Origin of the sequence: Sphingomonas phyllosphaerae (assembly GCF_036946485.1) — a bacterium.
GTDB lineage: Bacteria > Pseudomonadota > Alphaproteobacteria > Sphingomonadales > Sphingomonadaceae > Sphingomonas > Sphingomonas phyllosphaerae_E.
Genome location: NZ_JAQIJA010000005.1, coordinates 865,734 through 921,651 on the forward strand (window position 1 = coordinate 865,734; position 55,918 = coordinate 921,651).

The following is a 55,918-nucleotide window of genomic DNA, read 5'->3' on the forward strand; positions in this document are numbered from 1 at the left end:
TGATCCTGTTCGGGCCGCGCTATAAGGGGCTGCTCGACGACATTTACGAGCATGGGATGCTCAGCGAGGATTTCTCGCTGTACCTGCACCACCCGACCGTCACCGATCCGTCGCTGGCGCCCGAAGGCGATTCGACCTTCTACGCGCTGGCGCCGGTGCCGCATCTCGGCAAATATACCGGCGACTGGGAGACGGTGCGGCCGATCCTGGAAAAGCGCATCCTCGACGAGGTCGGGCGGCGGCTGATCCCCGATATCCACGACCGGATCGTGACGAAGTTCAGCTATGCGCCGACCGACTTCGCGCACGACCTGAACGCGCATATGGGCAGCGCGTTTTCGCTGGAGCCGATCCTGACGCAGAGTGCCTATTTCCGGGTGCATAACCGGGATGATGCGATCCCGAACTTGTTCTTCGTGGGCGCGGGGACGCATCCGGGGGCGGGGATTCCGGGGGTGGTCGGGAGTGCCAAGGCGACGGCGGCGTTGATGCTGGGATGAGGGCGGGGCGCGTTGACATTGGACAGGTTATTGTCCATCTTTTGCGTCATGCAAGCCGTCAGCTATTCCGAAGCCCGCGAGAACCTGAAGTCGATGATCGACAAGGTCGTCGCCGACCGCGCGCCGTTGGCGATCACGCGGCAGCGGGGTGAGGGGGCGGTGCTGGTGTCAGCGAGCGAATGGGCGTCGATCGAGGAGACGCTGTACCTGTTGCGGTCGCCGAAGAACGCCAAGCGGTTGCTGGAAAGCATCGCCGAGTTCGAGGCCGGCGGCGGCGAGGAGCATGAGCTGCTCCGCCCGTGAACGTTCAGTTTTCGTCGCGTTCGTGGGCCGAATATGTCGATCTACATGCGCACGATGCCAAACTGTTCGCCAAGGTCAACGCGCTAATCGAGGAATGCCGGCGGCACCCGTTCAAGGGGACGGGCAAGCCGGAGCCACTGGGCGGCAACCTGTCAGGCTGGTGGTCGCGCCGGATCAGTCATGAGCATCGCTTGGTGTATCGCGTGGCAGGGAGCGGTGCCGAGCAGGTGCTGCAGGTCGCGCAGTGTAGATATCATTATTGAAGCCGGCGCTCTGACCGCCGGGCTCCTGTCGATCGTCTTGTTTGGATAATCCAGAGGAGCTGAGAAGTTACTCCGCCGTTGGCAGGTAGACCTCGCCACCCTTCTCCTTGAACCGTTCGCTCATCGCCGCCATCCCGGCCTCGGCGTCCTCCGCCGCGACGAACGTCTCGACCGGCGCATTCTGCTTCGCCGCGAAGTCTCTCACTTCCTGCGTGATCTTCATCGAGCAGAATTTCGGGCCGCACATCGAGCAGAAATGCGCGGTCTTCGCGCCTTCCGCGGGCAAGGTCTGGTCGTGGTACGACTCCGCCGTGTCGGGGTCGAGCGACAGGTTGAACTGGTCGCGCCAGCGGAACTCGAAGCGCGCGCGGCTCAGCGCGTCGTCGCGCAGCTTGGCGGCGGGGTGGCCCTTCGCCAGATCGGCGGCGTGCGCGGCGAGCTTGTAGGTCACCACGCCGACCTTCACGTCGTCACGGTCGGGGAGCCCGAGATGCTCCTTGGGCGTGACGTAGCAGAGCATCGCGGTGCCGTACCAGCCGATCATCGCCGCGCCAATCCCGCTCGTGATATGGTCATAGCCCGGCGCGATGTCGGTGGTGAGCGGCCCGAGCGTGTAGAAGGGCGCCTCGCCGCACGCCTCGAGCTGCTTGTCCATATTCTGCTTGATCTTGTGCATCGGCACATGGCCGGGGCCCTCGATCATCACCTGCACGTCCTGTTCCCAGGCGCGCTTGGTCAGTTCGCCCAGCGTGTACAGTTCGGCGAACTGCGCCTCGTCATTGGCGTCGGCGATCGCGCCGGGGCGCAGGCCGTCACCGAGTGAGTAGGCGATGTCATAGGCCTTCATGATCTCGGTGATCTCGTCGAAGCGTTCGTAGAGGAACGATTCCTTGTGATGCGCGAGGCACCATTTCGCCATGATCGAGCCGCCGCGCGAGACGATCCCGGTCACGCGCTTGGCGGTGAGCGGGACGTACGGCAGGCGAACGCCGGCGTGGATCGTGAAGTAATCGACGCCCTGTTCGGCCTGTTCGATCAGCGTGTCGCGGAAGATCTCCCACGTCAGGTCCTCGGCGATGCCGCCGACCTTCTCCAGCGCCTGATAGATGGGCACGGTGCCGATCGGCACCGGCGAGTTGCGGATGATCCATTCGCGCGTGTCGTGGATGTTGCGCCCGGTCGACAGGTCCATGACCGTGTCCGCGCCCCAGCGGATCGACCAGACCAGCTTGTCGACCTCGGCTGCGACGTTCGAAGCGACCGCGCTGTTGCCAATATTGGCGTTGATCTTGACCAGGAAGTTGCGGCCGATCGCCATCGGCTCGGATTCGGGATGGTTGATGTTGTTCGGAATGATCGCCCGGCCGCGTGCGACCTCGTCGCGGACGAACTCGGGAGTCACGTAATCGGGGATCGCCGCGCCGAAGCTCTCGCCGTCGCGGATGTACTCGCGCAGCATCTCGCGACCGAGATTCTCGCGCGTCGCGACATATTCCATCTCGGGGGTGATGATGCCGCGGCGGGCATAGTGCATCTGGCTGACGTTCGCGCCGGCTTTCGCGCGCAGCGGACGGCGGTTGACGTTCGGGAACGGCTGGACGCCGCCGGAGCGGTCCGGGCCGAGCTGGCCATTGTCTTCGGGGCGGATCTCGCGCGCGTCATAGGCCTCGACATCGCCGCGCGCCAGGATCCAGTCGCGGCGCAGCGCGGGCAGGCCGGCGGCGATGTCGATGCGCGCGGTCGGGTCGGTGTACGGGCCGGAAGTGTCGTAAACGTTGAGCGGCGGCTCGCCGGAGGAGGGATCGAGGTCGATCGCACGCATCGCGACGTTCAGCGGGCCGACATGGATCTTGCGGCTGCCGCGGATCGGGCCGGTGGTGACACCGATTTCGGTACGGGCGGGAACGTCGGCCATAAGTCTTCTCTCCAACTCGAGGGGAGGAAGACGGAGGCCGGAGGTCGCCGCATCCACTCCCTACGCCGGTGTCAGCCGGATCAGGTTCAGCGGGTCGAGGACTGCGGTCCTCCTCTCAACCGCAGCATCGGCGGTCCCCCGGGGAGCGACCGGTATACGCGCGTCCGCAGTGCGACAGCAACGAAAAAGGCCGCACTCCGTCGGATGCGGAATGCGGCCCTGACCGTGATGTAGAGGGCGTCAGGCGAAATTGCCGCTGCTGCGCAGGGAATCGATCGAGTTGTTGGTGCCCGCCGGGAAGAAGCCGCCTGCGGTCGCCGCCGCCTTGGTCAGATAGACGATGTTGTGGACCTGCAACGTGGTGCGGCTGTAGGCGATCGCGTTGGTGTCGGCGGGGACGATATTGGCGACCTGCGCGCCATTGACCGTCTTGGTGATCCCCTCGTCCAGCTCGTTGAGGTTGGGGAGCAGCGTGGTGCCGACCCCGTCGAGGCTGTCGCGATAGTCGGAGATCGCATTCGCCTTGGTGATCGCGTCCGATGCCCCGGACACCAGCGTGCCCATCCTGTAGAGTTCCGCGCGGATCAGCCCGGCGTGATAGGCTTCGGCCGCGAGGATGCCCGCCGCCGCTTCCAGATAGATCGCGCTGCTGATGAGCGGCGATGCGCCCTTGTACGCGGTGACGCCGACGTCCTCGAACAGATAGGCGGCGAGCAGGAAGCTCTTGTCATCGGCATAGGGATCGAAGGTGTCGTTGGCACCGATGATCCCCGCGTTGCGCGCCGCCAGCGTGAAGGCGCCGGTCGTCCCGCCGTCGATGTTGATCGCCGGCTGGTTGATCACCTGCGCGGCGTTGACCGAGGTGATGACGGCGCGCAGTGCGTTGACGTGCGCCAGCTCGTCGGCGGCGATCTCGCGCGCATAGCTGGCGATGATCGGGTCCGAGAACGTCACCTTGCGCCCGCCCGTAACGCCGCCGCGCTGGCCGACCGTGCCGGTCAGGCTCGCTTCGGGAAGCGACCGCCCGAAGGCGGCGAAGGAATAGAATTGCGCCTCCAGATATTCGAGGTTCAGCGCGAGCTGGAGGATCGCGACGTCGGTGGTGACGCTGCCCGTCGGGGTCGGCGTCGGCGTCGGGGTGGGGCTCGGGCTGGTGCTGTTGTTGTTGTCGCTGCCGCACGCCGACAGCAACGCGAGCCCGCCGGCCGCGGCGGTGCCGGCGCCGGCCAGCTTGAGGAAGCGGCGGCGCTCGGCCCGGCGGACCTCGGCCAGTTCGAGCGCGGCGAAAACGGAATCCTTGATCATGGCGTCATTCCCTAATGCGGGGCGTATGGGACGAAAGCGGGGAGGCGGTGGAGACCGCCTCGCGTCAGGCCGATGCCGCGCTCGTCTTGATGTTGCCGTTGACCCCGGCCGGGAAGAAGCCGCCGCTCGTCACCGCCGCCTGGTTGAGATAGACGATGTTGAGCACCTGCAACGGCGTGCGGCTGAATGCGATGCCGTTGGTGTTGAGCGGCGCGATGTTCGACACGTCGAGCGACACGCCGTTATCGACGATCGTGCCGGTCGCCAGCCCGCTGTCGTCGACCGGACCGATGCCGCGCACCAGATCCTCGGTCGGATTGCCGTCCAGCGTATCGCGCGCCTTGGAGATGGCGGTGGTCGCCTCGATCAGCTGGAGCGAGGGGGTCTGTAGCCCCTTGCGGTACAGCACCGAGCGGATGATCGCGGCGTGATACGCCTCGACCGCGAGGATGCCGGCCGCCGCCTCCAGATAGATCTTGCTGTTGATGAGCGCGGGTGCCGCGCCCTTGTAGGCGGTGACCCCGACGTCCTCGAACAGATAGGCGCCGAGCAGGAAGTTCTCGTCCGAGGCGTAAGGGTCGAAGGCGACGCCGTTGCCGACCAGCCCGGCGGCACGCGCGGCGGTGCTGAACGCGCCGGTCGCGCTGGTGCCGAGATCGATCGTGGGCTGCGCGAGGAGCGACGATGTCGTGAACTGCGCGCGCAAGAAGCGGACGTGCGCCAGCTCGTCCTGATAGATTTCCTGTGCATATTGCTGGACGATCGGGTCCTTGAACCCGACCGCGCGGCCCCCGGTGGCCGCGCCCGCGGTCCCGACCGCGCCGCTGATGTCGGCGGCGGCGAGCCCGCTGCCGGTGACGGCGAAGGCGTAATAATTCGCCTCCAGATATTCGAGGTTCAGCGCGAAGTTGAGCACGTCGACCTCGGTGAAGGTCGAAGTCGGGGTGGGGGATGGCGAGGGCGAGGGCGAAGGGGTGGGCGTCGCTGTCTGCGCCTCTGCCGTCCCGGACAGCGTCGCGGCGGCGGCCGCGGCCCCCAGCGCGCCGGTGAAGAAGGCGCGACGCGAATCGCGGCGACGCACACGCGCGTCGAGCGTCTCGATCAGCTGCTCGCTATCGGTCATGGCAGGCTCGTCCCTTCTATTTACTCGCGCCGGTACGCGGCGTTGATGCGCGTGATAGGCCAGCAGCGGGCGGGGGGCAAAGACGGGATTTGGTTTTTTGGTGAGGTGGCCTGCCAACCGTCGTCCCGGACTTGATCCGGGACCCCGCTTCTTTTCGACAGAGATTACGAATGGGAGCCCGCCGCGGCGAAGCCGCGTCGTCGGTCGGGGCGGTGCCCCGCCGGCCGGTCTTGGGCGAGGTCGACGGAGCGGTTCTCCGTCGGCCCGCCCTGCGACTAGAACGTATACCCAACACCCAGCGCCGCCAGCCACTGGCTGCGCGAGCCTGCGACCGACACCACCGGCGTGTCGCCGAAGTCGTTGAGCATCTTCTTGTAGGTGACCCCGCCGATCGCCTTCCAGCCCTTCAGCAGATTGCCGGTCAGCGAATAGGTGCCCGCCACGCCGACCGTCCAATGCTTCCACCCGCCGCGGGTGCGATATTGCGGCAGCCCGCTGGCCAGCGACTGCGCGGCGTCGACGTCGAAATAGGTGCGCGCGAAGCCGCGCTCGACGCGCTCGGCCGAGGCGAAGAGGCCGACGCCGGCCTTCAGGCTGAGCGGCGTGAAGTAATTGACCGACGGCGACCAGATGCCGCTGTCGTGCACGCCGCTGACGTCGTGGCGATAGCTGAGCGAGGCGGAGAGCTTGTCATAGGGGCTGGTGAGCACGCCGGTCTTGCCGAGCCCGACATAGCCGCCCAGCTCGAACGCGGTATCACGCTCGCCCAGCGCGCGAATGCGGCGATCGTCGATCGCCTTGTTGTTGGTACGGTTGAAGTTGATGACGCCGATCGGGCCGGCCTGCACGTCCCAGCTCGGCCCGGACGGATTCGGGATCAGATCGATCGACGCGCGATTGCCGAGCACCTGGAACGCGAAATTGTGGAACGAGCCGATCGCCGCCGGGCCGGGGACGACGCGGTAATTGTCCGAACCTTCGTAGTCCGGCAGATAGGCCGCCGCGACCGCGACGGTCACCGTGTCGCCGACCAGCGCCGGATCGGGTGTCGGGTTGGGCTCGGCGGGTACCGAGGCGCTCTGCGCGAGCGCCGGCATCGCGAGGCAGGCAAGTGCGGCGGCGAGCAGCGCGCGGGCGGCGGAACGGTTGACGTACACGTAAATTCCCCTTTGGTCTGCGCGCCCAACCGTCCGCGGGGAATTTTGCTCCATGTTGCTGGTTACAGCATGTAGCGCATTCGAATCTGTTGCTCTTCGGCATCAGTGGTCAGCGAGAAGCGCGCCGCGGAGAAACGCGGCGGGCCGAAGCGGATCGCGGGGTTGCGCGAGAAGCCGAACCCTTCCTTGGGGATGCCCGCGAACGTATCCAGCTTCTTGTTGCCGTTCTCGTCGTGGATCACCGCCACCGCATAGTCGCCGCGCGGCAGCGCGGGGAAGCGGATGCTGGTCTGCCCCGCGGGCACCGAGCGCGTCACCGCGTCGCGATCGTCGACGCAGTTCGGGAAATTGTCAGGATCGGCGGTCAGGCACAGCCGCAGCATCCCCTTGGACGAGCGCAGATGATCGATCTCCACCTGCAGCGAGCCGACCGGCGCCGCGCCGATCAGCGGCACCGCCAGCAACGCCAGCCCCACCGCGGCGCGCCGCTTTCGCGTGATCGCGCGCGAAATCGCCGAGCCCATCGTCTGTGCCGCAGAGCCGGTCCCAGAAGCGGAAATAAAGACCATAGTTACATCCGTACCGTTCATGGTGCCGCTGGTGATGGCTGGCGGTAATCAGCCACCGGCCCACCCGTCCCCCCCACATGAACTGCGGGAACATTTCCCAGCCCATATGGTTGGTAACCCCCATAATCGTCATGACCGTCAGCACCACCCCCAGTGCGGCGACATGGATCGGAATCACGAAGACCAGTAGCGGAATGGCAACAGCGCCGGTCACCGCCTCGATCGGATGAAAGGCCATCGCCGCCCATGCCGTCGGCGGGCGGCTGGCGTGGTGCACCGCATGCGCCAGCTTGAAGACGCGCGGACGATGCATCCAGCGATGCGTCCAGTAGAACCATGTATCGTGCGCGATCAGGTACAGCAGCACCGACACCGGCAGATACCATAAGGGAAAGGCATGGACGTCGTCGTAGATCCGCGTCCAGCCGCGGTTCTGCCAGCCCCAGGCGATGATCCCGGCGGGCACGCCATAGATGCCCGCCGAGGCGAGGCTCCACAGGATCTCGCGGCGGATTTGCGGGTCCAGCCCGGCATAGAGCCGCGGGTGCTTCAGCCGTGTGGCGAGTGCGAAGCCGGCGCTCGCGGCCAGATAGCGCACGCCGACGATGACGCTCATCGCCAGCGCCGACAACAGGATAGCGATCGTGGCGGACATGGCATCGCTTCTAGCGCATCGACGACGGGCGCGATAGGCAGGGTCATGCCTGTACGCCCCGCCGATATCGCGCTCGCCCACCGCCTCGCCGACGCCGCGGGCGCGGTGATCCGCCCCTATTTCCGCCAGCCGGCCGGGCTGGAGCTGAAGGAAGATCGCTCGCCCGTGACGCGCGCCGACCGCGAGGCGGAAGAGGCGATGCGGCGGCTGCTCGACGCCGAGTGTCCCGGTGACGGCGTGGTCGGCGAGGAACATGGCGTGAAGGACGGCGTGACCGGCCGGCAATGGGTGCTCGATCCGATCGACGGCACGCGCAGCTTCACCGCCGGGCGCGCGATCTTCGGGACGCTGATCGCGCTGGTCGAGGATGGCTGGCCGGTGCTGGGGATCATCGACCAGCCGGTGCAGCGCGAGCGCTGGACCGGCGTGACCGGGCGACCGACGCTCCTCAACGACGCGCCGGTGCGAACGCGGGCGTGCGCGGCGCTGGAAGGGGCGATCGTCGCCACCACCAGCCCGCATCTGTTCGAGGATGCCGACGTCCCGCACTTCATGGCGCTGGTGACCGCGGCGAGCGGCGGCGCGCCGCGGCAGGGGCCGGTCTATGGCGGCGACTGTTATAATTACGGGCTGTTGGCGAGCGGGTTCCTCGACATCGTCTGCGAATCCGGGCTCAAGCTTTACGACTTCGCGGCGCTGGCGCCGATCGTCGAGGGCGCGGGCGGGCGGATGTGCGACTGGAACGGCGACCCGCTGACCGCCGACAGCGCCGGGCATGTGCTGGCGATCGGCGACCCGGCGCGCACCGACGAGGTGCTGGAGGCGCTGCGCAACGTCGGGGGACATGACCACCACGAGCATTGAGTTGGCGCGTGTTCAGGTAGGCCTGTGTGACCGGTTCCGCTCCACTAGCAGACATTCGCTATGTGTGAGACGCTGGGTTTATGAGGATCGAGCCCTTCTTTGCGGCAGTGTTGTTGTCCGCCTGCGGTGCTGCTGAGGAGCCGCGACAGGCCGCCACGATGGATACGATCGAGCGGCAGGTGCGTATGCCCAAAGAGGCGTTGGCCCTAACCCGCTACAGCAGGTTCTACACCGCAATTAAGTCTGGCGAGGTTATCGGGACCTACGTGGGGTCAGCGCACAAAGATCTGCCGGTAGGGCAGAGGCGTTGGGTAAGCGACGTTTATCATCTACCTGCAATCAACGACGGCGAATGCTTTATCGTCAACGTCATCTTCGAGCCGAAGACGAACCGGGTAACGCAGGCCTTCTGCAACGGCGCCGCGTAATATCCGCTATCCACCATGTCGAGCCGTTGCCAGCGGCAGGGGATCGAACCCGCACCCCGACCGTCGCCGAGGATCGCTGTAGCGATACGTCTACCAATTCCGTCACGCTGGCGGTGCGGCGATAGCACATAAACTTGGACGAGCGTCACGTCCGCTATCCACGAAGACCAGCCATAGCACTCACCACTTCGACAACGTGAACCGGTCCACGTCCAGCCAGCCGCCTTTGCCGGCAGGATTGTAGCAGGACAGCGCGAACTGGACGCCCTGGAAGGTGCCGGTCTGCCAGTCGAACACCAGCGGCACCGTTCCGCCGATCGGGGTGAAGCGGCGGCCGTCTTCGCTGTAGGATAGGGTTGCGACCTTCGCGGGGAAGTCCATTTCGGTGCGCAGCCACAGGCGCGTGCCACGGAAACGGCGCGCTGGCTCACGGATGTCGATGTGCGGGCCGTCCTTGCGATCCTCGGTGACGCGCATCGTCAGCGTGTTCGTGCGGCCGAGCACCGACAGTTGGGCGCTGAACTTGCCGAGCGTGCCGAAACCGCAGACGTCGCCCGGCCGCAGCGCGCTTGTGTCGACGAGCACCTCGCCCCGCGCGCGGGGGGCCTGACCCTTTTGCACCAGGGTGTTGCGCGCCCACCAGAATTGGCTCCCCGGCGCGGCGTGGAGGCGGAGCCAGCCCGGGCGCTCGCCCAGCGACCAGCGCCGGTCGAGCGGATTGTGATTCCACTGCCACTGGCGGCCGAGCGTGCGGGCGGCGAAATCGTCGCTCGACGGTGGTTCGGCGAACGACTGTCCGGCGATCGGCTTGCGCGCGACATCGGGGACGCGGCCCGGCGCGTCGGGTGTGCCCCACACCGGCCAGTCGTCGCGCCAGAACACCGGGCTGATGTTGGTGACGCGCCCGATCGCACCGCTGTCGCGCATCACGAAACCGTACCAGCCGCCATCGGGCAGATCGACCAGCGCGCCCTGATGGCCGCCGGTGGTGTCGTCGATTTGCGGGCGGGTTTCCCACGGGCCATCGAGCGCGCGCGCGCGGGAGACGGTGAGCGCGAGTTTGCCGGGGATCGCGTTGAACAGATAGTAATAGCCGTTGCGCTTCAGGAGCTTCGAGCCCTCCGCGCCCTTGTTGTAATGGATCACGCGTGAGGCGGTGATCCGCGTCGCGTCGCGGTCGAGCGTATGGAGCGTGATCGTCCCGTCGCTGCCGATCGACGTGGCGAGATAGACCGCGCCATCGTCATCGAAGAACAGCGCCGGATCGAAGGCGGCACGATTGAGCGTGACATGCGTCCATGGGCCCTTCGGATCGCGCGCACGATAGATGCGGGTATGCTGTCCGACCGGCGTGACCGCGACGTAGAAGACGCCTCGCCGGTAGCGCAGGCTCGGGGCGTAGAAGCCGTGCCGGTACGAACCGCCATCGGCCATGTCGAACGTCGGCGAGCCATCGAGCCGCGACAGCAGATGCGACACGATGTCCCAGTTCACCAGGTCGCGCGAGTGGAGCAGCGTGATGCCTGGTGCATTCGCGAAGGTGGTGCTGGCGAAATAGAAGTCCGCGCCCACCCGGATGATGTCGGGATCGGGATAATCGGCATTGAGCGGCGGGTTGGCATAGTTGCCGTCACCCCGATCGCTGCGCCAAACCTGCGCATTAATGGTAGCGGGCGCAGCAAGCGCGAGCGCACCGCCCATGGTGGTGCAATGCAGCAACAGCCGTGCTTTTCCAGCCAAGATGCAATCCTCTCATTTATATGATCGTATAACGATTTGTCGTTCTGTCGACGATGCTTATGAAAGCAGTCCTTACACGTGAAAGCTGCTGTTGCTAAACCGCCACAGTCATCTCCGGCTTTACGCTAAATCAGCCGTGGACCGGCATTTACGACTATCCCCAGATTGACACCTCAGGGCGCGCTGATAGCGATAACGTCAATCATGTCGCAAACATGAACAAGGCGGCGAGTTGCCGTCACAGAGGAGGGGATGATGAAGGGAAGCCATGTCATGGGCGCGCTCGCGCGTTCGTCGTCGGTGTGGGCGCTCGCGGTAGCGGCAGCGGTGCCGGGCATCGCAATGGCGCAGACAAGCGGCCAGAGCACGACCGAGAGCCCGACGAACGCCCAGCCGGCCGACGCGACGCCGACCGGGCAGGATCCGGCGCCCGGCGCCGACGACATCGTCGTCACCGGCGTGCGCGCCAGCCTCGACCGCGCGATCGCGATCAAGCGCGATTCGCCGGGCGTGGTCGACGCGATCAGCGCCGAGGACATCGGCAAGTTCCCCGACACCAACCTCGCCGAATCACTCCAGCGCATCACCGGCGTGTCGATCAACCGCGTGAACGGCGAAGGGTCGCAGGTCGCGGTCCGCGGCTTCTCGGGCGGGTTCAACCTCGTCACGATCAACGGTCGCCAGCTTCCCGCCACCAACATCGACACCAGCGGCGGCAATCTGTTCGCGCGCGGTGCCGGCCGCTCGTTCGACTTCCAGAACATCGCGTCGGAAGGCGTCAGCGGGCTGGAGGTCTACAAGACCGGCCGTGCGGCGGTGCCGACCGGCGGCATCGGCGCGACGATCAACATCGACACGCGCAAGCCGCTGAACTCGCGCGAAACCGGCGTCACCGGGTCGATCGGTGCGAAGGCGCTGTACGATACCTCGGTCGAGAAGTCCGAAGACACCAAGCACCGCGTGACCCCCGAAGTCTCGGGCCTGCTGAACTATCGTAACGAAGAGGGCACGTTCGGCGCGGCGGTGTTCGGCAGCTACCAGCTCCGCTACTCGGCGTCGGCGCAGTCGAACCCGAACTACTGGAACGTCATCCCGACCGCGGACTTCTTCAATCCGGGTACGTTCATCAACTCGACGACCGTGATCGACGGCACGCGTCCGACCGCGCCGTATGTGCTGGTGCCCAACGACAGCCGCTATCAGTTCTCGGAAAACCGCCGCGAGCGTATCAACTTCCAGGGCGTGTTGCAGTTCAAGCCGACCGACAATCTGGAATTCACGGTCGACAGCCTGTTCGCGCAGAACCGCCTGCGTGAATCGCGCAGCGAGCAGACGAACTGGTTCAACCGCCCGTTCAGCGAAGTCCGCTTCGACGACAATCCGAACATGGCGACCGCGATCTTCCTGCGCGACTATCTGCCGACCAGCCCGAAGGACGAAGGCTTCGAGCAGCAGCAGGCCGCAACCAAGGCGCGGCTCGGCTCGGTCGGCCTGAACGCGAAGTGGGAATTCGCGTCGAACCTGACGCTGACCGTCGACGGCCACCATTCGGTGTCGACCTCGTCGCCGGATAACCCCAACGGTACGACGGCGACCACCGTCGCGCTGGGCGCGCCGGTGATCCAGGGCCATTCGCTCGACTTCAGCACCGGCTTCCCGCAGCAGGCGCAGGTCATCAACGATTGCTATCGCGCGACGCCCGCGGATCAGCCCAAGGGCAATTGCAACGGCGTGCTCGACATCGGTGATCTGGGCGCCGCCCCGGCGCGCACGATCATCTCGCGCCAGACGCAGCGGATCGACCAGATCCAGGCACGACTGGGCTGGGATCTCGGCGGCGGCAGCCGCTTCGACGTCGGCGGGTCGTACACCGACTCGAAGATGCACTCGACGCAGACCCAGACGCAGCAGACGCTGGGCGACTGGGGCCTCCAGAACCCGGGCATCATTCAGCAGCTCGCACCCGAGCTGGTCAGCCAATATTGCCTGACCTGCAAGTTCGACCACTTCAACCCGGCGTCCGAGGGCTCGTCGCTGATCGCGTTCCGCGGCAATGCGATCGACCTCTACAACGTGCTGAGCCCGTACTACACGCAGCGCGGCGCGCCGCCGGCGCCGTCGGCCCCGGCCGACGACACCGTGCAGGAGAAGATCTGGTCGGTGTTCGGCCAGTTCACCTGGAACGGCGAAGTCGCCGGCAAGGCGGCGAACCTGGTGATCGGTGCGCGCTACGAGCAGACCCGCGTCGTCTCGGACGCGGTGCAGACGTACAACAACATCGTCTGGACCGCCGACAACGACTTCCGCGGCGACGCCAGCGGCGTGTTCACCGCGATCCGTCAGCGCGGCAGCTACGAGAATTTGCTGCCGTCGGTCGACTTCAGCATCGAGCCGATCACCAACGTGAAGGCGCGTGTGTCGTTCAGCCGCACGCTGGCGCGCCCGGATTACGGCAATCTGTTCGCGACCGCCTCGGCGGGGGCGCCGGGTCGTCCCACCGCGCTGGGTGGCATCCCGACCGGCAGCACCGGCAACGCCAACCTGCTGCCGCTGCTGTCGGATAACTTCGACGTGTCGCTGGAATGGTATTACAAGCCGTCCAGCTTCGTCTCGGTCGGCTTCTTCGACAAGCGCGTCGCCAACTTCCTGGGTACCGGCATCGTCAACCAGAATCTGTTCGGGTTGCGCGATCCCAGCTCGGGCGCGGCGGGGTCGCGGTCCGGCACCGCGGCGGCGTTCCTGCGCTCCAGCGGCTATGATCTGAGCGACGTCAACCTGTTCACCTATACCGCGCTGCTGGTGCAGAACGGTGGCAATCAGGCGGCGGCGACGACGCAGTTCAACGCCAATTATGTCGCGGGCCGCGGGTTGCAGCAGACGTTCGTCGACCAGATCCTGTCGCAGGTCGACATCTCGTCGGATGCCAACGATCCGCTGTTCAACTTCTCGGTGTCGCAGCCGATCAACAACCGCGAGGGGAAGATCCACGGCTTCGAGCTGGCGTGGACGAACTTCTTCGGCAACACCGGCTTCGGCTTCGCGGGCTCGTTCACCAAGGTGAGCGGCGACGTGAACGTCGATCCTTACGCCGACCCGACCGTCAACATCTTCGCGCTGACCGGCCTCGGCAACAGTGCCAACGCGACCGGCATCTACGAAAAGAACGGCATCTCCGCCCGCATCGCGTACAACTGGCGCGACAAGTATCTGGCGGCGACCAACCAGGGCGGCAACCGCAACCCGCTGTTCGTGGCGCCGTTCGGTACGCTGGACGTCAACATCAGCTACGACGTCAACGACCAGATCGCGGTCACGCTGGAAGGGATCAACCTGACCAGCGAGAGCGTGCGGACCTATGGCCGGACCGAGCGCAACCTCGTGTTCGCGCAGGAACTGAAGCCGCGCTTCCTGCTGGGCGCGCGTTACAAGTTCTGATCGGTCGCGACGATCGACGCTGCGGGAAGGGTCATCGCTTGCGATGGCCCTTTTCGTTTGGAACAAGGGTGCCATGACCTTCACGACTCTCGACAACGTCGATGATGCCGACCTGCGCGTCGCGGTGCGCGCCGGGGCTGCCTTCGGCGATCACGCCAATCTGCTGCCGATCATGCCGGCCGAGTTCGAGGAGGCGCAGCGCGAGTTCCCGATCGTGTTCCGGCGCGGCGAGGACGGCGGCATCCGCGCCTTCGTCCTGCTGGGGCTTGATCGCGGGGAGAATCTGTTCCTCGACGGGGATCGCTGGACGACGCGTTTCGTGCCCGCGATCCAGCGGCGGGGGCCGTTCGCGCTGGTGCGGGGCGCGGATGGCGAGATGGTCGTGCAGGTCGATCGCGACGATCCGCGCGTCGGGGCACCGGAGGGCCTTCCGCTGTTCCGCGACCACGGTGGCGACGCGCCGTATCTGGAACATGTCCGCGCCGCGCTGATGCAGTTGGCGGAGGGAGCGCAGAGCGAGCGGGCGATCCATGCCGATTGGGAGGCGGCGGGGTTGCTGCGCGGGGTGACGCTGCGGATCGATCTGGGCGATGCCGGCGGCTATGAGATGAACGACGTGCTGACGATCGATCAGGCCGCGCTCGCCGGATTGTCGGGCGCGCCGCTGGAGCGGCTCCATGCCAGCGGGCTGCTGCGCGGGGCGACGATGGCGGCCGCGTCGCTCGGCAATATGGGGCGGTTGGTCGAGCTGAAGACGATCAAGGAGGGCGCGTGACCACGGCGATCACCGAGCGACGCGTGCGCGAGATCGCGGCCGACGATCCTGCGGCGCGCGATCTGGCGGCGCTGGTCGCGGCAGGGGCGCCGGTGGTGGTTCGTGGACTGGCCGCTGACTGGGCGCTGGTCGCGGCGGGGCAAGAGGGGCCGCGTGCGGCGGTCGACTATCTGCGGCGCTTCTACAACGGGCAGCCGGGGGTGGGATATACCGCCGATGCCGCGCATGGCGGCCGGTACTTCTACGACGACACGCTGACGCGGCTCGATTTCGCGGCGGAGCGGGTGGCGCTCGACGACTATATGGCGCGGATGCTGGCGGCGCTGGGGGATGAGGGCGCGCCGTCCTTCTATATCGGCTCGACCGATCTGGAGCGGTTCTTTCCCGGACTGGTCGCCGAAAACCCGCTCGCCCGCGCCGATTTTGCGCGCGTGCTGCGCAGCATCTGGATCGGGACGCGCACCACCGCGCAGGCGCATTACGACATGTCGAACAACATCGCGGTCTGCGCGGTCGGGCGGCGGCGCTTCACTTTGTTCCCGCCCGATCAGGTCGCGAACCTCTATCCCGGGCCGCTGGAGCCGACGCCGGGCGGGCAGGTGGTCTCGCTGGTCGATTTCCGCGCGCCCGATCTCGATCGCTTTCCGGGCTTTGCCGAGGCGCGCGAGGTGGCGCAGATCGCCGAGCTGGAGCCGGGCGATGCGGCGGTCTACCCGGCCTTGTGGTGGCACCATGTCGAGGCGCTGGCGCCGTTCAACGTGCTGGTGAACTATTGGTGGAACGATGCGGCGGCGTTCATGGACACGCCGATGAACACGCTGCTCCACGCGCTGCTCAGCCTGCGCGATCGCCCGGTGGCGGAGAAGCGGGCGTGGCGGGCGCTGTTCGACTATTACGTGTTCGACGATGCGGCGCGGCCGGCCGCGCATCTGCCCGAGGCCGCGCAGGGTGCGCTCGCGCCGCTGGACGATGCGCGCGCGCGGCGATTGCGCGGCGACTTGTTGAGGAAGCTGAACCGATGACAGGCGTGCGGCGGGTGGTGATCGCGGGCGGCGGCACCGCGGGGTGGCTGGCGGCGGCGATGCTGACGCGGCAGCTCGGCGGCATGGTCGACGTGACGCTGGTCGAATCGGAGGAGATCGGCACGGTCGGCGTCGGCGAGTCGACCATCCCGACCGTGCGCGCCTTCCACCAACTGATCGGAGTCGATGAGCGCGACTTCGTCCGCGCGACCGGCGCGAGCTTCAAGCTGGGCATTTCCTTCGAGGGCTGGTCGCGCGCCGACGAGCGGTATTTTCATTCGTTCGGGTCGATCGGGCAATCGACGTGGATGGCGGATTTCCACCATTTCTGGCTGGAGGCGCGCGCGCAAGGCAATGCCGAGGAGATCGGCCGCTATTGCGTCGAGCATGAGGCCGCGCGTGCCGAACGCTTTGCGGGCGGTACGGAGGCGGGGCTCAACTACGCCTATCATTTCGATGCCGCGCGCTATGCCCGCTATCTGCGCGAACGCTGCGAGACGGATGGGCTGACGCGCGTCGAGGGCAAGATCGCGCGGGTCGAGCGCGACGGCGGAAACGGCGACCTAACGGCGCTGGTGATGGAGAACGGGACCCGGATCGCGGGCGATCTGTTCCTTGACTGCACCGGCTTCCGCGCGCTGCTGCTCGGCGAGACGCTGGGCGTCGGTTATGAGGATTGGGCCGAGTGGTTGCCGACCAACCGCGCGATTGCCGTCCAGACCACCGCGACCGGGCCGGCGGTGCCCTATACGCGCGCGATCGCGCATGATGCGGGGTGGCAATGGCGGATCCCGCTCCAGCACCGGCTGGGCAACGGCATCGTCTATGCCAGCGACTATCTGAGCGACGACGAGGCGCAGGCGCGCCTGTTGGGAAGCGTGACCGGTGAGACGCTGATCGAGCCGCGCGTGATCCGCTTCCGCACCGGGCGGCGGGTGAAGGCATGGGAGCGCAATTGCGTCGGGCTGAGTCTGGCGGGTGGGTTCGTCGAGCCGCTCGAATCGACCAGCATCCATCTCATCATGATCGCGCTGACGCGACTGTTGCAGTTCTTCCCCTTCGACGGGGTGAGCGAAGCCGCAGCAGCGCGCTTCAACGACATGGCGCGGCGCGAGATCGAGGGCGTGCGCGACTTCATCATCCTGCATTACACGCTCAACCAACGCGACGAGCCGTTCTGGCAGCGGATGCGCGACATGCCGCTGCCCGACTCGCTGGCGGCGCGGATCGCCTTGTTCCGCGAGGGGGCGCAGGCGTTTCAGGCGAACGACGAGCTGTTCACGATCACCTCATGGGTGCAGGTGATGCTCGGGCAGAAGCTGACGCCGCGCGCGCACAATCGCGTGGCGCGGATGATGCCCGAGGGGCGGTTGCAGCAGACGCTGGGGCAGATGGCGGAGAAAATCGCGGGGGCGGTACGCGGGCTGCCATCGCATCAGGCGTATCTGGATCGGGTGTAGCCACCAGCGTCATTGCGAGCGCAGCGAAGCAATTCAGCGCGTGCTGGTCCAACCCTGGATTGCTTCGCTACGCTCGCAATGACGGACGGTCAGCGCGCGGTCGCGTCCACAGGCGGGGATCGCGCGGGGTGTCGGGCAGCGACTGGCGCCGGGCGGCCATGAGCCCGGCGCGCGCGATCCACGCCAGCTTCGCGCCCTTCGAGGTGGTCACGCGGTGATCCCACGCCCGCGGCCCCCGCGCCGCGACTTCGCGCGCGATGTCGCCGTAGATTCCGGAGGCCGCCAGCACCGCCCACGCCGAGCGGAACGACAGCGCCTTGGTGCCGATCGCGGCGCTATCCTCATGAAGCTGGGCGCGCGTCGCGAGCCGCTTCGCCAGCACCGCCAGCCGCTCGCGATAGGGCGGCTTCATATGCTCGCCCGGCGGCATGTCCATTTCGACCAGCCAATCGTCGGGCAGGTAGCAGCGGTCGACGCGCGCATCCTCCTCGATATCGCGCGCGATGTTCGCCAGCTGGAACGCGAGCCCGAGATCGCAGGCGCGGTCGAGCGTCGCGTCATCGTCGGGCGACACCCCCATCACCACCGCCATCAGCAATCCGACCGCGCCCGCGACATGGTAGCAATAGCGGTAGAGATCGTCTTCGCTGCGCGGGTGCCAATCCTCGGCGTCGAGCTGGAAGCCGTCGATCACGTCATGGACGAAGCGGCGCGGCAGCCCGGTTTCGCGCGCCACGACGCCCAGCGCGTCGAACGCCGGATCGCCCGTCGGCTCGCCATCGAGCGCGGCGTCACTGAGCGCACGCACCCGCGCGACCCGCGCGCGTGCGTCGGTGACGATCGTGCGGTCGTGGCCATGGTCCTGTCCGTCGACCAGATCATCGCAGGCGCGGCACCAGGCGTAGAGCAGCCACGCACGCTCGCGCACCATCGGCGCGAACAGTTTCGACGCGGCGGCGAAGCTCTTCGAGCCGCGCGCGATCGACAACCGCGCGGTCTCGACCAGCGCCGCGCGCGTGTCGGTCACAGGTCGGAGGCGGCCATGCGCACGATCGGCTGCGTCGGGACGTGCGCCGCCATCCGGTCCAGCAGCCCGCCGAGCGTGTCGTCGACGATCAGCAGATCGCGATGCTGCGCGCGTAGGAAGCCGACCTCGCCCATTTTCTCCCAGAAGGCGACGATCGCGTCATAATAGCCGCCGGCGTTGAGCAGCCCGACCGGATCGGCATGATAGCCGAGTTGCGCCCAGCTGAGCGCCTCCCACAATTCGTCCATCGTGCCGGTGCCGCCGGGCAGGGTGACGAAGCCGTCGGCGAGATCGGTGAACATCTGCTTGCGCTGGTGCATGCCCGTCACGACGTGGAGTTCGGTGAGGCCGCGGTGCGCGACCTCGGCATCGACCAGCGCCTGTGGGATCACGCCGATCACCTCGCCGCCCGCCGCCAGCGCCGCGTCGGCGATCGCGCCCATCAGTCCGAGCCGTCCGCCGCCGTAGACGACGCCGATCCCGCGGGTGGCGAGCGTGTGCCCGACCTCGCGCGCGAGATCGAGGTAGAAGGGGTCGGCGGGCGTGGCGGAGCCGCAATAGATGGCGAGGCGCTTCATGGCGTCCGCGCTACGGGATCGGCGCGGGTGGGGCAATGGCGGGGTTGGTAGTCGCGTCGGCTTCGGCTCGGATGCACGATCGGGCGGCTTACACCTAATTGCTTCGCGACAGGCGTGACGCCGCCTTTTACCGTCATCCCGGACTTGATCCGGGATCCCACTTCTTCTTCAATCGAAGGCCAGGAAGAAGCGGGGCCCCGGATCAAGTCCGGGGCGACGAAAGTAGGGTAGGCCCACGAAACTGTAGGTTAGCCCTACGACACCCGCATCATGCGCGTTACGCTGACGCGAGCGGCGGGACGCTCCAATCGATCGTGCCGCGGCCGTGCGCCGCCAGAAACGCGTTGGCCTTGCTGAAATGGCCCGAGCCGAACCAGCCCTTGTACGCGGAAAGCGGCGAGGGATGCGGCGCGGTGAGGATCAGGTGACGCTCGCCGCCGCTCGCCGTGACGAGCGGGGCCTTGGCCTGTGCATGGCTGCCCCACAGCATGAACACGGTCGGCGCGTCCTGCTCCGCGACCGCGCGGATGATCGCATCGGTCAGTTGCTCCCAGCCGCGACCGCGATGCGCGGCGGCGCGGCCCTCTGCGACCGTCAGCACGGTGTTGAGCAGCAGCACGCCTTGCCGGGCCCAATGTTCGAGAAAGCCGTGCGTCGGCTGGGCGATGCCGCAGTCGGTGGCCAGCTCGCGATAGATGTTGGCGAGGCTGGGCGGCGGCTTCACGCCGGGACGGACCGAGAAGCACAGGCCATGCGCCTGTCCCTCGCCATGATAGGGGTCCTGCCCGAGGATCACCACGCGCACGTCGGGCAAGGCGGTGAGTTCGAGCGCGCGGAAGCGATCGGCGGCGGGCGGGAAGATCACCGTGCCGTCGCGCTCTTCCTCGGCGAGGAAGCGGGTCAGCGCGGCCATCGTCTCGCTGGCGAGCGGCGCGGCGAGCGCGTCGCGCCACGTCGGGTCGAGCGTCGGGGCGTCCACGCGCGTCAGCCGTCGCGGCGGTGTTCGAGCAGCCACGGGCGCGGGCGGCCGGTCGGCTTCGGCGTGCCGTCGAGCCGCACCGCGCGCACCACCTCGACCGGGCGCAGCATCAGCGTGCCGTTCATTTGTTGTCCGGTCGGCTCGGCGAGGATGCGCTTGACGGTCTTCTGCCCGGCGACGACGCGCCCGAACGCGGCATAGCCGGGGTCGCGCGGGCTCCAGTCCATGTACGCCGCCGGGCCGACGGTAATGAAGAAATTGCCGTTCGCCGACCCCGGCGGCCCCTTGCGCGCCATCGAGATCGTCATGTCGAGATGGCGGATGCCGGTCTTCTTCGTCGATTCGTGCGGGATCATGTCGAGGAAGCGCCGCGCGTCGGTGCGGATGCCCGACTGGATGAAGCCGGTGCCGGGCAGCTTCTTGCTGCGCGCGGTGCGATAGAAGCTGACGCCGTCGAAGCGGCCGTCGTCGACGTAGCGCAGGAAATTGGCGGTGGTGAGCGGCGCGTGGCGCTGGTCGAGCGCGAGCACGATCGGGCCGTCGGCGGTCTCCAGCCGGACGCGCACCCAGCCCGGTGTGGCGCGGTCGGCGCGCTGCGCCGTGACGGGCGCAGCGACGGCAAGAAGGGCGAGCAGCGGGAGGAAGCGGCGCATCGCGCGGATGTACGGACGCATGCGCGTGATCGCAACGCCGTCAGAGGCCGAGCCAGACGAGCGGGGCGGGCAGCGCGGTCGCGGCATAATCGACCTGCAGCACGCGACGATGTCCGTCGCCCTGCGCGGCGGCGGAGGCGTGGAGGATCGGGGTGGCGTAGCACCACACATCGCCGGCGTTTGCGAGGCAGGCGACGGCGCCGCAGCGCGCGACGGTGCCGGCGATCGCGTCTTCGGCGATGCGACCGAGGCGGTGCGAGCCGGGGGCGATCAGCAAGGGTGCGTTGTCGATGGGCGTGTCGTCGAGGTGGATGCGCAGCGTGACCATCGCCTCGGTGATCGCGAAGGGCGGTTCGACGTGCTGGATGCCTTGTTTGGTCGACCATGGGCCGTAACCGGGAACGTCGGCGCGGGCGCGGACGGCGATCGTGCGGTCCTGGTGCCAGCCGAGCGAACAGTTGGTGGCGGGCGTCTTGTCGAACAGGACCGCGCGCACCGGCTGCGCGGCGGGGCCGAGGTGCCGAGCGGCGATGTTGTGGATGGGACCGGTGGGGAGGAGCAGGGGCAGTGCGGGGTGCCCGTGAAGGCGGAGGCCGGCGCGCTCCTGCGGGAGGTTGGCGGCGAGCTGGTGGAGTGCCGGGAGGAGTTCGGCGGCGGCGGCTGGGTGGTGGGTCGCACCGTCGCGGGGCCAGTCGAGGGGCGGGGTGGCGCTCATTGGTCGGGGGTACCAAGCCACCTTCGTCATTGCGAGCGTCGGGGCGTGGATCGACGCTCCTCCTCACCGTCATCCCGGACTTGATCCGGGATCCCGCTTTCTCTGCGCGGCCTGCGAGGGAGCGGGGCCCCGGATCAAGTCCGGGGCGACGTGCAGAGAAGTGCCGATCTCCCCCGCGGCCACGACGCGGGAGTAAATCCCGCGTCGTCGGACGGCGCTGCGGCGCCGCCGGCCGTGTCGGCGGATGCAGCGTTGCTGCGCTTGCTGCACCGGCGGGCAGCTTGCCCGCCTTCCGCCTTACAGCTTCTCCGTCAGCTCCGGCACCACCTTGAACAGGTCGCCGACCAGCCCGAGGTCCGCGACCTGGAAGATCGGCGCGTCCTCGTCCTTGTTGATCGCGATGATCGTCTTGGAGTCCTTCATGCCCGCGAGATGCTGGATCGCGCCCGAGATACCGACCGCGACATACACTTCCGGCGCGACGATCTTGCCGGTCTGCCCGACCTGATAGTCGTTCGGCACATAGCCCGCGTCGACCGCCGCGCGGCTCGCGCCGACACCCGCGCCGAGCTTGTCGGCGAGCGGCTCGATCAATTCGTGGAACTTCTCGCCCGAACCAAGCGCGCGGCCGCCCGAGACGATCACCTTCGCGCTGGTCAGCTCGGGACGCGTCGAGGCCGCAATCTCCTGATTGACGAAGGTCGACAGGCCCTTGTCGCCCGTCGTGGCGACCGCTTCGACGGTGCCCGAGCCACCCTCGGCGGCGGCCTTCTCGAAGGCGGTGCCGCGGACGGTGAGGACCTTCTTCGCGTCCGTCGTCTTGACGGTCGCGATCGCATTGCCGGCGTAGATCGGGCGGGTGAACGTATCCTCGCCCTCGACCGACAGCACGTCGCTGATCTGCATGACGTCGAGCAGCGCGGCGACGCGCGGGGCGACCGCCTTGCCGGTGGTGGTGGCGGGCGCGACGAAGGCATCGTGATGCCCCATCAGCTCGACGACCAGTGGCGCGACATTCTCGGCGAGCTGGTGCGCATAGGCCGCGTCGTCGGCGACATGCACCTTGCCAACGCCCGCGATCTTAGCCGCCGCCTCGGCGACCGCGCCGACGCCTTGCCCCGCGACGAGCAGATGCACCTCGCCCAGCTTCGCCGCGGCGGTGACCGCGGAGAGCGTGGCGTCCTTGACGGTCGATCCGTCGTGTTCGACCCAAACCAGAGTCTTCATGATCCGTTTCCTTCCCGATCCGCTCACCCGCTCCGTTCGTGCTGAGGAGGCATTGAGCTTGTCGAAATGCCGTCTCGAAGCACATGCCCTTCGAGACGAGGCTTCGACAGGCTCAGCCTCTCCTCAGGGCGAACGGAATACCTGTGACGGCAGCCTTTACTTCGCGATGCCCATCGACTTCAGCCGGTTCACCAGCTCGTCGACATCGGCGACCTTGACGCCCGCCATGCGCTTGGCCGGCTCGGCGACGCTGACCACGGTCAGCCGCGGCGTCACGTCGACGCCGAAGTCCGCGGCGGTCTTGGTCGCGAGCGGCTTCGACTTGGCCTTCATGATGTTGGGCAGCGAGGCGTAGCGCGGTTCGTTGAGGCGCAGGTCGGTGGTGACGATCGCCGGTAGCTTGAAGGTGTCGGTCTCCAGCCCGCCGTCGACCTCGCGGGTGACAGTGACGCTGTCGGCGGCCAGCTCGACCTTCGACGCGAACGTCCCCTGGCCCCAACCGAGCAGCCCGGCGAGCATCTGCCCGGTCTGGTTGTTGTCGTCGTCGATCGCCTGCTTGCCGAGGATCACGAGGCTCGGTTGTTCCTCCTCGACGATCTTGGCGAGCAGCTTGGCGACGCCCAGCGGCTCGACCTTGGTCTCCGAAGTGACGAGGATCGCGCGGTCGGCGCCCATCGCCAGCGCGGTGCGCAGCGTGTCCTGCGCCTTGGGCTCGCCGATCGAGACGACGACGATCTCGGTGAGCGCGCCCTTTTCCTTCAGGCGGATCGCTTCCTCGACCGCGATCTCGTCGAAGGGGTTCATGCTCATCTTGACGTTGGCGAGATCGACGCCCGAGCCGTCCGCCTTCACGCGGGGCTTCACATTATAGTCAAGCACGCGCTTGACCGGCACCAGCACCTTCATTGCGCTACCCTCCTCAATCTGTCCGGGCTGCTACCTGACGTTTACGTAAACATCAAGTGAGCGGCCGGATGCGGCCGGGTCGCGAACGGCCGGCATCCTCTGCGATACAGCGATAAAGCGTCAGGCCGCCCAGATGTCCATCGCGATGTGCGGGGCCGCGGCGTGACGCCCGATGTGCGAAGGGCGAGGCCGGCATGCCGACCCCGCCCCCGCGAGTCTTCAAAGCGTCCGCGGTAACCGCGGCGCGCGTCAGGCGACCTTCTTGACCTCGGCGACGATCTTCTGCGCGGCATCGCCCAGATCGTTGGCGGGGACGATCGCGAGACCCGAGTTCGACAGGATTTCCTTGCCCTTGTCGACGTTCGTGCCCTCGAGGCGCACGACGAGCGGCACCGACAGGTTCACTTCCTTCGCCGCGGCGACGATGCCCTCGGCGATGATGTCGCACTTCATGATCCCGCCGAAAATGTTGACGAGGATGCCCTTCACCGCCGGATCGGCGAGAATGATCTTGAACGCCGCCGTCACCTTCTCCTTGCTCGCGCCGCCGCCGACGTCGAGGAAGTTGGCGGGGAACATGCCGTTCAGCTTGATGATGTCCATCGTCGCCATCGCCAGCCCGGCGCCGTTGACCATACAGCCGATGTCGCCATCCAGCTTGATATAGGCGAGGTCGTACTTCGACGCTTCCAGCTCGGCGGCGTCCTCCTCGGTCTCGTCGCGCAGCTCGGCGATGTCCTTGTGGCGGAACATGGCGTTGCCGTCGAAGCCGACCTTGGCGTCGAGCACCATCAGCTTGCCGTCGTCGGTGACGGCGAGCGGGTTGATCTCGATCTGCTCGGCGTCGGTGCCGAGGAAGGCGTCGTAGAGCTTCGCGGCGACGTTCGCCGCCTGCTTGGCGAGGTCGCCGGTCAGTTCGAGCGCGCCCGCGACCGCGCGGCCGTGGTGCGGCTGGAAGCCGGTCGCCGGGTCGACGTCGATCGAGTGGATCTTCTCGGGCGTGTCATGCGCGACCGTCTCGATGTCCACGCCACCCTCGGTCGAGGCGACGAACGAGATGCGGCCGGTGGCGCGGTTGACGAGCAGCGCGAGGTAGAATTCCTTCGCGATGTCGACGCCGTCGGTGACGTACAGGCGGTTGACCTGCTTGCCGGCCTCGCCGGTCTGGATCGTCACCAGCGTGTTGCCGAGCATCTCGGTCGCGGCGTGGCGCACCTCGTCCTCGGTCTTGGCGAGGCGGACGCCGCCCTTGCTGCCCTCGGGAAGTTCCTTGAACTTGCCCTTGCCGCGGCCGCCGGCGTGGATCTGCGCCTTGACGACGTAGAGCGGCCCCGGCAGCTTCTTCGAGACCTCGACCGCCTCATCCACGCTCATCGCGGCATAGCCGGCGGGTACGGGCACGCCGAATTTTGCGAGCAGTTCCTTGGCCTGATATTCGTGGATGTTCACGGGGGCTCTCCCAGGTGCAGCGATAAAATCGCGGCAGCCTAAAGCACAGGGGCGCGCGCAAATCCACCTTTTATCGTTCCGCAGTTGCGATGCAATTGCAATAGATGGTTGTGGTTGCTCTTTCGTTCTGGCAACGCCATGTCCTTTCCGGTGATCCGGCTCCCGCATCCCGCGCTGCACGCGAGCCATTCCGGCATCTGGATGGCGGATGGCGAGGCGACGCGCGCGCTGTCGCGCGGCGAAGCGATCCGGCTGGCGGCGGACACGCCGGTGATCCTGCTCAACGCACCGCTGATCGGGCAGCGGCTGGGCTATGCCGAGCTGTCGGGGCTCGACCTGCTCGAACTGTTCGCCTTTCTCCATCCGGCGCGCTTCATGGTGCCGACCCCGAAGGGTGTCGCGGATGCATGCGGCCTGCCCGCGCCGGCGCGCGACGATGAGGTGGCGGCGTTCCTGCGCGACGCGGCGGCGCGGATGCTGGCGGTAACCGAGAGCGACTGGCCCGAGCGCGAGGGCGCATGGACCGCGGCGCAATCGCTGACCCGCGCGCGATGGGCGTGGGCGCCGGTCGTCGCGCCGCGCATTCCCAAGCCGCAGCAGAACGAGCGCTGGCTGTTCGCGCGACTCCCCGAATGGGACGAGGTCGCGCCGCGCCCCGCGCCGCGCAGCGTCACGCTGGAGGAACGCGCGGTGCTCGACCGGCTCGATCGGCTGACCGGCGCGGGGGCCGAGCCGCGCGCCGGGCAGCGCGCCTATGCCGCCGCCGCCAGCGCCGCCTTCGCGCCGCGCGTCACGCGCGAGGCACCGAACCTGATGCTCGCCGAGGCGGGGACCGGGATCGGCAAGACGCTCGGCTATCTGGCTCCCGCCAGCCTGTGGGCCGAACAGGCCGGCGGCGCGGTGTGGGTGTCGACCTACACCAAGGCGCTGCAACGGCAATTGGGGCATGAAACGCGGCGGCTGTATCCCGATCGCGCGCTGCGCAAGGCCAAGGTGGTGACGCGCAAGGGGCGCGAAAATTACCTGTGCCTGCTCAATCTCGAGGATGCGTTGCAGGGAGGGTTTGCGGGGCGCGCGGCGATCCTCGCGCATCTGGTCGCGCGCTGGGCGGCCTATACGGACGATGGGGACATGGTCGGCGGCGACCTGCCCGGCTGGCTGGTGGCGCTGTTCCGCCGCAACGGCTCGGCGGCGCTGACCGACCGACGCGGCGAATGCGTTTATGCCGGCTGCCCGCATTACCGTAAATGCTTCATCGAGCGCGCGGCGCGCGCCTCGGCCGAGGCTGATCTGGTGATCGCCAACCATGCGTTGGTGATGGTCAATGCTGCCCGCGGGCGCGAGCTGGCGACGCGGCCGACACGTTACGTCTTCGACGAGGGGCATCATCTGTTCGACGCCGCCGATGCGATGTTCGGTACCGCGCTGACCGGATCGGAGACGATCGAGCTGCGGCGCTGGATCGTCGGGCCGGAGGGGACGTCACGCGGGCGGCGGCGCGGGTTGCAGGCGCGACTGTCGGATGTCGCGAGCTATGACGAGCAGGGCGGCCGCGCCGTGACCGACATCGTCGGCGCGGCGCAGGCGCTGGCGTCCGACGGCTGGCTGTCGCGCGTCGCCGAGGGCCAGCCGTTCGGCGCGATCGAGGCGCTGCTGGGGGCGGTGCGCGGGCTCGCCTATGCGCGCTCCGAGGAGCGCGGCGCGGATGCCGGCTACGGGCTGGAGACCGAGCTGGCCGAGCCGTCGCCCGAGTTGATCGAGGCCGCCGCGCCCGCCGCGCAGGCGCTCGACGCGCTGGTGCGGCCGATGGTGGCGCTCGGCAAAAGGCTCGAGGCGGTGCTCGCGGAGGGGCCGGATTGGCTCGACGGGCAGGCGCGCGCGCGGGTCGAGGGAGCGATCGCCTCGCTCGGCTGGCGCGCGGAGACGGTCGCCGCGTGGTTGGCGCTGCTCGCACGCATCGGCGGCCCGGCCGACCCGCGCTTCGTCGACTGGCTGGCGGTCGACCGCGTCGAGGGGCGCGAATATGACATTGGGCTGCATCGCCGCTGGCTCGATCCGACGCTGCCGTTTGCCGAGACGGTGCTGAAGGGCGCGCATGGGGCATTGGTCACCTCGGCGACGCTGACTGCGGGCGGCGACTGGGATACCGCCGAGGCGCGGGTCGGCGCACCGCACCTGCCGCGCGCGGCGGGGCGCTTCCAGGTCGAATCGCCGTTCGACTATGCGGCGCGCGCCGAGGTGGTGATCGTCACCGACGTGAAGCGCGGCGACATCCCCGCGCTCGCCAATGCCTATGCGCGGCTGGTCGAGGCGAGCGAAGGCGGCGCGCTCGGGCTGTTCACCGCGATCCGCCGGCTGCGCGCGGTCCATGCGCGGGTCGCCGACCGGCTGGCGCGCGCCGGGCTGCCGCTCCACGCGCAGCATGTCGATCCGGTCGATACGGGCACGTTGGTCGACATCTTCCGCGACGATCCGCACGCCAGCCTGTTCGGCACCGACGCGTTGCGCGACGGGGTCGACGTGCCCGGCCATTCGCTGCGGCTGGTGGTGATGGAGGGCGTGCCATGGCCCAAGCCGACCGTGCTCCACGCCGCGCGCCGGCTGACCGGCGGCGGCAGCGCCTATGACGACCGGATCGTGCGCGCGCGGCTGGCGCAGGCATTCGGGCGGCTGATCCGGCGCGGGAGCGACGCGGGGCTGTTCGTGCTGCTGTCCGCCGCAATGCCGTCACGCCTGCTCGACGCCTTTCCGCCGGGCGTGCCGGTGACGCGCGTGCCGCTCGATGAAGCGGTCGAAAGAGTGAAGCGGCGGCTTTCCACCGGAGTTAACATGGGGCATGACGCGGCCCTCGACGCCTGACGGAGACCGACGCCCCGTGAAGACGCTGACGCTGCTGCGCCATGCCAAATCGGGCTGGGACGATCCGGTGGCGCGCGATTTCGACCGTCCGCTCAATGCGCGCGGGCGACGCGCGGCGGTGACGATGGGGCGGCATCTCCGGGACTTGCGACTGACCTTCGACCGCGTGGTCGCCTCGCCGGCGGCGCGGGTCGACGAAACGATCGTCGAGGTCGCGCGCGGATTGGGACGCGCGCTGACCCCGACGTGGGACCGGCGGCTGTATCTCGCCGCGCCGACGACGCTGCTCGACGTGGTGCATGAATGCGAGCCAGCGGCGGAGTCGCTGCTGCTGGTCGGGCACAATCCGGGGCTGGAGGAGCTGACGTTGCTGCTCGTTCCCGATGATGCGAGCGCGCTTCGGCTGGCAGCGGAGGAGAAATATCCGACCGCGACATTGGCCGAGATTACTTTCGATGCCGACGATTGGGCAGCGGTGGGCGTCGGACGCGGGCGACTGACCCGCTTCATCCGGCCGCGCGACGTCGATCCCACGCTGGGACCGGACGGCGACTGACGGCTGCGCCCTAGTCTAGCAACGAACGGAGGCGGGCGTCGCTGCGCGGATGCTGCATTGCGGATGCCCTATCATCGTGACCTGCGCATCGGGACCGGCGGTGATCCGGGCGGTGCTGCGCGCGGCGGCGCGGACGATCAGGTCACCGGCCGCCTGAATCGTCGTCCGCTCGGCCGATAGCGCGGTGGTGTCGATCGCGCCGGGGCCGTTGCCGGCGAGCCGCGCCTCGGTCACGCGACCGCCGGCGGTGATCGCCCCGTCGCCGACGAGTGTCGCGTCGAACCGCTCGGCATCGACGCGCCCGACGAAAACCGTGCCCGCACCCGCTACCGAGACGGTCGTCGTCCCACCGCGCAGCGTGTCGATGCGCGCCGTGGCGGGCGCGAAGAGCGCAACCGTGTCGAGGCGCGGGGTGGCGACGATGATCTCGGCGTTCCCGGAAAAGCTGCGGGGCGCACGGATCGTCAGCGTGGTGCCGTCGACCCGCAGGTCGAGCGCGTCGAGCGTCGCTCGATCGGCGGCGGTGCCGCGCACGCCGTTACCGCCGCCGGTCACGACGCGCAGCGTTACCGGCGCCTCGACCCGCAGCCGCTCGATGCTGCCGACCGGCCAGCGCCGCTCGGCGGCCCCGGCGGGGGTCGCGAGCAGCGCGACGAGCGCGATCAGGCCCCGCACCGCACCGTGCCGGACCCGGCCTTGCGCACCGTGCAGCGCGCGCCGCCGCCGAGATCGACATCGCCCGAGCCGACCAGCGACACCGTCGCCGGGCCGCGGACCGTGGCGCGAATATTGCCCGATCCAGCCGACTTGATCGCGGCCTCGCGCGCGACCAGCCCCGCGGCATCGACATTGCCCGATCCGGCGAGGTTGAGCGAAAGCTGGCCGGTCTGACCCGCGGTGGCGATGTTGCCGGAGCCGGCGAGGGTCAGGCCGAGCGAGTCGATCGCGATCTGCGCGATCCGCAGGTTGCCCGAGCCGGCGAGTCGCGCGTCGAAGCTGCTGCCGCGTACCTGGTCGATCGCAAGGTCGCCTGAGCCGTCGAGCGACGCGGCGGTCAGCTTCGGCAACGTGACATAGACGCGGGCGTTGCCCCGCGCCCCGCTCCAGCGCCGCGAGACGATCAGGCGATCGCCGTCACGCGAGATCGTCAGCTTGGCGAGGATCTGGGGATCGCCCTCGGCGCGAACCGAGAAGCCGCCGCCGACGCGGACATCGACGTCATCGCTGCCCGCCAGTTTGACCGCGGTGAAGTCGCGTACGTCATAGGAGCGCGTCGCGCCGGACCCTTGTGCCGGCACCTCCCGCCCTTCGATGTTGGCATTGTTGCCGCATGCGACCAGTGGCAGCAGCGCCGCGAGCATCATCGACCGCATCGTCCGTCTCCCTTTTGTGTGTTGCTACGTTAATACACGCAAAGGAGGCGCACAAACGAAAAGAGGCGACCGTCGCCGGCCGCCTCTTCTGCACGCAACAGGGTGATACCGCGTCAGGCGGGCACCTTGTCCTTGTTGTAGATCGCCGCGGCCTTGCGGAGGATCTCCAGGATCTTCTCCTGCGCGGCCGGCTCGTCGATCTGCTCCATCGCGGCGAGTTCGCGCGCGAGGCGGCTGCACGCGCCTTCGAAGATCTGCCGCTCGGAATAGCTCTGCTCGGGCTGGTCGTCGGCACGGAACAGGTCGCGGACCACCTCGGCGATCGACGCGAGGTCGCCCGAGTTGATCTTCGCCTCATATTCCTGCGCGCGGCGAGACCACATGGTGCGCTTCACCTTGGGCTTGCCCTTCAGCGTCTCCATCGCCTCGCGCATCGTCTTGTCCGACGACAGCTTGCGCATACCGACCGATTCGGCCTTGTTGGTGGGGACGCGGAGCGTCATCCGCTCCTTTTCGAACCGCAGGACGTACAGCTCGAGCTGCATCCCGGCGATTTCCTGTTTCTGCAACTCGATGACGCGCCCGACGCCGTGCTTGGGGTAAACGACATAATCGCCGACATCGAAATGCAGAGCCTTGGCAGCCATAGGTGGCCTTTCCAATGTTGTGGCCCCAACGAAGCCGACCCGTGGCGCGAGCGCCGCGTTGCTGGTCGGGCTGGGGCAAAAAGGTTGGACGTCTCCGGCGGACGCTGAGGAAGCGCCCGTGCCGGACGTATATAACCCATCCGCAATAAAATTTCCAGCCTGTTTAGGGCAGCGACGCTGACGGGGCGGAACTTTTTTACAAGGAAGGCGTGTCGTGACGGGCCAGCCACGCGCGCAGGATGCCGATCGTTTCGGCCGGGCGATCGCTGAGCGTTCCGTGCGCCGCACCCGGAATCACGGCGACCTCCGCCCCGCCCGGCACGCGCGCGGCGAAGCCCAGCGCGGTCACCGGGCGCGCCTCGTCATACTGGCCGACCATGAACAGGGTGCGCGCGCCGTCCAGTTTCGCGAGCAGCGGCGTGCCGTCGTAATCGCGTAGCGTGCCGGTCGCGACGAACTCGCTCCTGCCCCACATCGTCTCGTAAAGTCGTTGGTTCGACCCGCGATTGCCCGGTGCGCGCATCGCGTCGCGCATCGCGGCCGGCGCCTCCTCGCGACGGTTGTAGTGGCGATAGAAGTCGTCGGTCGCGGCATCGCAGGCGGCAGGTGGGGGCGAGGTCGCGCTCTCGCAGGCCAGCAGCGTGTCGCGCGTCGCGGGGGGCAGGGCGGCGCGCAAGACGTCGGCGTCGGCGAGCCAGGCCCTGGTGGCGATCAGCGGTCCGCCGAGCACGACACTGATCAGTTCGGCGGGACGGCGCGCGGCATATTCGAGCGCGATCGTGCCGCCCCAGCTCATCCCGCAAACGTGCCATCGCGGGACATGCAGGCCGCGCCGGATCGCCTCCAGCTCGTCGACGAAGCGCGGCACGCGCCAGTTGGCGGGGTCCTGCCGCCAGTCGGAGCGGCCGCTGTCGAGCTGGTCGTAAAGGATCACGGCGCGCTCGTCCGCAAGCGCCAGCGCGTCGAGCATTCCGGTGTGCGTGCCGCCGGGGCCGCCGTGGATCAGCACGAGCGGCGGACGGGGGCCATTCAGGTCGCCATTGACGCGGACGTAGACGCGGCCGCCCGGAACGGGGAGCATCGCCTCGCGGTCGGGCGGCGGGTAGCGGGCGTCGCGCGCGAACGCAGGCAGTGGCACCAGCGCCGCGGCGCCGCCGGCCAGCAGCGCGCGGCGCGTCAGCCGCATCCGCGTCAGTCGCCCTTGCCGGGTTCGGGCGAGAAGAATTTGTCGTACTTGCCCTCGACGCCCTTCATCTCGTCGGCATCGGGCGGGGTCTGGTCGAGCTTGCGCGTGACGTTGGGCCATTGCGCCGAGAAGGTGTTGTTCAGCTCAAGCCATTGTTCCAGCCCGCTTTCGGTGTCGGGCAGGATCGCCTCCGCCGGGCATTCGGGCTCGCACACGCCGCAGTCGATACACTCCGACGGATTGATGACGAGCATGTTCTCGCCCTCATAGAAGCAGTCGACCGGACATACTTCCACGCAGTCCATATACTTGCAGCGGATGCAGGCGTCGGTGACGACATAGGTCATGGTCGGCTAATTCCTCACTTCTCGCGCGCCGCTTTCGCGCCGTCGGTGTCGCGCGTCAACGCTCTGGTGACGAAACCGGCGCAGACAGGGCCAGTTCCTGATAGCAAGCCTGCGCCTCCGGGGCCGGGCCGCGCCGCGCCGGCAACGACTCGACGCGCAAGACCCGCACGCGCCCGCCGTGGAAGAAGGTCAGGATATTGCCGACCCGCACCGGCGCATGGGCGCGGTCGATCGCGCGGCCATCGATGCGGAAATGGCCGTCGCAGGCGAGCGCCTGCGCGACGTCGCGGGTCTTGGCCAGCCGCGCGAACCACAGGTAGCGGTCGAGCCGCATCGTCGCCCCGCCCGTTGTCGGGCCGGTCATCGCCCCATCAGCCCGGCGAGCGCGGCGAAGGCGTTGGCGGGATCGGGGGCGGCGACCTTCGCGCGCGCCCGGCCCCGCCAGACGTAATGCGGGGCCGCATCGGGCTTGGCGACCGGGCGGAAGCCCAGCTCGGCCATCAATCGCGCGACCGTCGCGGGTTCGAGCCCGATCGACACCGCCAGCGCCGGATCGGGCGCGAAGGGTGCACGGCCGTGCGCGCCACGCGCGTCATGCGCGGCGCGCGCCACGCGCTCGACGAGGTCGATCCGCACCGCCTGTCCACCGAGCGCGCGAAAGCCCATCAGCGGCACCGCGCCGGGCGCACCGCGCGGCAGCGTCGTCGCGCCCGGCGGCGGCGCGGGCGGGGTGGGCGTGCCATAAGCGGCGAGCAGCGCGCGCCGCCACGCCTGCGCGGCGGGCTTGAGCAGCCGCGGGTCGAACAGGTCGAGCGCGCCGATCGTGATCCGCTGCCGCCGGAGCCATTGCCGCTGGCCGGGTGCGAGCGCCTCGATCGCGTCGCGCAGCGGCAGACGTTGCGCGAAGCCCGCGCCGGCCTCTATTGCGGCGGCGATGCTGCGCAGCGCGGGACCGGCCTCGGCAGCGCGCGTCGCCTCCGACAGCGCGGCGAGCGCGGGGAGCGTGCGCGCGATCGTCTCGGCGGTCCAGCGCCGCAATCGCTCGACGACGCGGGTGCGCAGCGGCGGGTCGAGACAGTCGAGCGCGTCGTCGAGCACCACCTGCGGACGCGCCAGCGAGGTGCCACGCACCAGCCGCGCGACGACCAGCCCGTCGGCGGCGATCGTCCCGTCTGCACCCAGCGCAAACTGCGCATCGTCGCTGGCGATCAGCGCCTCGGCACGACGGCGGCGCTCGCCCGCGAGCCGCTTCTCGGCGGTGGCGAGCAGCAGGCGCTTGTCGTGCGCGCACGCATCGGGGGCGACGACGAAGCGGAAGCCTTCCAGCCGCCCGATCGTGTGGGTGTCGATCGTCACCTCGCCCTGCGCGTCGATCTCGACCGGGAGCGCGCCGACCCCGCCACCGATCTTCTTGGCGAGCGCGGTGGTGCGCTTGTCGACGAAGCGCTGCGTCAGGCTGGCGTGGAGCGCATCCGACAGGCGCTCCTCGATCTCGAGCGTGCGCGCCGCCCAGGTCTGCGGGTCGGCGAGCCAGTCGGGGCGCTGCGCGATATAGGCCCAGCTGCGGATCGCGGCGATGCGGCCAGCGATCGTCTCGACATCGCCCTCGGTACGGTCGAGCCGCGCGACCTCGTCGGCGAACCATTGGTGCGGGATAAAACCCTGCGACAGGTAGCCGAACACGCGTCCGACGAAGCGCGCGTGCGGGTCGAGCCCGAGCTTGGCGAAATCGGGGATGCCGCACGCCGCCCATAGCCGCGCGACATTGCCGCGCGCGCGGTCGCGAACGCCGGGCTCCTCGGCGAGCCGCTTGAGGATCTTGAGGTCGAGCGCCTCGGGCGCGGCGCGCAAGGCGAGATCGTCGGGGCGCTCCGACAGGCTGGCGACCAAGGCGTCGATGCTCGACAGGTCAGGGGTGCCGTTGCGCCAATAGAGCCAGTCGAGCCGTGGGAAGCGATGCCCCTCGATCGCGGCGACTTCCTCGGGCTCGAACGCGTCGGGCCCTTCCTCGGTCAGCGCGCCGAACGTGCCGTCGCGCTGGTGCCGCCCGGCGCGGCCGGCGATCTGCGCCATCTCGGAGACGCGCAGCCGGCGGCGCTGCTGGCCGTCGAACTTGTGGAGCCCGGCGAAGGCGACATGCCCGACGTCGAGGTTCAGCCCCATGCCGATCGCGTCGGTGGCGACCAGATAATCGACCTCGCCGGCCTGGAACATCGCGACCTGCGCGTTGCGGGTGCGGGGGGACAGCGCCCCCATCACCACCGCCGCACCGCCGCGCAAGCGCCGCAGCATCTCGGCGGTGGCATAGACTTCCTCGGCGGAGAAGGCGACGATCGCCGAGCGGCGCGGCAGCCGCGACAGCTTCTTCGCGCCGGCATAGCTGAGCGTCGAGAAGCGTGGGCGTTCGACGATCTCGATCCCGGGCACCAGCGCGCGCAGCACCGGGCGCAGCGACTCGGAGCCGAGGATCATCGTCTCCTCGCGACCGCGTGCGCGCAGGATGCGGTCGGTGAAGACATGCCCGCGCTCGCGGTCGCTGCCGAGTTGCGCCTCGTCGAGCGCGACGAACGCCACGTCCTGCTGCAGCGGCATGCTCTCGGCGGTGCACAGGAACCAGCGCGCGTCCCTGGGGACGATGCGCTCCTCGCCGGTGATCAGCGCGACGCGGTCGGCGCCCTTGATCGCGACGACGCGGTCGTAGACCTCGCGCGCCAGAAGGCGGAGCGGGAAGCCGATCATGCCGCTGGAATGCGCGCACATCCGCTCGATCGCGAGATGGGTCTTGCCGGTGTTGGTCGGACCCAGCACGGCCGTGACGCGGGGTCGGTCGAAAGCCACCATGACCTGCCCTACATCGGACGTGCGGCGCGGGGATGCAATTGCTGCAAATCGGGCGCCTCCAGTTCGCCGTCCCAGATTAACGCTCCACCGCAGCGCGACGCTCCGACGTGCGCGGTTAATTTGACTTTAGCGAATCGCGTCCACAACGCTGCGCCTGATGCAGGTCGCTCCGGCGGCGTGCTTTTCGAGAGCGGGGCAGAAGCCGGCGTGTTCTTGCGCGAGCAACAGGGACTGGAATGGGCCGGGGCGGGCGCGGGTGCGTCCGGCCGTGTGGTCCTGCCCGCCGACGATCGCGCATGGCTGCATCGCGCGCGCGCCGCGGCCCGCGACGCCGATTGGGTGCCCGACCTCGGTCGCGACATCGGCAGCCGGACGTGGTGGCGCGGACTCGCGACCTGTACTGCTTTGTGCGCGGGCGTGTGGCTCCTGTCGCCGGGCTTCCAGCCGATCATCGGGGCGAGCGCGCCGGTGATGGGCGAGGCGGCGTTCGAGGAAGCGCGGACGCAGTCGTTCGCGCCGCTCGCCTTGGGCGCGACGACCGGGCGGCGGATGGCGGCAGGCGCGCTGGTGCGTCCGCTGAGCGAAACCCCCGAACGTCCGCAGATCGAACTGACGGCGGCGCTCGGTGACGGCGACACGCTGGCGGGCACGTTGCAGCGCGCCGGGGTCGGCGGCGGCGAGGCGGCGCGGGTCGCGTCGTTGGTCGGCGGCGCAACGCTGCGGCCGGGGACGTTGCTGTCGCTGACGCTCGGGCGGCGGCCGACCAAATTCCAGCCGCGCCCGCTCGAAAAGCTCGATTTCCGCGCGGCGTTCGATCTCAACATGACGGTGCTGCGCGCGGGCGAGGGGCTGACGGTGCTGCGCCGCCCGATCGCGATCGACCGCACCCCGCTCCACGTCCGCGGGATCGTCGGGGCGAGCCTGTACCGTTCGGCGCGCGCGGCGGGGGTGCCGGCGCGGGTGGTCGAGACGTATCTCAAGGCGCTCGGCGCGCACATGCCGATCGAGCGGATCGACCCCGGCGACACGTTCGACATCGTCGCCGACCAGCAGCGTGCCGCGACCGGCGAGGTCGAGGTCGGGCAGCTGCAATATGCCGGGCTCGACCGCGGGCGGCAGAAGGTGACCCTGGTGCGCTGGGGCGACCGCGACGGCGACGGCGGCACGCTGATGGACCCGGGCGGGCAGGTCGAGCGGCGCGGGACGATGGGGATGCCGGTCGCCGGGCGCGTCACCTCGACGTTCGGGATGCGGATGCATCCGCTGCTCGGCTTCATGCGGATGCACAAGGGCACCGACATCGGCGCGCCTTATGGCAGCCCGATCTATGCCGCGATGGACGGCGTGGTGCAGTCGGCGGGGCGCGCGGGCGGTTACGGCAATTTCGTCAAGCTCGCCCATGCCGGGGGGCTGGCGACCGGTTACGGCCACATGAGCCGCTTTGCGGTACGCGCCGGGATGCGCGTCGCGCGCGGACAGGTGATCGGCTATGTCGGGTCGACCGGCATCTCGACCGGACCGCACCTCCATTGGGAGGTGTGGCAGAACGGTCGCCCGGTGAACCCGCGCAGCATCTCGATGAGCAGCCTGCAGGCGCTGCCGGCCGCGACGATCCGCGCGATGAAGGCGAAGATGGCGCGGCTGCTCGACACGCCGCTGCGCTGATCTTGCGGGCGGCGCGTGGCCGACCCACATCGCTGTTTCCATGCCGCTTCATCTCACCAAGGTCGCGTTCGGCGCGGCGAGCGTCGACCTGCTTGCCGAGCGCTTGCAGGCGCGTGCCGCCGCCGGACCGGTGTTCCTGACCACGCGCTATCTTCCCAAGCGGCACGAGGAAGTCGCCGGGCAGGGGTCGTTGTTCTGGATCATCAAGCACCAGCTCGTCGCGCGCTCGCCGATCCTGTCGTTCGGCGAGGCCGAGGGCGGGCGGGTCGCGATCCATATCGACCCGAACCTGCGGCTGGTGCTGGCGCAGCCGCGCCGCGCGCATCAGGGCTGGCGCTATCTGGAGGCGCAGGACGCGCCGGTCGATCTGGGTGGGGACGTGGCCGACGGACTGGCCGCGATGCCGCCGGTGCTGGTGGGCAAGCTGAACGAGCTTGGCTTGATCTGATCGGCGGCCGACCTGCGGCCCGTCGCGCCAGACAGGCGCGGCGGGCCGGGGTTTGGATCAGGCGAGCTTGAACGCGGCCGAGCGGCGGCGCAGGCCGTAGCCCACCATCGCGAAGCCGAGGATCATCGTCATCCATGTCGCGGGCTCCGGCACGGCCGGGGTCGCGGTATAGTCATAGCTGATCGCGAACGACGAGGTCGCGTTGGTCTGCTGTGCCGCCGCGGCGTTGCCGCCGGTCGCCGACAGGAGCAGGCCGGTCAGCGTCTTCGCCGACACATCGAAGGTGCCGCTGTTGGCGGCGGCGATGAACGCCGACAGCGACGCGCCGGTGATGGTGAAGACCGTCGAGCCCGACCCGTTGCTGGCGAAGTCCTTCGAGGTCACCGTGCTGGGCCCGACCGAGTAGATCGAGCTGTTGCCCAGCAGGTCATAGGCCGCCGGGATCAGCGTGGCGGCGCCGATGCCCGCCTGGGTGGTGTTGACCAACTGGTTCAGGACCGAAGCGACACCCGCGTCGGTCGACTGAAACTGCGCAGCCGACTCGGTGCGGACGCTGCCCGTCGAGTCGGTGGTCGCCGAGACGGTGATCGTCGACTGGAAGGAGTAGCCGACCGTCAGATAGGCGGCGGTCAGCGTGCCGAGGCTGGAATCGAACTTCGTCAGATTGCCCAGCAGGTTAGTATAGTCGGTCGGGCCGGTCGTGCTGACCGATCCGCCGCTGATGTTGATCGGCGTGGCGGCATTCGCGGTCGTGGCGGTCAGTGCGCCGCATAGCAGCGCCGTCGCGAGCGCCGCCTTCTTCATCACGGACATGATCATTCTCCCCAATTGGCGCACCTCGCGCCATGTTGCCGACCCCTACTCATGGTTAATGACATGTTGAGTAATAAATCGAGGTGGAATTAGGAAAGTTGTTGCAATGCAGTAAAGAACGTTACCCGAAATGGTGACCGGAGCGAAGTGTTTGTAAAATCACTGAAGTGGCGCCGTTCGATTCATCGTCGGTAAGTGCGATCATTCACTTTCTACGAAGCTGATTTATTGGAGTTTCTTTTTACTGCGCCCGCGCCGAAGCGGCTGGCGGCCGACGGTGCGCGCCCGCACCGCCTGACTCGAGCGTGCGGGCGTTATCTAATCCAAGTCGAGTAGTTCGCCGGTCGCGTTGACCGATCGGTAAGAAGTGCTGCCTAGCCCGCGATCCAGGGCATGGAGGCCATATGGGACTATTGGATTCACTCGCCGGCTTCATCGACAATGAGGGCCTTGCCGAAGCGTTCGCGGTCAAGCCCGACGATCCCGCCAAGGCGCGCCGGCCGCTGCTGGACGGCATCCAGCGCACGCGCGAGCAATATGCGGAGCGCACCCCCGGCACTGCCAGGGCGGGCGGCCGGTGGTGGCAGGTGCAGAACGGCATCGTCGCCTTCACCGTGAAACTGCCTGGCGGCGCGCTGCCGCTCAACGGATCGGCCACGAACCACCTTCCCGAGGCGATGTTCACGGTCTTTCTCGACAAGCTGGAGCAGGCGGTGGAGGCCGGCGAACTCGACGACGCGCTGAAGGCGCATCAGGAGGAGCGCGCGAGGTCGCAGCCGGCGAGCAGCGGCGCGCCCCGCCGCAAGGGGCGCGACGGCGCGCGCCATCCCGGCAACGACCGCGAGGATTGGGACACGCTGACCTGGGCGCAACGCCAGAAGGTCAACGCACTGTACCGTGAAGGCAAGAACCCCGACGGCACCGTGATCGCCGAGGTCGGCTACAAGCCCGACGCGCCGCTCTGACGAACAGGTAAGGGGCGGCGATCTTGCCCCGCCGCCCCCTTCCCCCCGCGGCGCGCGCGCGCTACCCGCATCGGCCATGACGAACGCGCCCGCTCCCAAGCCCTGGATCATGGACATCGCCCCGTACATCCCGGGGCGCTCGACCACCGACGATGGTCGCAAGGTCGCCAAACTGTCGTCGAACGAAAATCCGCTCGGCACCTCGCCCGCCGCGCGCGCCGCCTTCGCTTCGGCCGCCGACACGCTGGAGCGCTATCCCGACGCCAGCGGCGCGATCGTGCGCGAGGCGATCGCGGCGCGCTTCGGGCTCGATGCGGCGCGGATCATCTACGGCAACGGCTCGGACGAGATCCTGCATCTCGCCGCCGGCGCCTTCGCCGGGCCGGGCGACGAGGTGATCTTCGTCCGCTACGGCTTCGCGGTGTACGAGATCGCGACCCGGCGCGTCGGCGCGACCCCGGTGATCGCGCCCGACCGCGACTATGCCACCGACGTCGACGCGATCCTCGCCTGCGTCACCGAGCGGACGCGCGTCGTCTATGTCGCCAACCCCAACAACCCGACCGGCACCTTCGCGCCCGCCGCCGAGATCGCGCGGCTCCACGCTCGTCTGCCCGGCAACGTGTTGTTGGTGCTCGATCAGGCCTATGGCGAATATCTCGCCGACGCGGATGACGACGGCGGGCTGGAACTGGCGAAAACCGCGCGCAACGTGCTGGTGACGCGAACCTTCTCGAAGATCCACGGGCTCGCCGCCGAGCGGATCGGCTGGGGCTATGCGCACGCCGACATCGTGCAGGCGCTGCACCGCATCCGTCTGCCGTTCAACATCACGATCGGCGGACAGCGCGCCGCGGTCGCCGCGATCGAGGATCGCGCGTTCGTTGAACACACCCGCGCGCACAATGCCGAATGGCGCGCGTGGTTTGCCGAGGAAATCGCCAAGCTGGGCAACGCCGGACTGCGTGCCATCCCGAGCGAGGCCAACTTCGTGCTGGTGGTGTTCGAGGGCGAACTGACCGCCGAGACCGCCTACAAGGGACTGATGGACGCGGGCTATATCGTCCGCTGGCTGCCGGGGCAGGGACTCGCGCAGGGGCTGCGCATCACGATCGGCACCGCGGACGAGACGCGCGGCGTCGCGGCGGCGCTGCGCGAGCTGGTCGAAGGTGGTGCGGCCCCGGCGCACGCCGCCCCCGCCGACAAGGGCATCGAGCGCGGCTGATGCTGCCGTTTGCGCGGGTCTCGATCATCGGCCTCGGGTTGATCGGTTCGTCGATCGCGCGTGCGGTACGGCAATATATGCCGACCGTGCGCCTGACCGGGCATGACGCCGACGCGAACGTGCGCGAGATCGCCCGGCGCATCGACCTGCTCGACGATGTCGCCGATCATGCCGGCGCGGCGGTCACCGACGCCGATCTGGTGATCCTGTGCGTGCCCGTGGGTGCGATGGGTGCGGTCGCCGCCGAGATCGCCGCCGACCTGCCCGCCGATGCGATCGTCAGCGATGTCGGGAGCTGCAAGGCGTCGGTCGCGCAGGCGCTGTCGGCGGTGCTTCCGCCGGCGCGCGTCGTCCCCGCGCATCCGGTCGCAGGCACGGAGCAGAGCGGGCCGGAGGCGGGGTTCGCGACCTTGTTCCGCCGCCGCTGGTGCATCGTCACGCCCTTGCCCGACAGCGACGAGGCGGCGACGATCCGCGTCGAGGATTTCTGGCGGCGGCTCGGTGCGGATGTCGAGCGGATGGCGCCCGACCACCATGATCTCGTCCTCGCCGTCACCAGCCATCTGCCGCACCTGATCGCCTATACGATCGTCGGGACCGCCGACGACCTGCAGCAGGTGACGCAATCGGAGGTCATCAAATTCTCGGCGGGCGGCTTCCGCGACTTCACGCGCATCGCCGCCTCCGACCCGGTGATGTGGCGCGACGTGTTCCTGTCGAACAAGGAGGCGGTGCTGGAGATGCTGCAACGCTTCAGCGAGGATCTCAGCCAGTTGCAGCGCGCGATCCGCTGGGGCGACGGCGACGCGCTGCACGACCGCTTCGCGCGCACCCGGGCGATCCGTCGCTCGATCGTCGATCAGGGGCAGGACGATGCCGCCGCCGACTTCGGGCGCAAGCACGATTGATGTCCCGGAGCTGAGCCGGCGGCCGGTGCCGGCGTTCGCCATGCCCATCGCGGGTAACGCCGCGCCGCAGGAGCGCCGACGCATCTCGACACTCCGCCCGCGCGCCGGGTAAAGGCAGCGGCTCGATGCTCACCACCCCATCCTCGCTCGATCAGCGGTTCGGCCTGTCGCGGCGTGTCATGCTGCCCGGGCCGCTCAGGCTCGATGGTGGCGCGCTGCTTGCGCCGGTCGAGATCGCCTATGAGACTTACGGCACGCTGGCGGCCGACGGCGGCAATGCGATGCTGGTCTGCCATGCGCTGACCGGCGACCAGCATCTCGCCAGCGCGCATCCGCGCACCGGCAAGCCGGGCTGGTGGCAGCGGATGGTCGGGCCGGGCAAGCCGATCGATACCGACCGTTATTTCGTTATCTGCACCAACGTACTGGGATCGTGCATGGGTTCGACCGGGCCGGCCAGCACCGATCCGTCGACCGGCCGTCCCTATGCGATGACCTTCCCGGTCATAACGATCCGCGACATGGTGCGCGCACAGGCGCTGCTGCTCGACCATCTTGGCGTCGCGCGGCTGATGGCGGTGGTCGGCGGATCGATGGGCGGGATGCAGGCGCTGAGCTGGGCGGCGACCTTCCCCGAGCGGGTCGGAAAATGCGTCGTGATCGCCTCGACCGCGCGCCATTCAGCGCAGAACATCGCCTTTCACGAAGTCGGGAGGCAGGCAGTGATGGCCGACCCGAACTGGCGCGGCGGCGATTATTACGACGGCGATCCGCCCGCCGCCGGGCTGGCGGTGGCGCGGATGGCGGCGCACATCACCTATCTGTCCGAGGCGGGGCTGACCGAGAAGTTCGGGCGGCGGTTGCAGGCGCGCGCGCAGAAGTCGTTCGGATTCGACGCCGATTTCCAGGTGGAAAGCTATCTGCGGCATCAGGGGCTGGCGTTCACCGACCGGTTCGACGCCAACAGCTACCTCTACATCACCCGCGCGCTCGATTATTTCGATCTGGCCGAGGAGCATGGCGGGCTGCTCGCCAATGCCTTCCGCGGCACCGCGACCCGCTTCTGCCTCGTCAGCTTCGACACCGACTGGTTGTACCCGACCGCCGAATCGCGCAGCATCGTCCATGCGCTGATGGCGGCGGGCGCGCCGGCGAGCTTCGTCGAACTGTCCAGCCCGTTCGGGCATGACGCCTTCCTGCTCGACTCGCCAGAGCTGGACCGCGTGATCCACGGCTTCCTGAGCGCCGGGCGATGAGTTTGCGACCCGATCTGGCGATCATCGCATCGCATGTCCCCGCCGGCGCACGCGCGCTCGACGTCGGGTGCGGCGACGGCGAGTTGATGGCGGCGTTGCGCGACGATCGCGGGGCCGACGTGCGCGGGCTGGAGCTGGACCCCGGCAATGTCGCGGCGGCGGTCGGGCGCGGGCTGTCGGTGATCCAGGGTGATGCCGATACCGATCTGGCCGGCTATCCCGACCAGAGTTTCGATTACGCGATCCTCAGCCAGACGCTGCAGACCGCGCGCGCGCCCGACCGGGTGCTCGACGAACTGCTGCGGATCGGCCGGTTCGCGTTCGTCAGCTTCCCCAATTTTGCGCATTGGCGCGTGCGGCTGTCGCTGTTGTGGGGCGGGCGGATGCCGGTGACGCGGCTGCTGCCCGAACGTTGGTACGACACGCCCAACATCCACCATCTGACGATCGACGACTTTCGCGCGCATCTCGCCGAGCGCGGGGTGATCGTCGAAGGGGCATGGTTCCTGTCCGGCGACAAGCGCACCGGGGGGGCGGCGGCGAATTTCATGGCCGAACATGCGATCTTCCTGCTGCGCCGGGAACAAAGCAAAGTTGATCGGGGTTAAGGTCGCCGTGACGAGAATGCCGACATGACCGCGACCGCGCTGATCGTCGAAGACGAGATCTTCGTGGCGCTGGACCTCGAACGGATTTTGGAAGACGCGGGCTATCGCGTGGCCGCGATCGCCGCGGACGCGCGCACCGCGCTGGAGGCAGCGCCCGGCTGCGGCTTCGCCTTCGTCGACGTGAACCTGCGCGATGGCGCGACCGGGCCGGAGATCGCGGAACGGATCGCGCGCGATTACGGCGTGAAGGTCGTGTTCGTGACCGCCAATCCGGGGCAGATCACCAACCGCGACGCGGCGTTGGGGTATGTCCGCAAGCCCTTCAACGAGGAGGCGATCCTCGCGGCGGCGCGAACGGCGGCGCAGGCGGACGAGGCGGCGGGCGAGTGCCTCGACTTCGTGCGCTGGACGCCCATGTCGCCTGCCGGCGACGACGGGGCCGTGCAGGCGGGCTGAGCGTTCGCGCGCGGCTGAATGTCGGCTACGATCGGGAGCGTGCTTCGGGAGCGACGCAGGCACAGTCCTACCGGCTGAACGCCACCCGCGGCACGCGCGCCGTCAGTTCCAGACCCTCGACCGGCCACGCCCGCGTGACCGCGCCGCCCAACTGACGCGCGGCGCTCATCTCGATCAGTTGCGAGCCGAAGCCGTCCTGCATCGGGCTTCCCGACAGCGGCGGCCCGCCGCGTTCGCACCAGTGGATCACGACATCGTCCGCCTCGATCGCGATCGTCAGCGCGACCTGTCCCCCGGCGACCGACAGCGCACCATATTTGCTCGCGTTGGTCGCCAGCTCGTGGAAGATCAGCGCCAGCGGGGTGGCGGCGCGATCGTCGACGGTCACGTCGGCGCCGGCGATCGTGATCCGGTCGCCCTCCTGCGCCTGATAGGGAGAGAATAGCTCGCGGAGCAGTCCGTGCAGGCTGTCCTGCCGCAGCGTCGGGCGCGACTGGTCGCTGTGCGGACGGACGAAATCGTGCGCGCGGCCTAGCGCGGTGATCCGCTGCCGCAACTCGCCGAGCAGGCCGGCCAGTTCGGGATGCGTGCGCCCTGTCAGATGCACCAGCCCGGCGACGACCGAGAAGATGTTCTTGATGCGGTGGCTCAGCTCCTGGCTGACGATCTCGCGCTGCTCCAGCGCGCTCCTTTGTTCGTGGATGTCGGTGCAGGTGCCGAACCAGCGCGTGATCGCGCCCCCGGCATCGCGGATCGGCAGCGCACGGCCAAGCACCCAGCGATAGGTGCCGTCGTGATGGCGGAGGCGGTATTCGATCTCATACGGATCGCCGCTTTCCAGCGAGTGGCGCCAGGCCGCCCAGGCGCGCGGCTGGTCGTCGGCGTGGAACATGCCATTCCAGGCTTCGCCATCGGTCGTCCCCTCGGGCACGCCGGTGAAGGCATACCAGCGCGCATTGTAATAATCGTGATAGCCGTCGGGCAGCGTCGACCACACCATCTGCGGCATCGTGTCGGCAAGGATGCGGAAGCGCGTTTCGCTGTCAGCCGCTTCGGTGCGGGCGCGATGGACCGAGGCGCGGCGTGCCGCACCCTCGCGGGAGTCGCGCAGCCGGGCGAGGACGTTGGCAGCGAGCACCGTCAGCCCCTCGCGCTGCAACGCGTTGAGCCCTTCCGGGTGCGGCACGGTATCGAGCACGCACAGCGACCCCATCGGAAAACCGTCGTCGGAGATCAGCGGCGCACCGGCGTAGAAACGCAGGTTCATCTCGCCGGTGACGAGCGGATTGGCCGCGAAGCGCGGGTCGGCGGTCGCGTCGGGGACGACCATCAACCCGTCGCCCCACATCGCATGGCCGCAGAAGGAATATTCGCGCGGCGGCTCCGGGCCGTCGGGGTAGCCGGTCCGCGCGAGAAAGGTCTGGTGATCGGTGTCGAGGATGCTGACGATCCCGACCGGAACGCCGCACAGATGCGCGGCGAAGTCGGTGATCTGCTTCAGCGCCGCCGCGCCGCGCAGCGATTCCACATCGTAGGCGGCAAGCACCTGCGACCGCTTCGCCTCGTCCAGCGCCTCGGGGCAGATCTCCAGACGGTCGGTGCGTTGCCCGGTCACTTAGAACGGCACATCGTCGTCGAGGTCGTCCGCGAAGCCGCCGCCATAGCTGCTGCCACCGCCACTGCGCGCGCCGCCACCGGCACCACCGCTGCTGCCGCCGCCACGCGACCCGCCGCCGCTGCCGCCACCCCGCGACCCGCCGCCATAGCCGCCACCGCCGCCGAAATCGTCGCCGCCGCCGAAGTCGTCACGGCCACCGCCGCTACCGCCGCCCGAATTGCCGCCCGGACCGTCGAGCATCGTCAGCACCGAGTTGAAGCCCTGGAGCACCACCTCGGTCGAGTAACGGTCCTGCCCCTGCTGGTCCTGCCACTTCCGCGTCTGGAGCTGGCCCTCGATATAGACCTTGCTGCCCTTGCGCAGGAAGCGCTCGGCGACGTTCGCCAGCCCTTCGTTGAAGATCGCGACCGAATGCCATTCGGTCTTTTCCTTGCGCTCGCCGGTGTTGCGGTCCTTCCACGATTCCGACGTCGCGATGCGCAGGTTCACCACCTTGCCGCCGTTCTGGAACGAGCGCGACTCGGGATCGCGCCCGAGATTGCCGACGAGAATGACCTTGTTGACGCTGCCTGCCATGAAGCCCTCTTAGAGACCGGCGAACGTCGCCAGCCAAAACGTGATTCCGGCCATGACATAGGCGGTCACGAACAGATAAGCCAACATGAACACCGGCCACTTCCACCCGTTGGTCTCGCGCCGCGTCACCGCGATCGTGCTGATGCATTGCGGGGCGAAGACGAACCACATCAGGAAGGCGAGCGCGGTCGGCAGCGACCAGCGCCCGCGCAGATGATCGACCAAACTCTTCGCGCCCGACGCATCCTCGGTATCGTCGATCGCGTAAGCGGTGCCGATTGCCGCCACCGCGATCTCACGCGCCGCCATCGCCGGGATCAACGCGAGCGCGATGTCGTGGTTGAAGCCGATCGGACGGACGACCACCTCCAGCCCGCTCGCGATCCGCCCGGCGACCGAATAATCGACCTGCTTCTGTCCGGCGGGCGCCTGCGGGAAGCTGAGCAGCGCCCAGAGCACGACCGTGGTCAGCGCGATCGTGGTGCCCGCGCGCTTCAGGAAGATCGTCGTGCGGCTCCACAGCCCGATCGCGACATCATGGAGCCGCGGAAGCTGGTATTTGGGCATCTCCATCATAAAGCCCGAGCTTTCGCCCTTGGTCACGGTACGGCGCAGCACCAGCGCGGCGACGAACGCGCCGACGATCCCCATCAGATAGAGGCCGAGCAGCACCAGTCCCTGCAACCCGACGAACGGCGCCACCTGCCGCGCCGGGATGAACGCGCCGATGATGATCGTATAGACCGGCAACCGTGCCGAGCAGGTCATCAGCGGCGCGATCAGGATCGTGGTCAGCCGGTCCTTCTCGTCGTCGATCGTGCGCGTCGCCATGATCCCGGGCACCGCGCAGGCGAAGCTGGACAGCAGCGGGATGAACGCCCGCCCCGACAGCCCGACCCCGGCCATCAACCGGTCGAGCAGGAACGCGGCGCGAACCATATAGCCCGACGCTTCCAGCACGAGGATGAACAGGAACAGGATCAGAATCAGCGGCAGGAACACCACCACCGCGCCGACGCCCGCGATCACGCCGTCGGTGAGCAGCGAGCGCAGGAACCCGTCGGGCATCATGCCCTTGATCGCGGCTTCCAGCGCGGTGAACCCGTCCTCTATCCAGCCTACCGGCGTTTCGGACCAGCTGAACACCGCCTGGAACATCACGAACAGCAAGGCGACGAGCAGGATCGGCCCGAACACCGGGTGTAGCGCGACGCTGTCGAGCGCATGATGCCAGCGGCGCGTCGGCGTCTCGCTGATCGTCGCCGCCTTCGACAGCGCGCGGGCGCGGCGTTGCAGCGTGCGGATATCCTCGACCGCTTCGGCGGGCGCGACCGTGGCTGCGGGAGTGCCGACGAGGCCGGTCAGCGTCGCGCGCAGCGTGTCGATCCCGCGACGACGCACCGCGACGGTCGGAACGACCGGCACGCCCAGCTCACGCTCCAGCACCGCCGGATCGAGCACCAGCCCGTCGCGCTCGGCCAGGTCGACCATGTTGAGCGCGACCACCACCGGCAGCCCGAGCGCGATCAGCTGCATCGCGAAGCGCAGGTGATTGTCGAGATTGGCGGCGTCGAGCACCACGACCAGCGCGTCGGGACGCCGCTCGCCGCTTTGCGTGCCGAGCAGCACGTCGCGGGTCACGCGCTCGTCGGGAGAAGAAGGTTCGAGGCTGTACGCGCCGGGCAGGTCGACCAGCTCGACCGGGCGACCGTCATCCAGCGCGAGCCGGCCCGAATGCCGCTCGACCGTGACGCCGGGATAATTGCCGACCTTCTGCCGCGCGCCGGTCAGCGCGTTGAATAGCGCGCTCTTGCCGGCATTGGGGTTGCCGACCATCGCGACCAGCGGGGGCATTTCCATCACGCGTGGCGCCGGGGGCGCGTCACTCGGCGGGGAGCGGTTCGACCGACACGCGGATCGCGCCGGCAACCGCGCGGCGCAGCGCCACCGTCATCCGTCCGATCCGGCACGCGACCGGCCCGCCGCCCAGCCGGGCGCGGTGCAGCACCTGCACCGGCACACCCGAATCGAATCCGAGTTCGCGCAGACGCCGCGCCTCGGGCGTGGCGAGTCGCGACCAATCGATGTCGTCGACGATGGCGGCCTGATGCCGCGGGAGCGTTTCGAGGCTGATGGGCGTGGTCACCGCGCTTCTATAAGCGCAGTGAGATTGATTATCAATTAGCGAGTGACGTGGTTCGGCCGCTCAGACCACCGGGTAGCGCAGCCGACCGACGAAGCGGCTGAGGCTGGGGCGGTGTTGCGTCCGCCGGCTGAATTGCGCCTTGGCCTTTTCGAAGCGCATGATCCCGTCGATGCGGCGCGCGAGGAAGGCGCGCGTGTCCGCCTGCTCCTCGCTGTCGTCGTCGAGGAAGACGGTGGTGGTGGCGGCATAGACCGCCAGCAGCATCGCGCGCTTCGTGAAGTGATTGTAATCGGTCGCGTTATCGCCGGCCAGCCGCCACATGGCGTCGACGCTGCGCCAGCCGAGCCGCGCGGCGGCGGCGACGTTGACCGGCAGCGCGAGGATCGCGCGCGCACGGCGCAGCGCTTCCCGCTCGGGCGCGAGTACCGCCAGCCGCGTCTCGACCAACGCGGTGATGCGCTGGCGGATCTTCATCGCCGCCAGCGTCCCCGGCGGCAGCGCCGCCGCCATCTCGGCATCGACGTGCGCGAACCACGCATCGATCATCGCCACCGGACCATCCGCGAAGGCGAGTCGGGCGACATCGGGGTCGATGCCCTGTTGTTCGGCGGCGAGATCGCGCGCGGTGTCGCCCCAGCCGTCGAACGCGGCATTGGCGGCGATCGCGGGGGCGAGCCGCGCGCGCACCTCGTCCAGCGTCAGGTCGTCCGGCGTCAGATCCTCGGTCATCGCATCTCCTCCGGCACCGGATTGGCGGGTGCCGGCTCCTTAGCATTGCGGCGCGTGTCGCGCACCAGCACCAATGCCGCAGCGATCATCGCGATCCCCACAAAGTCCGGCGCGGCGAGCGCCTCGCCGAACTGCACCCAGCCGATCGTCGCCGCCACCGCCGGCTGGATCAGCAACGCCAGCCCGATCACCAGCGGCGAAAGCCGGCCGAGCGCATAGATCATGCAGCCCTGCCCGAGCAGCTGGCAGACCAGCGCCAGCGCGATCAGCGGCGTCCAGTGTTGCGGCATCACGCGCTCGCCGAGCACCAGCGCATAGCCGAGCAGCGGCAGCAGCGAGGCGAGCGACGACAGCGCCAGCGCCGGCCACGGCGCGAGCGCGCGGCGCACGTCGGACATCAGGATGAAGTAGAGCGCGTAGAGCACGCCCGCGACGATGCACAGCAGGTCGCCGGCCAGGTGCCGCGGGTCGAGCTGGTACGACCGCCCCATCAACAGCGTCGCCCCTGCGGCGGCGAGCAGCAGCGCGACGCCCTGCATCCGCGTCGGCCAGGCGCGCGCGACGAGGAACCCCCACAGCGGGAACAGGAAGGTCGCCGAATTGCCGAGCAATGTCGCATTGGCCATCGTCGTGTGGAGGATGCCGAGGTGCCATGTCCCGAGATCGGCGGCAAAGGCGACCCCGGCAAGCGCCACGAACAGCCACACGCGCCGCGACGGTGCGGCGGTTCCCGGCTGGCGGGTGATGAGCGCGATCGCCGCGAGCATCGGGACCGCCAGCGCCATCCGCCAGAACGCTGCCGCGACCGGTCCGGTGTCCGCAACGCGAACGAACAGCGGCCCGAACGCGAGCGCGGCGTTCGCGACGATCACCGCGACGAGCGCGGGCGCGGTGCTGGTGGGGGCGGGGCGGGTCATGTTGTTCCTGTACGAATCGTCATTGCGAGCGCAGCGAAGCAATCCAGGGCGTCCTGGTGCGGCTCTGGATTGCTTCGCTGCGCTCGCAATGACGGGAAAGGGTTGCCGCCTCTTACGCCGCCTCGGCGAGCAGCGCCTTCGCCTCTGCCCCCGTCCAGTCCAAATCGCCGGTCACGCGCCAGATCTCCTTGCCGTCCGCGCCGTACAGGATCGTCGTCGGCAGGTTCGCGCCATAGCCGGTGCTCAGCCCCAGCTTCGGATCGAGAAACGCGCGCAGATGCGTGAACTTGCGTTGCGCGAGGAAGGCGGTCGCCTTGGCGGGCTCCATGTCCTGGCTGATCGCGAGCACCGGCAACTTGTCGCCAAGCGTCGCGGCGGCGGCGTCGAGCGTCGGCATCTCCTTGACGCACGGCGCGCACCACGTCGCCCACAGATTGACCAGCACCGGCTTGCCCTTGAACGCCGCCAGCTTGGTCGCCGCGCCGCCCGCGGCGGGGGTGAAGGACACATCGGGTGCGGCCTCGCCCTTGTGGCTGCGATCGATCTTGTCGACCTTCGGCGCGGACGTCGCCGGAACTTCGTCGCTGCTGGCAACCTCCGCTTGCCCGCCCGCTTGCCCGTTGCGCGGGGACGGCTTATCGCACGCCGCCATAGCCAGCGCGGTGCCGAGGAGACAGACGATCGCGACGCGGGATGCCATGAGCGGTTCCAACCAGATGTGGGGCGGGCGGTTCGCCGAAGGGCCGGCCGCGGTGATGCGCGAGATAAACGCGTCCATCCCCTTCGACAAGCGGATGTGGCGGCAGGACGTCGCGGGCAGCCGCGCGCATGTCGCGATGCTCGCCGATCAGGGTATCGTTTCGAAAGAGGATGCAGCCTCGATCCGCGACGGGCTGGAGCAGGTCGCGGCGGGCTATGCCGCAGACGGCGTGCCCGACGATCTGGCGATGGAAGACATCCATATGCTGACCGAGGCGCGGCTGTCCGACGCGATCGGCGCCGCCGCGGGCCGGCTCCACACCGCGCGCAGCCGCAACGACCAGGTCGCGACCGACTTTCGGCTGTGGGTGCGCGACGCGACCGATCAGGTGCTGGCCGCGCTCGACGCGCTCGACGCCGCGCTGCTGGCGCGCGCCGAGGAACATGCCGGCAGCGTGATGCCCGGCTTTACCCACCTGCAATCCGCGCAGCCGGTGACGCTCGGCCACCATCTGATGGCCTATCACGAGATGGTGTCGCGCGACGTCAGCCGTTTCCGTGACAATCGCGCGCGCGGCAACCTCTGCCCGCTGGGTGCGGCGGCGCTGGCCGGGACCGGTTTCCCGGTCGACCGCCACGCCACCGCCGCCGCGCTCGGCTTCGACGGGCCGACGCGCAACAGCCTCGATTCGGTCAGCGACCGCGACTTCGCGCTCGACTATCTGACCGCCGCCGCGCAATGCTCGCTCCACCTCAGCCGATTGGCCGAGGAGTTCGTGCTATGGGCGTCGCAGCCGTTCGGCTTCGTGTCGCTCAGCGACCAATGGTCGACCGGCAGCTCGATCATGCCGCAGAAGCGCAACCCCGACGCCGCCGAGCTGGTGCGCGGGCACAGCGGGCGCATCACCGGCTGCCTCGTCAGCCTGATGGTGACGATGAAGGGGCTGCCGCTCGCCTATTCCAAGGACATGCAGGACGACAAGCCGCCGGTCTTCGAATGCCACGACCTGCTGGCGATCTCGATCGCGGCTATGACCGGCATGATCGAGAGCGCGACCTTCCGCACCGACCGGATGCGTGCGCTGGCGGAGAGCGGCTTCGCCACCGCGACCGACCTCGCCGACTGGCTGGTGCGCGAGGCCGATGTGCCGTTCCGCGAGGCGCATCACATCACCGGCCGCGCGGTGGCGCGGGCCGAGGCGCTCGGCTGCACGCTCGACAAGGTGCCGCTCGCCGATTTGCAGGCGATCGACGCGCGGATCACCGACGCGGTGTACGGCGTGCTGTCGGTCGACGCGTCGGTGGCGAGCCGCAGGAGCTTCGGCGGCACCGCCCCCGACAACGTCCGCGCCGCGATCCGGGCGGCGCGCGCGTGAGGGCGCTGCTGCTCGTCGCCGCGCTCCCGCTCGCCGCGTGCGGGTCGACGCAGGCGCTGAAGCCCGCACCGGGGCAGGCGATGCCGGTCACGCCGTACGGCGCGGCGCAGCAGCCGGCGGTCGCCGACCTGCTCACCCCCTCGGTGCAGGCGCGGCCGCAGCGGACCGGGGAAGTGTTGAAAAGCTCGCAGAAACGGGAGCCCGACCCGTTCGACCTTCCCCCACGCTGACGATTTTCTGCGAGTGACCATGGACCATTTTCATTACCGCGACGGCGCCTTGTGGTGCGAGGGCGTGCCGCTGACCCGCATCGCCGACGAGGTGGGCACCCCCGTCTACGTCTATTCCGCCGCCGCCTTCCGCGCACAGGCGCGCGCGTTCCGCGACGCGCTGTCCGGGGTGCCCGACGTGCATCTCGCCTATGCGATCAAGGCCAACCCCAACCTCGCGGTGCTGCGCGTCGTCGCTGCCGAGGGTTATGGCGCCGATGTCGTCTCCGGCGGCGAGATGGCGCGCGCGCTGGCGGCGGGGATTCCGGCGAGCGGGATCGTCTTCTCCGGCGTCGGCAAGACCCGCGCCGAATTGCTGCGCGGGCTGGAGGCCGGGATCGGCCAGTTCAACCTCGAGCTGGAGGAAGAAGGCGTCGTCCTCGCGCAGCTGGCGCACGAACGCGGGCTGACCGCGCGGGCGGTGCTGCGGGTGAACCCGGACGTCGATGCGGGCACCCACGCCAAGATCTCGACCGGGCGCAAGGAGAACAAGTTCGGTGTGCCGATCGATCAGGCCCCGGCGATGTACGCGCGGCTTTCCGCGCTGCCCGGCCTGTCGATGCAGGGCGTCGCGATCCATATCGGCAGCCAGTTGTTCGACCTCGCCCCGCTCGAGGCAGCGTATCGGCGCGTGAAGGCGCTGGTCGACGAGTTGCGCGCGGCGGGGCATCAGGTGGCGCGCGTCGATCTCGGCGGCGGGCTCGGCGTCCGCTACAAGGCCGGCGACGATCCGCGCACCCCGGCCGAATATGGCGCGATGGTCGAGCGGGTGACGAAGGGCTGGGACGTCCAGCTGATGTTCGAGCCCGGCCGCGTGATCGCGGGCAATGCCGGGGTGCTGCTGACGCGCGTGATTTGGGTGAAGCCGGGGGTCGTGCACCCCTATGTGATCGTCGACGCGGCGATGAACGATCTGGCGCGTCCGGCGCTGTACGACGCATGGCACGATGTCGATGCGGTGACGCCGAGCGGCGAGCGGATGACGGCGAACGTCGCCGGGCCGGTGTGCGAGACCGGCGACACCTTCGCGATGGCGCGCGAGATGGACGCGGTGCGGGGCGGCGACCTCGCCGTGCTGCGCACCGCTGGGGCGTATGGCGCGACGATGGCGTCGACCTACAACAGCCGCGCGCTGGTGCCCGAGGTGCTGGTCGACGGCGACCGTTATGCGGTGGTCGCCGACCGCATCGCCGCCGAGACGATCCTCGCCGCGGAGCGCGTGCCGGAGTGGTTGTAGGGGCGGGCGTGACCTTTGCCGTATACCGTCACCCCGGCGGAGGCCGGGGCCCAGTTGGGGGACGAAGCCGCATCACACGCGCCGCTCGCCACTGGACCCCGGCCTCCGCCGGGGAGACGGCATGGGAGGGAGGCGCCTTCGCTCGTCATTGCGAGCGCAGCGACGCAATCCAGAGCCCAGCGCGCCACGCCCTGGATTGCTTCGCTACGCTCGCAATGACGGCTCGGGGTTGCGCGGCATGACGCTCCACAGCCTCCCGCTCTTCGTCCGCCTGAACGGCCGCTCGGTGATCCTCATCGGCGAGGGCGAGGCGGCGGAGCCAAAACGCCGGTTGCTCGAACGCGCCGGGGCGATCGTCGTCGGCGAGGATCACCCCGACGCCCGCCTCGCGATTGTCGCCGATGACGACGAAGCGGTGGCACGGCTCAAGGCGCGTGGCGTGCTGGTCAACGCGGTCGACCGCCCCGAACTCTGCGACTTTACCTTGCCCGCGATCGTCGATCGTGCGCCGGTGCTGGTCGCGATCGGCACTGGCGGCGTCTCCGCCGGGCTGGCAGCGGCGGTGCGGCAGCGGCTGGAGGCGGTACTGCCCGCCTCGCTCGGGCGGCTCGCCGAGGCGTTGCACGGTGCGCGTGCGACGTTGCGCGCCGCGCTGCCGGACGGCGGAGAACGACGGCGCGCGATCGGTGCGGCGCTCGCCCCCGGCGCGGCGCTCGACCCGCTCGCCGATTACGACGGGCGCGATGCCGCAGAAGCCGTGCTCGCCGGAAGCGCCACGACCGGCGTCGTGCGGCTCGCGCTCGCCTCGTGCGATCCCGACGACCTCACGCTGCGACAGGCACGGCTGCTCGCCGCCGCCGACCGCGTCACGCACCGCGCCGATGTTCCCGCCGCGATCCTCGACCGCGCGCGCGCCGATGCCGCGCGCGAGCAATGCGACGGACCGCCGACGGACGGCACCGGGCTGACCGTCGATATCGGGATGCGCGCATGAGCGGCGTGGCATGGCGCGTCGGTGACGATGGCACGGTCGAGAAGGTCACGCCAAAGGCCGCGCTGACGGGCGAGGCGGCGTTCCGCTGGGTGCATCTCGCCTCCAACGCCGCCGAGGCGCAGGCGTGGCTGCGCGACGCCGCCGGGCTCAACACCTTCACCGTCGACGCGCTGACCGCCGCCGAGACGCGCCCGCGCGCCGAAAAGATCGGGCACGGCGCATTCGTCAACCTGCGCGGGCGCACCGACGAGCCGCTCGACACCTCGGACGTGCTCGCCTCGATCCGCATCTGGGCCACCAAGGGCCGCGTCATCACCGTCTCGCGCAAGCGGCTGGTGACGTTGGCGCGCGTCGAGGAACAGATGGAGCGCGGCGAGCTGCGCGACCCCGGCGACCTGATCGCCGCAATCGCCACCGCGATCACCGAGGATCTCGACCCGGTCGTCGCCGACCTCGGCGACGGGCTCGACGATTGCGAGCAGAAATTGAGCGCGCACCATGTCTTCGAGCTGCGCCGTTCGGTGACGCGGATGCGCTCGGAGGCGATCAACTACCGTCGCTTCCTCAGCCCGCAGCGCGCCGCGCTGGAGCGGCTGGCGACGCTGCCGGGCGACTGGCTGGCGGAGGACGATCGCGCGCATCTCTCCGCCGCCGCCGACCGTGCCGCGCGCATGGCCGAGGAGGTCGAGGCGATCCGCGAACGCGCTGCGCTGATGCACGAGGCGCTGACCGACCTGCGCGCCGAACAGCTCGACCAGCGCAGTCTGGTGATCGCGATGGTTGCGATGATCTTCCTGCCGCTGACGTTCCTGACCGGGCTGTACGGGATGAACGTCAAGGGGTTGCCCTATGCCGAGGAGCCATGGGCGTTCGACGCCATCGCCGGTGCCTGCGCGGTGATCGCGGCGGGGATCGTCGTGTGGTTCGTGCGACGGCACTGGTTCCGGGGGTAATCGTCGTCGTCATTGCGAGCGTAGCGAAGCAATCCAGGGCGTCCTGATCCGGCCCTGGATTGCTTCGCTACGCTCGCAATGACGGTGTGGCGCAGGTTACGCCGCGCGCGCCTGCCGCCATGCGCTGGCGATTTCCTCCAGCTCGGCGGCGACCGCGCGGAACGGTGCGCCATCGGTGCCGATGCTCGCCTCGATCACCTGCCGCCGGCACCCGCCGTAGAAACGCGCCAGTGCGCGCGACACGTCGCCGCCCTTCTCGAAGTCGAGATTGGCCTCCAGCGCGAACAGGATCGCGGTGGCGCGGGTGATGCGTTCGCTGCGGGTCGCGAACTGCTTGCGGTCGGCCGCCCACGCGGCGACGCGCAGCGCCTGCGTCAGCTCCTCGTACAGCAATTGCACGAGCGCCGGACCGTCGGCCGCGGCGGTGCGGCCGGCGAGGTCGATCTCGCGATAGGTGCGCGCCGGATCGCGCAGCAGGGAAGAGGCGTAGGCCATGATCTGTCGTCTCTCCCGATCAGCTCGACTTGTACCAGCCGTCGATCTGCTGCTTCATGAACGATTGCGTCTGCTTATAGGCCGACACGCGCGAGTTCATGCTGGCATATTGCTGCGTCAGTCGCGCCGAGAAGCGCGTTGCCTGATCGTCGATCTTGGCGCTTTCCTTGGTCAGATCGTCCTGCGCCTTGCGCAGCTTCAGGTCGGTCGCGCCGAGCCCGTAGAGCGTGCTGCCCGACGACAGCTTCAGCGATTGCATCGCGGCGTTGATGCCGGTCGCGCCGAAGCTGTTGGGCGTGAACATCGCCTGGATCGAATCGGGCGAGTCCTTCATCGCCTTGGTCAGCGCGGCATCGTCGATCGTCAGCTCGCCGGTGGTCTTGTCGGTGGTGACGCCGATCCCGGCCAGTGTCGAAGGTGTGCCCGCCGGGGCGTCGGGAAGCAACGTCTTGCTCGCAAAGCCCTGCAGGTTGCGCAGCAACTGCTTGGCGGCCGGATCGGCGCGCAGGCTGCCGTCGACCGCGTTGGTCTGCTGCTTCACCTCGTTGAGCAACTGGTTGAAGGTTTCGACGAAGTCCTTGACGCCGTTGGTCAGCGCGGTGTCGGGACGCGTGCCGGTCAGCGTCATCGAGCCGGTGCCGGCCAGCGTCAGCTTCACGCCCGGCACCAGATCGCTGATCTCGTTGCTCGGCCGCTCGACCGACACGC

At 68.8% G+C, this 55,918-nt stretch carries 56 protein-coding genes, 1 pseudogene and 1 riboswitch (2 of these 58 only partly in view); of the genes and pseudogenes, 24 read left to right on the plus strand and 33 right to left on the minus strand.

Annotation, left to right across the window (positions count from 1 at the left end):
- The 3 genes in view from PGN16_RS12735 to PGN16_RS12745 are tightly spaced (at most 48 nt apart) and all read left to right on the plus strand, a layout consistent with a single transcriptional unit that may run on beyond the window.
- On the plus strand, positions 1-500 hold the 3' portion of the coding sequence (locus tag PGN16_RS12735) for a phytoene desaturase (protein WP_335309768.1). The gene continues 973 nt to the left of window position 1, outside the view; only the last 500 of its 1,473 coding nucleotides appear in the window; its start codon lies off the left edge, out of view; its stop codon occupies positions 498-500.
- Between the two features lie 48 nt (positions 501-548).
- On the plus strand, positions 549-803 hold the full coding sequence (locus PGN16_RS12740) for a type II toxin-antitoxin system Phd/YefM family antitoxin (RefSeq protein WP_335309769.1): 255 nt from the start codon (positions 549-551) through the stop codon (positions 801-803).
- Positions 800-1,066: a Txe/YoeB family addiction module toxin gene (locus PGN16_RS12745; protein WP_335309770.1), complete on the plus strand. Its 267-nt coding sequence runs from the start codon at positions 800-802 to the stop codon at positions 1,064-1,066. The genes PGN16_RS12740 and PGN16_RS12745 overlap by 4 nt, the downstream gene beginning before the upstream one ends.
- A 67-nt stretch (positions 1,067-1,133) precedes the next feature.
- Here PGN16_RS12745 and thiC read toward each other — a convergent pair whose 3' ends face one another.
- The 6 genes from thiC to PGN16_RS12775 all read right to left on the minus strand — a co-directional run bounded on the left by thiC (position 1,134) and on the right by PGN16_RS12775 (position 7,790).
- Entirely contained in the window at positions 1,134-2,981 is a 1,848-nt protein-coding gene (thiC, locus tag PGN16_RS12750; RefSeq protein ID WP_335309771.1) for a phosphomethylpyrimidine synthase ThiC, read from the minus strand.
- A gap of 40 nt (positions 2,982-3,021) precedes the next feature.
- A riboswitch (TPP riboswitch) is annotated at positions 3,022-3,132 on the minus strand.
- 89 nt (positions 3,133-3,221) lie between these two features.
- A complete protein-coding gene (locus PGN16_RS12755; protein WP_335309772.1) occupies positions 3,222-4,286 on the minus strand; it encodes a ferritin-like domain-containing protein in 1,065 nt (354 codons plus the stop codon).
- Between the two features lie 64 nt (positions 4,287-4,350).
- A complete protein-coding gene (locus PGN16_RS12760; RefSeq protein ID WP_335309773.1) occupies positions 4,351-5,409 on the minus strand; it encodes a ferritin-like domain-containing protein in 1,059 nt (352 codons plus the stop codon).
- 275 nt (positions 5,410-5,684) lie between these two features.
- Complete coding sequence (locus PGN16_RS12765; RefSeq protein ID WP_335309774.1) at positions 5,685-6,566, minus strand: MipA/OmpV family protein; 882 nt, start codon at positions 6,564-6,566, stop codon at positions 5,685-5,687.
- A gap of 62 nt (positions 6,567-6,628) precedes the next feature.
- Positions 6,629-7,015: a DUF2141 domain-containing protein gene (locus PGN16_RS12770; RefSeq protein ID WP_443019661.1), complete on the minus strand. Its 387-nt coding sequence runs from the start codon at positions 7,013-7,015 to the stop codon at positions 6,629-6,631.
- Positions 6,918-7,790, minus strand: a complete 873-nt coding sequence (locus PGN16_RS12775; protein ID WP_335309775.1) for a sterol desaturase family protein — start codon at positions 7,788-7,790, stop codon at positions 6,918-6,920. The genes PGN16_RS12770 and PGN16_RS12775 overlap by 98 nt, the downstream gene beginning before the upstream one ends.
- Positions 7,791-7,835: 45 nt before the next feature.
- Here PGN16_RS12775 and PGN16_RS12780 point away from each other — a divergent pair, with 45 nt between their 5' ends.
- The gene (locus PGN16_RS12780) at positions 7,836-8,654 is read left to right on the plus strand and encodes an inositol monophosphatase family protein (protein WP_335309776.1); all 819 of its coding nucleotides are present in this window, start codon (positions 7,836-7,838) and stop codon (positions 8,652-8,654) included.
- 80 nt (positions 8,655-8,734) lie between these two features.
- Positions 8,735-9,082 carry a hypothetical protein gene (locus PGN16_RS12785; RefSeq protein WP_335309777.1) on the plus strand — a complete coding sequence of 116 codons (348 nt, stop codon included), beginning with the start codon at positions 8,735-8,737 and terminating at the stop codon, positions 9,080-9,082.
- Positions 9,083-9,109: 27 nt separating this feature from the next.
- Here the strand turns inward: PGN16_RS12785 and PGN16_RS12790 are convergent.
- Together PGN16_RS12790 and PGN16_RS12795 are read right to left on the minus strand one after the other, a co-directional pair.
- A pseudogene (locus PGN16_RS12790) lies at positions 9,110-9,194 on the minus strand.
- A gap of 68 nt (positions 9,195-9,262) precedes the next feature.
- On the minus strand, positions 9,263-10,822 hold the full coding sequence (locus PGN16_RS12795) for a glycoside hydrolase family 43 protein (RefSeq protein WP_335309778.1): 1,560 nt from the start codon (positions 10,820-10,822) through the stop codon (positions 9,263-9,265).
- 255 nt (positions 10,823-11,077) lie between these two features.
- Between PGN16_RS12795 and PGN16_RS12800 the strand changes: the two genes are divergently transcribed.
- From PGN16_RS12800 to PGN16_RS12815, 4 genes are all read left to right on the plus strand, one after another.
- Entirely contained in the window at positions 11,078-14,257 is a 3,180-nt protein-coding gene (locus tag PGN16_RS12800; RefSeq protein WP_335309779.1) for a TonB-dependent receptor, read from the plus strand.
- Positions 14,258-14,330: 73 nt separating this feature from the next.
- Positions 14,331-15,032 (plus strand): SapC family protein, encoded by a 702-nt coding sequence (locus tag PGN16_RS12805; protein WP_335309780.1) that lies wholly within the window; start codon positions 14,331-14,333, stop codon positions 15,030-15,032.
- On the plus strand, positions 15,029-16,054 hold the full coding sequence (locus tag PGN16_RS12810) for a cupin-like domain-containing protein (protein ID WP_335309781.1): 1,026 nt from the start codon (positions 15,029-15,031) through the stop codon (positions 16,052-16,054). Before PGN16_RS12805 ends, PGN16_RS12810 begins: the two co-directional genes overlap by 4 nt.
- Positions 16,051-17,514 (plus strand): tryptophan halogenase family protein, encoded by a 1,464-nt coding sequence (locus PGN16_RS12815; protein WP_335309782.1) that lies wholly within the window; start codon positions 16,051-16,053, stop codon positions 17,512-17,514. Before PGN16_RS12810 ends, PGN16_RS12815 begins: the two co-directional genes overlap by 4 nt.
- 67 nt (positions 17,515-17,581) lie before the next feature.
- On the opposite strand, the gene PGN16_RS12820 is transcribed toward PGN16_RS12815, so the two are convergent.
- From PGN16_RS12820 to sucC, 8 genes are all read right to left on the minus strand, one after another.
- Positions 17,582-18,541 carry a phytoene/squalene synthase family protein gene (locus PGN16_RS12820; RefSeq protein ID WP_335309783.1) on the minus strand — a complete coding sequence of 320 codons (960 nt, stop codon included), beginning with the start codon at positions 18,539-18,541 and terminating at the stop codon, positions 17,582-17,584.
- On the minus strand, positions 18,538-19,119 hold the full coding sequence (locus PGN16_RS12825) for a TIGR00730 family Rossman fold protein (protein ID WP_335309784.1): 582 nt from the start codon (positions 19,117-19,119) through the stop codon (positions 18,538-18,540). The genes PGN16_RS12820 and PGN16_RS12825 overlap by 4 nt, the downstream gene beginning before the upstream one ends.
- Before the next feature lie 277 nt (positions 19,120-19,396).
- Complete coding sequence (gene ung / locus PGN16_RS12830; RefSeq protein WP_335309785.1) at positions 19,397-20,098, minus strand: uracil-DNA glycosylase; 702 nt, start codon at positions 20,096-20,098, stop codon at positions 19,397-19,399.
- 5 nt (positions 20,099-20,103) lie between these two features.
- The gene (locus tag PGN16_RS12835; protein ID WP_335309786.1) at positions 20,104-20,751 is read right to left on the minus strand and encodes a peptidylprolyl isomerase; all 648 of its coding nucleotides are present in this window, start codon (positions 20,749-20,751) and stop codon (positions 20,104-20,106) included.
- A 40-nt stretch (positions 20,752-20,791) separates the two neighbouring features.
- Positions 20,792-21,466, minus strand: coding sequence for a phytanoyl-CoA dioxygenase family protein (locus PGN16_RS12840; RefSeq protein WP_335309787.1), 675 nt, complete (start codon positions 21,464-21,466; stop codon positions 20,792-20,794).
- A gap of 297 nt (positions 21,467-21,763) precedes the next feature.
- Positions 21,764-22,693: an electron transfer flavoprotein subunit alpha/FixB family protein gene (locus tag PGN16_RS12845; RefSeq protein WP_335309788.1), complete on the minus strand. Its 930-nt coding sequence runs from the start codon at positions 22,691-22,693 to the stop codon at positions 21,764-21,766.
- A 156-nt stretch (positions 22,694-22,849) separates the two neighbouring features.
- A complete protein-coding gene (locus PGN16_RS12850) occupies positions 22,850-23,599 on the minus strand; it encodes an electron transfer flavoprotein subunit beta/FixA family protein (protein WP_335309789.1) in 750 nt (249 codons plus the stop codon).
- 249 nt (positions 23,600-23,848) lie between these two features.
- Positions 23,849-25,048 carry an ADP-forming succinate--CoA ligase subunit beta gene (gene sucC, locus PGN16_RS12855; protein ID WP_335309790.1) on the minus strand — a complete coding sequence of 400 codons (1,200 nt, stop codon included), beginning with the start codon at positions 25,046-25,048 and terminating at the stop codon, positions 23,849-23,851.
- A 138-nt stretch (positions 25,049-25,186) separates the two neighbouring features.
- Here sucC and PGN16_RS12860 point away from each other — a divergent pair, with 138 nt between their 5' ends.
- On the plus strand, positions 25,187-27,907 hold the full coding sequence (locus PGN16_RS12860) for an ATP-dependent DNA helicase (RefSeq protein ID WP_335309791.1): 2,721 nt from the start codon (positions 25,187-25,189) through the stop codon (positions 27,905-27,907).
- A gap of 16 nt (positions 27,908-27,923) precedes the next feature.
- Entirely contained in the window at positions 27,924-28,463 is a 540-nt protein-coding gene (locus PGN16_RS12865) for a SixA phosphatase family protein (RefSeq protein WP_335309792.1), read from the plus strand.
- 15 nt (positions 28,464-28,478) lie between these two features.
- On the opposite strand, the gene PGN16_RS12870 is transcribed toward PGN16_RS12865, so the two are convergent.
- From PGN16_RS12870 to PGN16_RS12900, 7 genes are all read right to left on the minus strand, one after another.
- On the minus strand, positions 28,479-29,138 hold the full coding sequence (locus PGN16_RS12870; RefSeq protein WP_335309793.1) for a GIN domain-containing protein: 660 nt from the start codon (positions 29,136-29,138) through the stop codon (positions 28,479-28,481).
- Positions 29,126-29,836, minus strand: coding sequence for a head GIN domain-containing protein (locus PGN16_RS12875; RefSeq protein WP_335309794.1), 711 nt, complete (start codon positions 29,834-29,836; stop codon positions 29,126-29,128). Before PGN16_RS12875 ends, PGN16_RS12870 begins: the two co-directional genes overlap by 13 nt.
- Before the next feature lie 113 nt (positions 29,837-29,949).
- Positions 29,950-30,483 carry a CarD family transcriptional regulator gene (locus PGN16_RS12880; protein ID WP_058754474.1) on the minus strand — a complete coding sequence of 178 codons (534 nt, stop codon included), beginning with the start codon at positions 30,481-30,483 and terminating at the stop codon, positions 29,950-29,952.
- 196 nt (positions 30,484-30,679) lie between these two features.
- Positions 30,680-31,669, minus strand: a complete 990-nt coding sequence (locus PGN16_RS12885; RefSeq protein WP_335309795.1) for an alpha/beta fold hydrolase — start codon at positions 31,667-31,669, stop codon at positions 30,680-30,682.
- A gap of 5 nt (positions 31,670-31,674) precedes the next feature.
- The gene (gene fdxA / locus PGN16_RS12890; RefSeq protein WP_058754475.1) at positions 31,675-32,016 is read right to left on the minus strand and encodes a ferredoxin FdxA; all 342 of its coding nucleotides are present in this window, start codon (positions 32,014-32,016) and stop codon (positions 31,675-31,677) included.
- A gap of 55 nt (positions 32,017-32,071) precedes the next feature.
- A complete protein-coding gene (locus tag PGN16_RS12895) occupies positions 32,072-32,380 on the minus strand; it encodes an RNA-binding S4 domain-containing protein (protein WP_335309796.1) in 309 nt (102 codons plus the stop codon).
- Positions 32,377-34,857: a helicase-related protein gene (locus PGN16_RS12900; protein WP_335309797.1), complete on the minus strand. Its 2,481-nt coding sequence runs from the start codon at positions 34,855-34,857 to the stop codon at positions 32,377-32,379. The genes PGN16_RS12895 and PGN16_RS12900 overlap by 4 nt, the downstream gene beginning before the upstream one ends.
- 177 nt (positions 34,858-35,034) lie before the next feature.
- Between PGN16_RS12900 and PGN16_RS12905 the strand changes: the two genes are divergently transcribed.
- Together PGN16_RS12905 and PGN16_RS12910 are read left to right on the plus strand one after the other, a co-directional pair.
- Complete coding sequence (locus tag PGN16_RS12905; protein WP_335309798.1) at positions 35,035-36,522, plus strand: M23 family metallopeptidase; 1,488 nt, start codon at positions 35,035-35,037, stop codon at positions 36,520-36,522.
- A gap of 40 nt (positions 36,523-36,562) precedes the next feature.
- Positions 36,563-36,970, plus strand: coding sequence for a DUF1489 family protein (locus tag PGN16_RS12910; protein WP_335309799.1), 408 nt, complete (start codon positions 36,563-36,565; stop codon positions 36,968-36,970).
- Positions 36,971-37,027: 57 nt separating this feature from the next.
- Here PGN16_RS12910 and PGN16_RS12915 read toward each other — a convergent pair whose 3' ends face one another.
- The gene (locus PGN16_RS12915; RefSeq protein ID WP_335309800.1) at positions 37,028-37,783 is read right to left on the minus strand and encodes a choice-of-anchor E domain-containing protein; all 756 of its coding nucleotides are present in this window, start codon (positions 37,781-37,783) and stop codon (positions 37,028-37,030) included.
- A 404-nt stretch (positions 37,784-38,187) separates the two neighbouring features.
- Between PGN16_RS12915 and PGN16_RS12920 the strand changes: the two genes are divergently transcribed.
- The 6 genes from PGN16_RS12920 to PGN16_RS12945 all read left to right on the plus strand — a co-directional run bounded on the left by PGN16_RS12920 (position 38,188) and on the right by PGN16_RS12945 (position 43,201).
- Complete coding sequence (locus tag PGN16_RS12920; protein WP_335309801.1) at positions 38,188-38,748, plus strand: hypothetical protein; 561 nt, start codon at positions 38,188-38,190, stop codon at positions 38,746-38,748.
- A gap of 76 nt (positions 38,749-38,824) precedes the next feature.
- The gene (hisC, locus tag PGN16_RS12925) at positions 38,825-39,973 is read left to right on the plus strand and encodes a histidinol-phosphate transaminase (RefSeq protein WP_335309802.1); all 1,149 of its coding nucleotides are present in this window, start codon (positions 38,825-38,827) and stop codon (positions 39,971-39,973) included.
- Complete coding sequence (locus PGN16_RS12930) at positions 39,973-40,881, plus strand: prephenate/arogenate dehydrogenase family protein (protein WP_335309803.1); 909 nt, start codon at positions 39,973-39,975, stop codon at positions 40,879-40,881. The genes hisC and PGN16_RS12930 overlap by 1 nt, the downstream gene beginning before the upstream one ends.
- A 125-nt stretch (positions 40,882-41,006) precedes the next feature.
- Positions 41,007-42,137, plus strand: a complete 1,131-nt coding sequence (metX, locus tag PGN16_RS12935) for a homoserine O-acetyltransferase MetX (RefSeq protein WP_335309804.1) — start codon at positions 41,007-41,009, stop codon at positions 42,135-42,137.
- The gene (gene metW, locus PGN16_RS12940) at positions 42,134-42,745 is read left to right on the plus strand and encodes a methionine biosynthesis protein MetW (RefSeq protein WP_335309805.1); all 612 of its coding nucleotides are present in this window, start codon (positions 42,134-42,136) and stop codon (positions 42,743-42,745) included. Before metX ends, metW begins: the two co-directional genes overlap by 4 nt.
- A 24-nt stretch (positions 42,746-42,769) precedes the next feature.
- The gene (locus tag PGN16_RS12945) at positions 42,770-43,201 is read left to right on the plus strand and encodes a response regulator (RefSeq protein ID WP_335309806.1); all 432 of its coding nucleotides are present in this window, start codon (positions 42,770-42,772) and stop codon (positions 43,199-43,201) included.
- Between the two features lie 67 nt (positions 43,202-43,268).
- On the opposite strand, the gene PGN16_RS12950 is transcribed toward PGN16_RS12945, so the two are convergent.
- From PGN16_RS12950 to PGN16_RS12980, 7 genes are all read right to left on the minus strand, one after another.
- Positions 43,269-44,816 (minus strand): PAS domain-containing protein, encoded by a 1,548-nt coding sequence (locus PGN16_RS12950; protein WP_335309807.1) that lies wholly within the window; start codon positions 44,814-44,816, stop codon positions 43,269-43,271.
- Positions 44,817-45,395 carry a single-stranded DNA-binding protein gene (gene ssb / locus PGN16_RS12955; RefSeq protein ID WP_335309808.1) on the minus strand — a complete coding sequence of 193 codons (579 nt, stop codon included), beginning with the start codon at positions 45,393-45,395 and terminating at the stop codon, positions 44,817-44,819.
- Positions 45,396-45,404: 9 nt separating this feature from the next.
- Positions 45,405-47,255, minus strand: a complete 1,851-nt coding sequence (gene feoB, locus PGN16_RS12960) for a ferrous iron transporter B (RefSeq protein ID WP_335309809.1) — start codon at positions 47,253-47,255, stop codon at positions 45,405-45,407.
- Between the two features lie 22 nt (positions 47,256-47,277).
- The gene (locus PGN16_RS12965; RefSeq protein WP_335309810.1) at positions 47,278-47,541 is read right to left on the minus strand and encodes a FeoA family protein; all 264 of its coding nucleotides are present in this window, start codon (positions 47,539-47,541) and stop codon (positions 47,278-47,280) included.
- A 60-nt stretch (positions 47,542-47,601) separates the two neighbouring features.
- Complete coding sequence (locus tag PGN16_RS12970; protein ID WP_335309811.1) at positions 47,602-48,270, minus strand: COQ9 family protein; 669 nt, start codon at positions 48,268-48,270, stop codon at positions 47,602-47,604.
- Positions 48,267-49,187, minus strand: coding sequence for a DMT family transporter (locus PGN16_RS12975; RefSeq protein WP_335309812.1), 921 nt, complete (start codon positions 49,185-49,187; stop codon positions 48,267-48,269). Before PGN16_RS12975 ends, PGN16_RS12970 begins: the two co-directional genes overlap by 4 nt.
- A 112-nt stretch (positions 49,188-49,299) precedes the next feature.
- The gene (locus PGN16_RS12980; RefSeq protein WP_335309813.1) at positions 49,300-49,887 is read right to left on the minus strand and encodes a TlpA family protein disulfide reductase; all 588 of its coding nucleotides are present in this window, start codon (positions 49,885-49,887) and stop codon (positions 49,300-49,302) included.
- 16 nt (positions 49,888-49,903) lie between these two features.
- On the opposite strand from PGN16_RS12980, the gene argH reads away from it, so the two are divergent.
- From argH to PGN16_RS13005, 5 genes are all read left to right on the plus strand, one after another.
- On the plus strand, positions 49,904-51,262 hold the full coding sequence (gene argH, locus PGN16_RS12985; RefSeq protein ID WP_335310336.1) for an argininosuccinate lyase: 1,359 nt from the start codon (positions 49,904-49,906) through the stop codon (positions 51,260-51,262).
- Positions 51,259-51,492, plus strand: coding sequence for a hypothetical protein (locus PGN16_RS12990; RefSeq protein ID WP_335309814.1), 234 nt, complete (start codon positions 51,259-51,261; stop codon positions 51,490-51,492). The genes argH and PGN16_RS12990 overlap by 4 nt, the downstream gene beginning before the upstream one ends.
- Positions 51,493-51,511: 19 nt before the next feature.
- Positions 51,512-52,768 (plus strand): diaminopimelate decarboxylase, encoded by a 1,257-nt coding sequence (gene lysA, locus PGN16_RS12995; protein ID WP_335309815.1) that lies wholly within the window; start codon positions 51,512-51,514, stop codon positions 52,766-52,768.
- A gap of 238 nt (positions 52,769-53,006) precedes the next feature.
- Entirely contained in the window at positions 53,007-53,762 is a 756-nt protein-coding gene (locus PGN16_RS13000; protein WP_335309816.1) for a precorrin-2 dehydrogenase/sirohydrochlorin ferrochelatase family protein, read from the plus strand.
- Positions 53,759-54,715: a zinc transporter ZntB gene (locus tag PGN16_RS13005; RefSeq protein WP_335309817.1), complete on the plus strand. Its 957-nt coding sequence runs from the start codon at positions 53,759-53,761 to the stop codon at positions 54,713-54,715. The genes PGN16_RS13000 and PGN16_RS13005 overlap by 4 nt, the downstream gene beginning before the upstream one ends.
- A gap of 96 nt (positions 54,716-54,811) precedes the next feature.
- On the opposite strand, the gene PGN16_RS13010 is transcribed toward PGN16_RS13005, so the two are convergent.
- Both PGN16_RS13010 and fliD read right to left on the minus strand, forming a co-directional pair.
- Positions 54,812-55,210: a flagellar export chaperone FliS gene (locus tag PGN16_RS13010; RefSeq protein WP_184505205.1), complete on the minus strand. Its 399-nt coding sequence runs from the start codon at positions 55,208-55,210 to the stop codon at positions 54,812-54,814.
- Between the two features lie 19 nt (positions 55,211-55,229).
- Positions 55,230-55,918, minus strand: partial view of a flagellar filament capping protein FliD gene (gene fliD / locus PGN16_RS13015; RefSeq protein ID WP_335309818.1) — the 3' portion only. It continues 856 nt past the right edge of the window; 689 of the gene's 1,545 nt are visible here — the last part of the coding sequence; its start codon lies off the right edge, out of view; it ends in the stop codon at positions 55,230-55,232.

What these genes read in the sequence shown, in the direction of transcription:
- PGN16_RS12740 (WP_335309769.1), top strand. Translation starts at nt 549, where the DNA reads ATGCAAGCCGTCAGCTATTCCGAAGCCCGCGAGAACCTGAAGTCGATG.
- thiC (WP_335309771.1), bottom strand. Translation starts at nt 2,981, where the DNA reads ATGGCCGACGTTCCCGCCCGTACCGAAATCGGTGTCACCACCGGCCCG.
- PGN16_RS12755 (WP_335309772.1), bottom strand. Translation starts at nt 4,286, where the DNA reads ATGATCAAGGATTCCGTTTTCGCCGCGCTCGAACTGGCCGAGGTCCGC.
- PGN16_RS12760 (WP_335309773.1), bottom strand. Translation starts at nt 5,409, where the DNA reads ATGACCGATAGCGAGCAGCTGATCGAGACGCTCGACGCGCGTGTGCGT.
- PGN16_RS12775 (WP_335309775.1), bottom strand. Translation starts at nt 7,790, where the DNA reads ATGTCCGCCACGATCGCTATCCTGTTGTCGGCGCTGGCGATGAGCGTC.
- PGN16_RS12780 (WP_335309776.1), top strand. Translation starts at nt 7,836, where the DNA reads ATGCCTGTACGCCCCGCCGATATCGCGCTCGCCCACCGCCTCGCCGAC.
- PGN16_RS12785 (WP_335309777.1), top strand. Translation starts at nt 8,735, where the DNA reads ATGAGGATCGAGCCCTTCTTTGCGGCAGTGTTGTTGTCCGCCTGCGGT.
- PGN16_RS12800 (WP_335309779.1), top strand. Translation starts at nt 11,078, where the DNA reads ATGAAGGGAAGCCATGTCATGGGCGCGCTCGCGCGTTCGTCGTCGGTG.
- PGN16_RS12805 (WP_335309780.1), top strand. Translation starts at nt 14,331, where the DNA reads ATGACCTTCACGACTCTCGACAACGTCGATGATGCCGACCTGCGCGTC.
- PGN16_RS12815 (WP_335309782.1), top strand. Translation starts at nt 16,051, where the DNA reads ATGACAGGCGTGCGGCGGGTGGTGATCGCGGGCGGCGGCACCGCGGGG.
- PGN16_RS12825 (WP_335309784.1), bottom strand. Translation starts at nt 19,119, where the DNA reads ATGAAGCGCCTCGCCATCTATTGCGGCTCCGCCACGCCCGCCGACCCC.
- PGN16_RS12835 (WP_335309786.1), bottom strand. Translation starts at nt 20,751, where the DNA reads ATGCGCCGCTTCCTCCCGCTGCTCGCCCTTCTTGCCGTCGCTGCGCCC.
- PGN16_RS12840 (WP_335309787.1), bottom strand. Translation starts at nt 21,466, where the DNA reads ATGAGCGCCACCCCGCCCCTCGACTGGCCCCGCGACGGTGCGACCCAC.
- PGN16_RS12845 (WP_335309788.1), bottom strand. Translation starts at nt 22,693, where the DNA reads ATGAAGACTCTGGTTTGGGTCGAACACGACGGATCGACCGTCAAGGAC.
- PGN16_RS12850 (WP_335309789.1), bottom strand. Translation starts at nt 23,599, where the DNA reads ATGAAGGTGCTGGTGCCGGTCAAGCGCGTGCTTGACTATAATGTGAAG.
- PGN16_RS12860 (WP_335309791.1), top strand. Translation starts at nt 25,187, where the DNA reads ATGTCCTTTCCGGTGATCCGGCTCCCGCATCCCGCGCTGCACGCGAGC.
- PGN16_RS12875 (WP_335309794.1), bottom strand. Translation starts at nt 29,836, where the DNA reads ATGCGGTCGATGATGCTCGCGGCGCTGCTGCCACTGGTCGCATGCGGC.
- PGN16_RS12880 (WP_058754474.1), bottom strand. Translation starts at nt 30,483, where the DNA reads ATGGCTGCCAAGGCTCTGCATTTCGATGTCGGCGATTATGTCGTTTAC.
- PGN16_RS12885 (WP_335309795.1), bottom strand. Translation starts at nt 31,669, where the DNA reads ATGCGGCTGACGCGCCGCGCGCTGCTGGCCGGCGGCGCCGCGGCGCTG.
- fdxA (WP_058754475.1), bottom strand. Translation starts at nt 32,016, where the DNA reads ATGACCTATGTCGTCACCGACGCCTGCATCCGCTGCAAGTATATGGAC.
- PGN16_RS12895 (WP_335309796.1), bottom strand. Translation starts at nt 32,380, where the DNA reads ATGACCGGCCCGACAACGGGCGGGGCGACGATGCGGCTCGACCGCTAC.
- PGN16_RS12900 (WP_335309797.1), bottom strand. Translation starts at nt 34,857, where the DNA reads ATGGTGGCTTTCGACCGACCCCGCGTCACGGCCGTGCTGGGTCCGACC.
- PGN16_RS12910 (WP_335309799.1), top strand. Translation starts at nt 36,563, where the DNA reads ATGCCGCTTCATCTCACCAAGGTCGCGTTCGGCGCGGCGAGCGTCGAC.
- PGN16_RS12915 (WP_335309800.1), bottom strand. Translation starts at nt 37,783, where the DNA reads ATGTCCGTGATGAAGAAGGCGGCGCTCGCGACGGCGCTGCTATGCGGC.
- PGN16_RS12920 (WP_335309801.1), top strand. Translation starts at nt 38,188, where the DNA reads ATGGGACTATTGGATTCACTCGCCGGCTTCATCGACAATGAGGGCCTT.
- hisC (WP_335309802.1), top strand. Translation starts at nt 38,825, where the DNA reads ATGACGAACGCGCCCGCTCCCAAGCCCTGGATCATGGACATCGCCCCG.
- PGN16_RS12930 (WP_335309803.1), top strand. Translation starts at nt 39,973, where the DNA reads ATGCTGCCGTTTGCGCGGGTCTCGATCATCGGCCTCGGGTTGATCGGT.
- metX (WP_335309804.1), top strand. Translation starts at nt 41,007, where the DNA reads ATGCTCACCACCCCATCCTCGCTCGATCAGCGGTTCGGCCTGTCGCGG.
- metW (WP_335309805.1), top strand. Translation starts at nt 42,134, where the DNA reads ATGAGTTTGCGACCCGATCTGGCGATCATCGCATCGCATGTCCCCGCC.
- PGN16_RS12945 (WP_335309806.1), top strand. Translation starts at nt 42,770, where the DNA reads ATGACCGCGACCGCGCTGATCGTCGAAGACGAGATCTTCGTGGCGCTG.
- ssb (WP_335309808.1), bottom strand. Translation starts at nt 45,395, where the DNA reads ATGGCAGGCAGCGTCAACAAGGTCATTCTCGTCGGCAATCTCGGGCGC.
- feoB (WP_335309809.1), bottom strand. Translation starts at nt 47,255, where the DNA reads ATGGAAATGCCCCCGCTGGTCGCGATGGTCGGCAACCCCAATGCCGGC.
- PGN16_RS12970 (WP_335309811.1), bottom strand. Translation starts at nt 48,270, where the DNA reads ATGACCGAGGATCTGACGCCGGACGACCTGACGCTGGACGAGGTGCGC.
- PGN16_RS12975 (WP_335309812.1), bottom strand. Translation starts at nt 49,187, where the DNA reads ATGACCCGCCCCGCCCCCACCAGCACCGCGCCCGCGCTCGTCGCGGTG.
- PGN16_RS12980 (WP_335309813.1), bottom strand. Translation starts at nt 49,887, where the DNA reads ATGGCATCCCGCGTCGCGATCGTCTGTCTCCTCGGCACCGCGCTGGCT.
- argH (WP_335310336.1), top strand. Translation starts at nt 49,904, where the DNA reads ATGTGGGGCGGGCGGTTCGCCGAAGGGCCGGCCGCGGTGATGCGCGAG.
- lysA (WP_335309815.1), top strand. Translation starts at nt 51,512, where the DNA reads ATGGACCATTTTCATTACCGCGACGGCGCCTTGTGGTGCGAGGGCGTG.
- PGN16_RS13000 (WP_335309816.1), top strand. Translation starts at nt 53,007, where the DNA reads ATGACGCTCCACAGCCTCCCGCTCTTCGTCCGCCTGAACGGCCGCTCG.
- PGN16_RS13005 (WP_335309817.1), top strand. Translation starts at nt 53,759, where the DNA reads ATGAGCGGCGTGGCATGGCGCGTCGGTGACGATGGCACGGTCGAGAAG.
- PGN16_RS13010 (WP_184505205.1), bottom strand. Translation starts at nt 55,210, where the DNA reads ATGGCCTACGCCTCTTCCCTGCTGCGCGATCCGGCGCGCACCTATCGC.